Source organism: Collinsella sp. AM17-1, from assembly GCF_003470665.1.
Taxonomy (GTDB): Bacteria; Actinomycetota; Coriobacteriia; order Coriobacteriales; family Coriobacteriaceae; genus Collinsella.
The window spans coordinates 1-50087 of sequence record NZ_QRJZ01000015.1 but is presented as its reverse complement, the minus strand read 5'-3'; the positions used below and the strand labels follow the sequence as shown (position 1 = coordinate 50087).

The following is a 50087-nucleotide window of genomic DNA, read 5'->3' as shown; positions in this document are numbered from 1 at the left end:
CGAGCGGGGGCTCCTGTCGTTTCCGTGCCCCTGGATTGGGTCATAGTGTCTGTCTGTCCTCTACCTGCGGCGTTGTCTTGCTCCGGATGCGGCAGTTAGGGACGTTCCTTTTCTGCCGGCAGTCTGGGATGTTCCTTGGGGTAGTCATTGGGGACGTTCTTTAATGACTGGTCGTTTAAGAACGTCCCCAACGACTACCCAGAATGAGAGTGGATAATCTCCCGTTTTTGGCCTATACCAGCGCTAAAAGTGGGAGATTATCCACTCTCATCGAGCAAGTGTCCGAAATTCCGCCCTCATTCCTTCTTAGGACCCTCCGTCCCCGAGGATTCGAGGCTCGTCTGCCGAATGGTTGATGCGGCAACGATGTCGCCATGTCACACTCATAGGTGGCCTGACCCAACCTGGAAGGAGCCTCCATGAGCCTTGACAACGTAACCCTGCGCGCCGCCACGCTCGATGACCTGGCCGGCATCGCCGCCATCTACAACCAGCTGTGGTGCAACACGCTGCGCAACCGCGGCGACGTCGAAGCTGCCGATTTCTGCGCGCGCTTTAACATCGCCATGCAGCTGCAGCGCTCCCCCATCGCGCTCGTTGCCGAAGCTGAAGGCCGCATCATCGCCGCTTGCTGCATCGGTATCTTCGAAGACGGCAAACCACGCACCAATCCCACGTGGGAGCCCTGCTACAACGAAATGTTCGTCCAGGCAACCGAGATGGCAAAGACCGCCGATGCCAAGCTCGAAGGCTCGCTCTTTGGCGATAGCCGCGAGAAGGCAACAGCCGACCGCTTTGCCGCCACGGGCAACGAATATGCCCAGGGCCAGCTCAACCTGATCATCATCGTGCCCGAATGGCAGGGCAAGGGACTCGGCCGCAAGCTCATCGACCTTGCGCGCGCCGAACTCGCCAAAGCCGGGTGCACCAAATTCTTCCTGATGAGCGACTGCAACTCCGACTGGCAGTTCTACGAGCACCTCAACATGAAGCGCATCTTGGAGGATCACAGCCAGGACACCGGCGACGGATTTATCGTCTATATGTACGGAGGCGACACGCAGGATTAACTTGCATGTCGCCTCACGGGCTTTCTACAAGACGGCCCAAACCATCAACCAAGACGAGTCAACAAGGCGCGCTCTCCTCGGCAGCAAGGGCATTCGTGCTGTAACGAGTGGTGGAGATGGCCACGCTTGCACACAACTGTCTCGGATAGATAGCGGTCGAGCAGGCGCGCCCATGTGCGTGCGTCAAGACGCTCCTCCGCCCTGCCATACAGCGATCGACGGAGTGCCTCGCCCATAAGGCCGCTAAAATCATCGAGCTCAAGAGCGTACTTTGGGACAACGTATCCGACCAACGTCCCCACAAACGGGCTGTGCCCATTACACACGCAGCTGTTTATCAATGGTGCAGGCGGAATGTCATCGTCGTCCAGGTCAAATATGTCCAAGTCCAGCTCACCAGAAGCGTATGGGTGTATTCCACGGTTAAGCATCTTAAAGATATGGACCGCGAGTCCAAAGTCATCCGTCTGTGGCGTAAACACGGGGGCATTCGTGGACGCTGCCAAGCTCTCGAAATCGCTGATGCCGGCTATCTCCATGAGTTGAAGCACCTCGGGGGCAATATAGCCGGGAGCGGCGCACGCAGTCCTATGTGTCACATCCGAAAGCGTAAAGCTATACGAGCGCCTTGATGGTATCCATGCCCGCATGCGCCGAAGCCTCGCAACCCTTCTGCCCGTTGAGCACGCACTCGAGCAGCGTATCGTATGCGCGCTGGGCTTCGGGGGCCAGGTACGCCCTGTTAAACATGCCCTCGGGTCGCACGTTTCCCTTCGAGTCGATCATATAAGGCCCCAATCTGTTTGGTTTCCCCAGATTGTGTGCCCGCACACCCAAGCCGCACGGCCCGCCGTTCAGCTGAAACCACCACACAAAAAGTCCGCCGACCATTGAAGTCGGCGGACTTTCGCGTGCGGACAATCAAGCACTGTTCACCATGGAACTGCTATTTACAGCGCGCCTTGGGCTGCTGCTGGGTGATGCAGTGGATGTTGCCGCCACCATAGATGACCTCGCGCGTCATGATGCCGATGACCTCGCGATCCGGATAGGCGGCTTGGATATTCTTGAGTGCCTGGGCATCGTTGGGGTCGCCAAACTGTGGCACCAGCACCGCCCCGTTGATGGGCAAGAAGTTGAGGTAGCTGGGCTCAAAGGCGTCCTCGGGAGTACGCGGCAGCACACCCTCGACCGGATCGATGGTCGATGCCTCCTCCTCGGTCATATATACCGAGGTCGCAGGCATAATCACCTTGTGGATCTTGAGCTTGCGGCCACGGGCATCCGTCGTCTCGGAAAGCGTCTTATACGCCTCTTGGCACTCCTTGTAGAACTTATGGTTGGGATCATCGGTCCACATGCAGCAGACCTCGCCGGGCGCACTAAAGCATGCGACGTCGTCCACGTGCCCGTTGGTCTCAAACGGGTCGATGCCATCCTTGATCCAAATGACCTTCTCGATGCCCAGGTACTCGGCAAGCTTCTCCTCGATCTGCTCCTTGGTGTACTGGGGGTTGCGGTCCTCATTGAGCAGGCACATCTCGGTGGTCACCACGGTGCCCTGGCCGTCGCAGTTAAACGAGCCACCCTCGAGGATATAATCCTCGGGACGATAGCGGTTAACCTGCTCGAGCTGTGCCACCTGCAAGCCGATACTCGCATCCTTGTCCCACGGGAAATACAGACCGTCGATAAAGCCGCCATACGCGTTAAAGTGGAAGTGCGAGAGTGCCACGTCGCCCTTGTCGTTGACAAGAAACGCCGGGCCGGGGTCGCGGATCCAGGAGTCGTTGTACTCCATATGAATCACGCGCACGTTCTCAACGCCATCGAAAATCTCGCACACCGCAGGGAAATCCTCGGCATTGACACCAACGGTGATGGGCTGGAAGCGTGCAACGGTCTTAATAATCTCGGTAAAGACCTTTTGCGCCGGCTTGGCACCACAGCGCCACACATCCGAGCGATGCGGCCACAAAATCCAGGTGCGCTCCTGCTCTTCGTACTCGCCGGGCATGTAGAATCCGTCCTTCTTTGGCGTAGACTCGCTCTCGTAAATGGTCTTCATTTCAAGCTCCTAAATCTCGGTGCTTTTGCTTGACGAGACCATGATGCGGCCGCACCGAGATGTTCTCAATGGTCCCTCGAGCCCCTTTCAGCGACCGACGGTATACCATTCGCTGACCTAAAGTTCTATTCAGGCCGAGAACATGACATACTGGGTTCCACAATGGAAAGGATGCCCTATGCCCCCATGCAATAAACAGCAGACTATTGAGTTGGACAGTACGACCTGGACTGCTCTCAACGAGCTCGCGCTTGCAATCCACGCATCACACGGTGTCGATAAGCTGCAAAAGGAGACCCTCGAGGGAACGACAGGGCTCGTGCCCCATCGGATCGCCATGTTCGACCTGATCGAGGCGGCGGGCAGTGATGCCCCACGCTACGTCCACCCCGCAAGCAGCGGAATGGACGACCGCGCACTGAGCGACTACTACAACCGCTACGCCGCGATGGACTATACAACATGGAGCTTTGACTTACATAAGGTCGGCGTCTACCGCGACCTCGACCTCGTCGACGTCGAGCGACGCGATGCCACGCCCATCTATCGCAAATGGATGGAACCGCAGGGCGTCTACTTTGGCTGTACGGCCACGCTCGCGCACAACGACAGCCCGCTAGGAAGCATCACCCTGTTTCGTGAACGCACGGCCGGAGACTTCACCGACACCGAGCTCGCAATCCTGCTCGAAGTCGCTCGGCACGCGAGCCTCGCGCTCGCCAACCTCTATCCTCGGGGCATTAAACTCACCCAGACAGAAGACACAAACCAGCTAAATGCTTTCATTACAGAACACAATATCCAACCGCGCGAAGCCGAAGTCATGCGGCTCATGCTCGACGGCAAAACGAACAAACAGATGGCAAACGAGCTATTCATAAGCGAGTCAACCGTCAAGAAGCATGTCAACGCCATCTATCGCAAGCTCGGCGTCAGCAACCGCCTGGGCCTCATGACTGCCACGCAAAACATCCCGCGATAAAAAAGGGCGCCCTCCATGCAGAGAGCGCCCTTTGATTTCGCCATTTGAATTAGTGTCGGCTCTGGCTCAAAGAGTAGACAGGGTTGTTTTGGCAGGTTTTATCTGGGCAAATGTCAGCCGCCGCGAGGGAGCTGCCTTCCCTCGCGGCGGTCTTCTAGCAGAAAAACCAAGTGAGTAGGCTTTTTGTAGGAGACCAAGCACGCCCCAAAACGCCACAGCTCTGACCTGCGGTTTTATTGAGTATTTGTTGCGATGTGCTCGGCATATCCAAATAAGTCTACTCACTTGCATCTAAGACGCACCAGATAGGCAAAAACCGCCGCAAAAAGGGGGCCGGTTCCCTTCGCGGCTGTTGTTAATGCGCCGAGCTTGTTATCGTAAAAGCCAATCACGCGCCGAAACCACACTACAGTCTTTCGACTCATACGTTGAGTCCACGCGGGCCACAACATAGCGCGCATCTTTTGCAATGTCGATCTCATCGCATACAGTCTGTAGATGGCGGGCGTACTTATCGTGATACGTTCTGGATGATTTTATTTCGATAGCCTTGGGACTCCCTGAGTTTGTACAGTCGAGCAAATCGATTTCACGCTTGCTGTCGTCCCTATAGAAATACAGCTCGGGATTCTCGCCCACGTTGAGATGGCTCTTCGCCGTTTCGGAAACGATGAGGTTTTCGAAAACGGCCCCCAGATAAGGGCTCTCCAATAGTTGCTCCAGTGATCCAATTTTGAGCAAGTAGCAGAGCAGCCCCGTGTCGTAAAAATAGAGCTTGGGCGTTTTAGTTAGACGCTTCTTGGCATTTGCATAATAGGGCTGCAGCGAAAACGTCAGGTAGCTCTGCTCCAGGATGGACAACCAGCTTTTAATGGTCGATACGCTCACGCCCGTATCTCGAGAAAGCGAGGATATATTGATGAGGGCACCGACGCTCTGAGCAATTATGGACAGAAACTTATGAAACTCCGCCTTATTGCGCACATCAAGCAAGCCCACAACATCGCGCTCAACATAGGTATCGATATAGCTGGGGAAATAAACCGAGGACGGCATTCCGGCGGAACGCAGGCGAGGGTATCCCCCTTCGAGCGCGAACAAATCCACTTCCAGCTGCCCCTGCTGGCCCCTCTCCGCTTCTCGAAACGATAATGGCAGCAATTTTAAGATCCCGACTCGCCCGGCAAGAGACTGCCCGATGCTTTTCATCATCAAAAAGTTTTGCGAGCCTGTAAGGATGTATTGACCGGCGTCTCCCCGCTCATCCGAAACAACCTGGATCATTGAAAACAAATCCGGCGCGTATTGCGCCTCATCGATGATGAGTCCGCCCTTTCGGTTGCGGATAAAACTCACCGGATCCTCCAAGGCCGCGCGCCTCGTTTGAGGGTCCTCAAGCGTGACGTAGGAATAGTCGGGAAAGGCATGCCGAACCAGCGTAGACTTACCACTCTGCCTAGGCCCTGTCAACGACACAACAGGAAACCAGCCTGCCATGCGAATGAGCAACTCATGCAAATCCCTGTTAATGAACTCAGCCATATCAACGCCCCTTATTACGCTGTTACCATAATCGAATAGTTTCATTCTCCATAATCTTATAGTAGCGTTTACCATAATCTTATGGTAACCCAGTTCAAAAGCATTATTTATAGAGCCGAAATCTCAGACCCTAAATAACAAAAGCCACCACAATGGGGGCTGTCCCCATTGTGGTGGCTTGCAGGCGAGTTAACTTGTTCGACTATCGTACGCCAGCCATATCCGAGCCTAGAGCGTGGCAAGGCGCTTGGACTCGTGTGCGGCGAGCGCAATGGAGATGATGCCGGTAATGGCATCGGCCACCACCAGGGCGATCCACACGCCCTCGACACCCATCATGTTGCCGAGGAGGTACATAAGCGGCACCGAGCAGATCACATAGCGAAGCAGGCCCGTAAACGTGGCGACACCCACCTTCTCGACCGCCTGGAAATACATCGACATGGTCATGGCAAGATAGCCCAGGGCCACGGCCAGGATAACGATGCGCGTGGCGTTGGCGGCAACCTCGACGAGCGCCGGGTCGCTACCAGCAAAAAAGGCGCAGACCGGCGTTGCGGCCACCCATAGCACAGCAGACACCGCAGCAAGCGTCACGACCTGGTACTTAAGCGTGCAGGAGAGCGTTTCCTTGAGGCGCGCCCACGCCTTGGCGCCGGCGTTGAAGGCGGCAATGGGCTGCAGGCCGTACGAGAAGCACTGGGCGACCATCATGGTAATGTAGAGGATGTAGCCGTTGATCACACCAAAGGCCGCGATGTAGAGCGAACCCATGTCGCCGCCGAGCTGGCCAAGCAACGAGTTGGCAACGGTGTTGAAGATGAACGTGGCAGCTTGCACCAAAAAGAACGGGAAACCAATCTTGATGATCTGGCCGCAGATGGCCATGTCGAGTTTGAGGTCGGCGGCGCTGATCTGGAGCTGCGACTTCTTACCGCCGATGAACCAGAAGATACCGATGGCCCAGATACCGATGGAAAGACCGTAGTACACGCCAGCTCCCATAACGCCAAGCTTGAGCACAAACGTGGAAAGCGCAAGCCAGCAGATAGCGACGATGGCAGACACGGTCATGAGGTTGGCCTGGATCTGAACCTTCTCGTCCACACGCATGACGGCGGTGACCATCTGACCAATGACCGTGAGCGGCAGCAGCACGGAGAAGGTGCGCACGCCGGCAACGGTATCGGCCATGATGTCGGGCGTGGCGCCGAAGAATGCGCAGATGGGCTCGGTAAACACAGCCATCACCACAGCAAGCAGCACACTCACAATCGTGGTAAGCCAAAAACCCTGGCTAAACGCCTTGCTGGCGCCCTTAATGTCGCCGGCACCCAAAAGGTTGCCCACCACGGCGGGCACGCCGGTGCCAAACAGGTTGCCAAAGGCCAGGTTAATGTACTCGACCGACATGATGATCGAAACACAGGCCAGGCCGTGTGCACCCAGGCCCCAACCCATCACGAGGCCCTCAAGGACCACCATGATAATCTGGGCGAGCATACCCTGGCCGGTGATGATGGTGTACTTGCGCACCAGGCCGGGAATCGGCTGCGAGGCAAGCTCACGCTCCTCCTCAACAGCGGCGGTCGTTTCTTCTGCCATTGTTCTCCCCTTTCCATGAGAGATTGATGAATGGATGCATGAATGGATGGGCGGCACGCACAGGCTGCGGCACCGCCCAGCGATGCAGCAGCCCCGCTAGGCCTCGTAGACCACCTTGCCGGCAATCATCGTGAGAGACGCCGTGGCCTCGAGGACCTCAGCCGGTTCGCAGTCAAAGAGGTTACGGTCGAGCACACAGATATCAGCCTGTTTGCCGCATGCGAGCGTACCGATGCGATCCTCGGCATGCATGGCGTAGGCGCTGCCGTAGGTGTAGGCGCGCAGGGCCTCGGCCATGGTGATGCGCTCCTGCGGGAACCACCCTTCTGGGTTGGAGCCGTCCTCGAGCATGCGGAAGACCGCGCCGTACACCTCCTCCATGGGCTCCAAGCCCACAACGGGGAAGTCACTGCCCAGGTGCACCACGGCTCCGCTGGCAAGCAGGCTATGCAGGGGCCACGAAAGCGCAGCACGCTCGGGGCCCACGGCATCGTCCTTGGCAAGGTCAGCCATATCGAGCAGCATGTGCCACGGCTGCATACCAGGGCATATACCCAGCTCGGCATAGCGCGGCAGATCCTCGGGCTGAACCGTCTCGTTGTGCTCCATGGAGTGGCGGCAACCCCGCTTACCATGCAAGCGCTCGCCCTCCTCAAAGCAATCAAGCACAAAACGCACCGAGCGATCGCCGATCGTATGGACGCGCGTGTCAACGCCCCATTCCTGCGCCCTGACAATGGCGGCACGGATGCGCTCTGGATCCTCCGCGGGCTCACCGCAGGTATCGGGCGCGTTGGAATAGGGTTCAAGCATCCAAGCGGTGTGATCGGAGCACACGCCATCAAGAAACTGCTTAAAGCCGTGCCACTCGACCTGCGTACCCGAGAAGGCGTATTTCTCCTTGATCTGCTCGAGCGTTAAGGACTCGTTTTCGAACAGATCGGTGTACAGGAACACGCGCAGTGGCAAGTCGCCCTTGGCATTAAGACCTGCCAACACCGCATACGGGTTTTCCATGCTCACAAACGTAGGATTGACCATGCCGACCGTAGTGATTCCCAGGGCATTGGCGCGCCGGGCGGTTTTTGCAAACGACGCGTCAACAACCTCGGGCGCTGGGTCGTAGACCTCGTCCATAAAGAAGACGCCGGCGTTGTTGGAAAACACGCCCGTCAGATTGCCCTCGGCATCCTTAAGGATCTTGCCGCCTGCGGGATCGGGCGTCTGCGAAGTTACTCCCACCTTGTTGATGGCGCAGGTATTGGCACTAAAGGTATGCAGGTCAACCTGCTGCAGAAAGACCGGGCGGTCCGAGATGTACTCATCGATCATCGCGGCTGTGGGCATCTCGGGGACATCCCACTGGAACTGGATAATCTGGCAGCCCAGAATCCACTCGTTATCGGGATGGTCGGCCGCAAACGCCACGACACGTTCCATCGCCATCTCAAAACTGGTGCAATCGATGAGGTTGACGGCAAAATCGGGGTCGGTCATAAACGCGCCCTGGGCAAAATGCGTGTGCGAGTCGATCAGGCCGGGCATGACGAGCTGGTCGCCAAAGTCGCGCACCTCGGTATCGGGACCGATAAACGGTGCCAGGTGAGCATCGTCACCGCAGGCAACAATCTTATCACCGCGCACGGCAACGCCGCCCTTAAACGGCTCGAGCCCATCGCCGGTAAAGACGGCGTTGCTCTTGATAACTACATCAGCCTTGTCCATGTGAGCCTCCTCAGGCATCTTTGGTTGCAACGCGGACGCACCGCCCGCGTGGGCACTCGGTTGGGAGCGTAGCGCTCCCGCATCGGCGCGTGCCTACAAGCCGTGCTCGGACGTCTGTCCCACGTCCGCGGCTTCGCGCTACACCCATTGATACACAGGGGCAAATCCGTGCCAAGGCCAGGGATCGCAAACGGTCAGTTTAAGCAGGTTTACACGCTTTACCTGCAGGTTTATTGTCTGAGATTATTACCGCGTCATTACGCCCAACGGCGTGCCCGCCCACACGGCAAGACCCGCATGCAAGGAAGAATAGGACTAGGAACGCCAAAAGGCATCTATGAGGTCATCTCGGTTGGAGACACCGCTTTTAACGTAGATGCGATGCAAGTGCGCCTTGACAGTGCCAGGGCTGATGACCAACTCGCTGGCGATGTTTTGGGCGTCGTTGCCCTTCAGCACCAGCGTGAGCACCTCCTGCTCGCGCCGCGACAGCTTATGGGCATCGGCATAGATCACAACGCGTGATGCTAGATCGTCCCCAGAGCGTGCGCTCTCGGCCGCCACGTCCTCATCGGCACGCGGATGACGGGCATACACGCGCAGGATATGGCTAAACTGGCAAAAGAGTTGGACCGCGCATGCCATGAGCAGCACGTTTTCGGAGATATTGCGCTCGGACAGATACCACAAAAAGAGGCTGATGACGGGGTTTTGAGAGTCGGGGCGACAGAGCAAAATCATGTAGGTGTCCTCGGCGATTACGCAAAACGCAAGAACGAGTGCCACCTTCCAAAAGAGCTTTGAGCGGTCGAGGTCGAGTTTCTCAACACGCGTGGCCCTGTGCCGGTAATGCCAGGCGGCATAGGCAAGACATCCTACATTGCCCAGGTCACGCGTGAGCCAAAAGAGATACTGCTGCATCTCTCCGGCAGCACCGCTGCGAGGCACCAGCACCAATTGCAAGATTGAAAACGGCACGATAGCAAGTCCGAGCATGCGCGACGTCGGCCTTTTGCGCAAGCGCGCAAACATCCACAGTACCACGCAGGCATAGATGGCAATACCGAGCACGCAGCGCAGCAAGGGGTGCTGCAACGGCTCGCTAAAGGTAACAGCGTAGTCGTATTTGAGCCGATTGTACTCGTCAAAAAAAATGACCGACATATCGAGCATGTAGAGCAAAAAGCCCGCCGCGGCCACCAGGCTGTCGCGACGGCGCGTCATGAGCCAAACCACCAATGCCACGGCACTGGTCACCAGAGCCACACCCATGATAATCGTGGTGTAGATATAGAACGCGAAACTCATGCCCGCCTCCCCTGTCTAGATGCCGTGAGGATGTTGACAGATTCTTTGCCGCAAGATTAGACTCACCGATTAAACGTACTGTATCGTTTAGATAAACAAGCTGTGTCTCACCGATGAAAGGAGATGCCATGGCGCCTATCGCACCGCTCAAAATACTCGTTGCCCCTGCCGCCAAGGCCATCGTCCACCTGTGCGACTCACTTACCTACAATGACGTCCCCTGTGTCGTCGAAGAGCGTTCGGACAGCTGCCCCTATCTGGGCCACGTCCCCTACTTTGCGCCTAAGCTCGTTTCCGATCCCGAGCACCGCGAACAGTAATCCAAGATGCACCAAGCGCTGCGTAACTCGCGGCGCTTACTGTTTTGGTGCAAAGTAACCTGACCCCCTTGCACCAACGCCGGGATTATCGACACTGCGGCCGCGGCGCGATATGAGGCGCGAAACCTCGCCCAGCAACACGGCGATCACCACACCCATGAGAATGGGCAACTTTGCCATTTCGGCGGGCGAGCCGTTGAGCGGCACAATCGTAGCGACAATCGAAAGCACAAGCTCCACCACGGGAATCGCAAGTGCCACCGCAAGCACCTTACCCTCGAAGGGCGCGCGGAATACGCGCGGGCGATCGTCATATTTGCGCAGGCGCCAAAACGCTGGGAACATCGGGATATAACTCATGAGCAGAAAGACGACGTTCATCGAAAAGAAGACCCAAAATACGTCGGAGCCCTCGCCCAGCGGAATCTGAAGCAGTAGTACCAGGCTGGCAAAACAACCGTTAATGATTGCCGAGCCATTGGGCATGCCGGTCTTTTTGGACACCAACGCAAAGGGGCGCGGCATGTTGCCATGGCGCGCGGCATAGCTCGCCACGTTGTTGACGCCAAAGCTCCAGCAGATCATGTTGGCGAACAGCGTCACCAAAAAGGCCACGCCCACGACCATCGTCAGCGGGTGAGCGCGCCCCACCATGGCGGCGACCGCGTCCACAATGCCCGAATCGAGTGAAAGCTGCTCGGTGGGAACCGCGGCTCCAATGCCGATACCGCAAATAATGTAGATCGCCGCAATGGCCACGCCACCGGCAATAACCGCCTTGGGGATATCGCGCGACGGGTTCTTCATCGTGCTGGCAAAGGTCGCGACCACTTCGAAGCCCATAAAGTTGAACAGGATAATCGATAGGTACGTCAACGAATTGGTGTCGCCCAGATCTGGAATGAAGGTCTTAAGCGACATGTCGTTAGCAAAGCCGTTATTGCAGGCAAACCAAATGCCGACGATTCCCACCACAGCGGTAATGAGCACCTTGATGACGGCGCCGCCGTCCATAACCCAATCGGCCTCCGCCACCGGCTGCATTGCCATGACCGTGACGCCCCACACAAAGGCAATCTCGATGGCAATTCGGATCCCGAGTGAAAACTCGATACCCCACACCGCATTAATGACACTGGGGAACATGCAGGCGATACTTGCCACCCACAGCGGAAAGTTGACCCAGTAGCACCAGGAACAGCGGGCACCCCAACGGTCACCCAAGCCCAGACGTACCCAGTCGTACAGGCCGCCCTCGGAATCGAACGCCGTGCCCAGCTCGGCCACCACCAGGCCATAGGGAAGCAAAAACGTAATGATAAGGAAGATCCACCAGAAGAACTGCACGTTGCCCATGGCAGATGCCGGAGCCGCCGCCTCAATGGTAAACACGACGCAGATAACCGAGAGGATGACCTCGAACAGGGAGAACTTTTTACCTGCCACGACACGCTCCCCCTACAGCAAAAAGGATGGCATCTGTACCGAAGGCGCAGCCCAAGGTAGGGTTGCAGGCCGCGTCACCGGTACAGGTGCCATCCCAAAGAGAGGAGAGGATGCAATTGTTGGACCAACGCTCGCGGAACAGGCGCGTGTAGATGACGATACGCTGGTACATAGATACTCCGATCAAAACGGCCGCGTTCGCGACCGGGAACTTTCGGCAATTGAAGACGCGTCTGACCTGGGAAATTCAAGCGAACAATTGGCCTAACCCGCAAAAAATCCCAGGCCAGACGCGTATTCAATCAAAGAAAAAAGGCACTCCGATGTGGAGGCAACGGAGTGCCCAAAGAAAACCCAACCGACCAAGACATCAAGCAGCAGCCCATCAATGCCCCGAGATGGGACGACACGTCACCTGTCCGATTGATCGACTGGGTTTTCGAGGTGCCCCAGGTCGCCGCGAAAGAGGAGCGAAGCGTACTTTGGTACTCGAGCGACGGTTTGAGCGGCGAGATGGGGTGCCTCGGAAAGCCAGACGTTTACTCGGCGTGCTCAGGTGCGCCAGATTGGCGCGAACGAGGAGCGTAGCGTACTGACGCTACGTAAGCGACGAGTGAACGCCAAGGTGGCGTGCCTGAGTTACGCCGAGGGCTCCTGCTGCGTAATGCAGTGGATATTGCCGCCGCCGAAGACGACCTGCTCGGACTGAACGCCGACGCACTTGTAGACGCCCTCGCCCCAGACCTCGTCATAGATCTTCTGGAGCGTGTCAACGGCCAGCTGGTCGTTCTCGTCGCCGTACTGCGGGACGATAACGCCGTGGTTGGTGACCAAGTAGTTCATGTAGGAGGCGATCAGCGGCTCGTCGGGAACGCGCGGCTCGGCGTTCTCGTCGGCGTCGATGGTGTCGCAGGAAGCCTGGTCCATGAACAGCGGGTTCACGGGCATGCAGAGCTTGTAGACCTTCATCTTGCGGCCCTTGGCGTCAACGGCGTTGGAGAGGGTCTCGTAGGCAGCGTGGCACTGCTCGTAGAACGGATACTCGGGATCGTCGGTCCAGATGCAGGCCATGACGCCCGGGGCGATGAACGTGGCGACGTCATCGATGTGGCCGTTGGTCTCCTCGGGGTCGATGCCCTCCTTGACCCAGATGACCTTCTCGACACCCAGGTAATCCTTGAGGTGCTCGTCCATGTAGGCGCGAAGCTCCTCGCTCCAGGGCTCAAACTTCTTGTGGTACTTGGGCCAGATGGACTCGGGATCCTCTTCCTCCTCCAGAACCGCAGAGCAGGTGCGGCCCGGGGAAAGCAGGCACTGGTCGGTCACGACAAGGGTGCCCTCGCCGTCGACGGTGATGGAGCCGCCCTCGAGGATCATGTCGTCGGGACGATAGCGACGGCAGCCGGAGAGCTCGGCCATCTTAAGGGCGATCTGCTCGTCCTTGTCCCACGGGAAATAAAGGCCGTCGACGAGACCGCCGTAGGCGTTGAAGTGCCAGTGGTTGGCGCGCTTCTCGCCCTTGCCGTTGATGACGTAGGTGGCGGCGGTGTCGCGGAACCAAGCGTCGTCGGTGGTCATCTCGATAACGGTGACGTTTTCGTCATTCTCGAAGACGGCCTTGCAGTTGGCGTAGTCGGCCTGGTTGGCGCACATGGTGACCGGGGTGAACTCGGCGATGGCGCGGGCGATGGCGGCATACTGCTTCTGAGCCGGCTTGGCGCCGTGGGCCCAGGTGTCGGTGCGGTGGGGCCAGCCCATCCACACGCGATCCTGCGGGGCAAACTCAGCAGGCATAAAGAAGCCGTCGGCCCTGGGGGTGGACTCGGACTCGGTGATCGTACGCATAAGATTTCCTCCAAATCGAACGATCGCTTGCCGCGGGCGGGTTACCCGCGGCCTAAAACCAAGAGATAGTGGGCGCCCGTCCCCCGGCAAAGGTCGGGGCGCCCGATGCCAGTTTTCACGGAGTCGCACCGGCGAGCGACGACGTAGCCAAGTGCGCGGAGACATACGCACGAAGGATACGAAAGAGAGAGGTTGGGGCGGGCGGTGGTTACCGGAGCTATCGCTCGCACCCGCCCCAAGGAATGGTTAGCAGATGAGGAGGGTTGGAGCCCCGAATCCGGGTGCTCTAGTTCTCCTCGGCCTCGGCGGCCTCCTCAGCGAGACGCTGAGCTGCCAGCTCGGGAGTGAGGCCCTTGTACTCGGTCTCGCGGCCCTTAGCGCTGACGACGCGGACAACCTCGCCGATGAGCATAAGCACGATGAAGATAACGATCATCGGGAGCTTGTCGCCAATTTCAGCGGCAGAGAGCGGCACCAGCGTTGCAACGATGGCCAGGATCAGCTCGATGCAGGGGATGGCCAGCATGACCTTCATCATGGCGCCCTTAAACGGGAACGTGAAGATGCGTTCACGGTTCGGGTCGTTCTTACGAAGGTTGAGGAACGCCGGGAACATCGGGATGTAGGTGAGCAGCAGGAAGACGACGGAGGTGCCGAAGAGCATCCAGAAGACACCGTTGGAGATGGCGTCGATGGGAACGAGCTGCAGGCACAGCACCAGGGAGGCAACGACGGCGTTGACCAGGTTGGCGCCGTTGGGCATGTCGTCCTCGGAGATCATCGAGGCGAAGACCTTGGGCATGTTGCCGTGCTCGGCAGCGTAGCGAGCGACGGAGTTGACGCCGAAGGACCAAGCAGCCATGTTAGCGAACAGGGTGATCAGGAAGGCGATGCAGATGACCTTGAAGATCATGGAGTCGCCCACCATGGTCTGGACTGCGACGATCATGCCGTAGTCGGGGTCGATGGAGTCGGCCGGCACAGCGGCGCCGATGCCGAAGCCAGCGAACAGGTAGATGACGGCAATAGCCACGCCACCGACAATGATAGCCTTGGGAATATCGCGAGCGGGATCGGCCATGTCATCGGTCATGGTGCAGATGACCTCGAAGCCCATGAAGTTAAAGATGATGATCGACAGATAGCCAAGAGCGTTGGTGTTGGTGAGTTCGGGCAGGAAGGTGGCAGCGGACATGTCGTTCGCAAAACCGTTCTCCATGGCATACCAAATGCCCAGAGCGCCGACGATAACGGCAACGGCGACCTTGATGATAGCGCCTCCGTTAAGGACCCACTCGGAGTCGGCCGCCTTGGAGCGCCCCATAAGGTAGACGATCCACACAAAGGCAAGTTCGATACCCATCTTGGCGATTAGGTTGAACTCGACGCCAAAGACCATGCCCAGGATGTCGGGGAACATGGTAGCCAGCGAGGCGATCCACAGCGGGTAGTTGACCCAGTAGTAGTACGAAATGCGGGCGCCCCACTTGTCGCCCAGGCCATCGCGTACCCAGTCGTAAATGCCGCCCTCGCCGTCATAGGTGGTACCGAGCTCGGCGACAACCATGCCGTAGGGAAGCAGGAAGGTCAGGATCAGGAAGATCCACCAGAAGAACTGCTGGTTGCCAATGGCAGCAGCAGGAGCGGCGGCCTCGCAAACGAAGACGACGCAGATGATGGTCGAAATGACCGTCAAGAAGGAAAGCTTTTTCTTTCCGTCGCTCATGATGAGCTCCTTCGCTCAGTCTTGGACAGATCCGAGGCCCAAGGTACTAAGGCAATTGCTTGAGCCTCGGTGAGCGGGCGACAGGAGACGAGCATCCGCCGCCCGCAAACGTGCGTTTAGCAGGCTTAAGGCTTAGAGCTGCTCGAGAGCCTCGAGAGCGGCGTGGAGCTCAGCCTTGGCGGAGTACTCGACACCCTCGTCGTTGAGCGGAGTGCGCTTGCCCAGGGCGGCAAGGAGAGCACGGATGGAGTGCTTGCGGTTCTCGGCCTCGACCCAGCACAGGGAGCGCTCGGGATCGTCCATGACCTCGTCGACGACTTCCTCATTGCGGGTGGCCGGCAGGCAGTGCATGAACTTGGAGCTGGGGCCGGCGAAGTTCATCATGTCCATGGTGACCTGATACTTGGGGTAGAACACGTCCATGTAGTTCTCGCCCGAGACCTCCTCGTCGTACAGGCCATACCACACGTCGGTGTAGATGAAGTCGGCGCCCTTGATGCACTCGATGTCATCGGAGATGACGACGGAGCCGCCGGAGACCTTGCAGTTCTCCTCGGCGATGGCCATCATCTGCTTGCCGAACTCGGCGCGCTCCTCAACGGTGCCAACGTGCAGGCCGCCGTCGGGGATCTGGTGGCCCTTAGGTCCAAACTGGACAAACTTCATGCCGACCTTGGAGGCGATGAACATGAGGGAGACGCAGACCTGGGTGGCGTCGCCGATGAAGGCCAGGGTGCAGTCCTCGATCTTCTTGCCCTCGGGGAGGTTCTCGAGCATGGTCATGAGGTCGCCCATCTCCTGCGTGGGATGGTTGAACTCGGACATGCCATTGATGACGGGAACAGCGGAGCCCTCGGCGAGGCCGACGACGTCCTTGTGACGGTCAACGCGAGCCATCATGATGTCGAGCAACGAGCCCATAACGCGAGCGGTGTCGCCCAGGGACTCGTGACCGCCGAGCTGGATGGTGCCAGGGCCATAGAACTGAGCATGGCCGCCGAGGTCGGTCATAGCGGTCTCGAAGGAAAGACGGGTGCGGGTGGAGACCTGCTGGAAGATCATGCCAAGGCTCTTGTTGCGGAGCAGGTGCGGATAATAACCGTCAACCTTGATGGCCTTCTTCATTGCCAGGCCAAGATCCTCGATAGCCAGAATCTGCTCTTTGGTGAAGTCGTTGGTGTCGATGAAATCCTTAGGCAGTGCCATGTCGATTTCCTTTCTGCCGGTCTTGCCGACTATTACTATGAGGCGCTCGTACATCACGCCTCGTGTTGACAAGACCATCATTCACCCGTATGCAATTTTTACCTAGTTTATTCGGGATTAAAGACCGTTCACGGAGTTACACCTCCTCTAAACCAATATAAACCCGCAGGTAGCGGGCTTGCAGGGGGTTTACTATCTAGAACCGCGAACGGTATACGGCTATGCTGTATCTCGGCGCCTAATCCGCAATGAAACGAAGGGTTGAGACGTCTATACCCCACAAAGCATACAGGGCTTTGCCATAGATTAAATGAGATGGGACGGTGACAGATGAACACTCTGATGTTCTTCTATACCCTAGCGATACTCGTGATCTGTATTGTGACGGCAGTGCTTTCGCTTGCCGCCTATGCCTCGTCCCGTCGCCGATTCTTTATCTATGGCAGCGGCGTTTTTATTTGCTATGCCATCGAGATGACCGAGATCTTCTTTTTTGAATACACGTTGCAAAACCAGAGTTTTCCGGCCAGTGACTATTACTCAATTACCATGCCTGTAATGCGGACCCTTGTGGCGACCGCTTCACAGGCTTTTATTTGGCTGATTGCCATGGACCTGCTCGATAAGCATTCTAAAAAGCAGTTTGTTATTCCCGTCGCAACGTTCTTCCTGAGCGAGCTGCTGATCATTGTCGCTGTCCCCTACGGCCCCATGCATCAATGGCTCTACTACACGATGCGTCAGGCATTCCTTGTATTTGTGGGGCTCTATATCTTTTGGACGGCGCATAAAAGCACACAGGTCGAGCTTAAGGCGCGCGTCAACAATCAACGAAAGCACCTCATTATCGGCGCCATTCTGGTCGGGTGCATCGTTGCCGAGGATTTCTACAACATCCTTGTTGTTCCCATGAGCCTGGCACCCTCCTGGCTGCAGCTATACTTATCCGAGCGCAACTTTAGCGAGAACATCTTTGCATGCTACTTTGCGATTCTGCTGATCATCTACGCCTATCACGTGCTTTCGATTCGCATGCAGGAGGCACCCGAGGAAAAGAACGTCAGCGATCTTGATCGACACATCGAAGAGCAGATGCCCTTCTACCGCAACGCCTACAAGCTCTCCAACCGCGAGACCGAAGTCATGCGCCTGGTTGTGCTGGGCAAATCGAACCAAGAGATCGCCGACGAGCTATTCCTTGCCGTGGGCACCGTCAAGACCCACATCCACAACATCCTGGTCAAAACCGAGCAGCAAAACCGCACGACACTCATCCTGCATTTTTGGAAGCGATAACCTACCAAATAGGGACAGGTTTATTTTGGCAGGTTTTATCTGGGCAAACGTGAAGGCCGTCGCGAGGGAACTGCTTTCCCTCGCGACGGCCTTCTAACAGCGAAAACCAAGTGAGTAGGCTTTTTGCAGAAGGCCGAGCACGCCCCAAATCGACACAGCTCTGACCTGCGGTTTTATTGGGCACTTGTCGCGGTGTGCTCGGTATATCCAAATAAGTCTACTCACTTGTATCTGAGACGCACCAGGTTGGCAAAAACCGCCGCGAAAGGGCCCCTGGTCCCTTCGCGGCGGTCATACGCCTCTGATTTTGCGACGATTTTGCCCGTTTGTTACTCGCTGTAGCGGGTGGCGATGGCAGCTTGTACCATTCCGGCGCTCATGAGGTAGGTCACCAGGAAGTAGCCACCGTAGGCTGCCAGGAAGATTGCACAGGTGAGGCCCACGGTGCCGCCGATGCTCATATCTCCGAATATGCTCACCATCTCGATGATCACCTTAAGTGCCACAAAGGAGTGCGCCAGGCCCACTGCCAGCGGGAATAGGAAGAATACCGCTTGCTGCGCCATCACCGAATGCCGGATCTGACGGTCGTCACAGCCGATCTGCGCCAGCACGCGATAGCTGCGGCTGCCGTCGGCCACGTTGGAGAGCTGCTGGATCGATAGAATCGCCGCGCATGCAACGACCAATACAAAGCCAATGTAGATGGCCAGATAGCTAATCATGCCGTTCATCTGCGCTGCTTGCGTGTACATCTCGGAACGCGTGATGAAGACTCCCCACGACCCCGGCTCCTTGCCGTCAACGAGCAGATTGTCGAGCAAGGTGTATTTAATGCTCTCGTCTGCCTTGGTCACATCCATCCCCTGTTTGTAGTTAACGAGCAGGCTACTGGCATACGGCTGCAGATTAAGTTGGGACAACAGCTCGTCGGCAACGACGACGGTACCCGGATTACTGCCCATCGCCGAGTTGGCGATGGCCGCCGTGTCCTTGTCCGACTTATCGGTTGCGGGCTTGAGCTCATGCCCACCCAAGGTGAGCGTATGGCCGCCGGCCATGTATTTGGTGTACAGGTCGCCCAGCTCACCGCCAATATCACACGTAAGCACGTACTGGTCGCGGCCAATGCTCACCGGCTCCTCGCCCATCATCTGGCGCAGCTTGTTGTACTGGCTCGCCGGCGTCACAAACAGGCCCATATCATCGGCATTGCTACCCTCGAGCACCTTGGGGAGCTTTTCGCCCATGGCCTTGCACATCTCGCCTGCAGCTACCGAAGGATTGGAGCCGCCAAGCGGGTAGCTCAGATACGAGTCGATCTGCACATGCTCACCGGCAACATCGGCGATATTGACCTTCTTTCCGGTCTCGTCGTTGTTGTCCGCCGACTTGCCCTTACTACTTTCTGTAACGTTATCGGGATCGATACGATCGCCGTGCCATGCAGCGTACAAATCGACCGTTGCATCGGCCAGCACCATGCGATCGGCCTCGGACGGATTGACATACTCCTTGTAGTAGTCGAGCCTATCGGGCGTGTAATAGACATACGTCTGAGACACGTCAACAGGGTTATAGCGCTCCAGGTTTTCGTTCATCACGTTGGCGATCGACATACCGCACGTCACCGAAGTGATGGCGAGGAACAGAATCATCGCGATGACGCCCATCGAAAAGCACACCGTATTGACCTTGGCCGAAAGCTGGCGCACGGTAAACATGTTGAGGCCGCGCCAATACACGCCGCGCAAGCTCTGCAGCAGCTTGATGAGCATGCCCGAGAGTCCCCAGAACAGGGCAAAGGTGCCTACCGTAACCATAGCGGTCGTAATGCCAAACTGGCTCATGGCCCCGTGCAGCTTGTCGCCCGTCTCGGTTAGCGGGAACCCATCACGTAGCAGACGGTAATAGGCCACGCCCACCAGCACCACGCCCACAGCAAAGATGGCAATCGCGATCCAGGGATTGCGCGTCTTGATGCTCTCGTTGCGACGCTCGGCACCCATAAGCTCGATGAGTTTGGTGCGACGCACGGCGCGAAGGTTCAGCAGCAGCGTGAGCACAAACATCACGAGCATGCAGGCAAGGGTCAGGTTGAACGCATGCACCGAGAAAAAGAAGTGGAAATTAGCGATCTGTGTCTTAAAGAGCGAGGCCGTAAAGAATGTCATGAGCTGGGAGAGCCCCACGCCCAGCACAATGCCGGCGACAAAGGCGCCGACCGAAACGATCACGGTCTCGAGCGCCATGATCGTGGCAACGCGACCGCGCCCCATGCCGAGCACCTGGTACAGGCCAAACTCCTTCTTGCGGCGTTTCATAATGAAGTTGTTGGCATACACCATCAAAAAGGCCATGACGCCGGCCAAAAAGTACGTGAGGTAGCCGAGCATGCTACCCATGAGCTCGGACAGTCCCTGCTCCTTGATGCCGGCAATGTCGACCTGCATCGAGACGGTATTAAAGGCATAGAAGACCGTGACGCCCAGGGTGAGCGTCAGCAAGTAGACGAGGTAATCGCGGCCGGCGCGGCGGACGTTACCCCAGGCGAGTTTACAGAGCATCGGAGCCCTCACCGCCCATCATGGCAACGACCTCCATAATGCGGTCGAAGAACTCTCGGCGGTCGGTGTCGCCGCGGCGCAGCTCGGTGAAGATCTTGCCGTCGCGAATGAACAGCACGCGACTCGTGTAGCTGGCGGCAAAGCTGTCGTGCGTGACCATGAGCACGGTGGCGCGTAGGCGGCGGTTGAGGGCCTCCAGGCTCTCGAGCAGCAGGCGAGCGCTCTTGGAATCGAGGGCGCCGGTGGGCTCGTCGGCCATGATCATGGTGGGGTCGGTGACGAGCGCGCGAGCCGCGGCAACGCGCTGCTGCTGACCGCCGGACATCTGGTAGGGATACTTGTCGAGCACCTGACTGATGGACAGGCGCGCTGCCACATCCTGCACGCGGGTCGAGATCTCTGCCGAGTTTGTGCGGGCGATGGTGAGCGGCAGGGCGATGTTCTCGCGTGCCGTGAGCGTATCGAGCAGGTTGGAGTCCTGGAAGATAAAACCCAGCTCCTCGCGTCGAAACTGCGAGAGCTTGGCCTGCTTCATGCGCGTAACGTCCTGCCCGTTGATGCGAATGGTGCCGCTCGTGGCGCTATCGATGGTCGACACGCAGTTGAGCAACGTCGACTTGCCCGAGCCCGAGGCGCCCATGATGCCAACGAATTCGCCGCGGTTGACGGTAAAGCTGACATCGTTGAGCGCGCGGGTCACGTTGCCCAGCGCTCCATATACCTTTTCGAGATGCGCGACCTCCAGTACCGGGGTCGCCATGTGCGTGGTTTGCATACCGAGTCCTTTCTTGCGATTAGTCTACGGCATCTATAGTCGCAAGAAGCCGAGTCGGCTACCATCGATATGGCTTACGCTTGCCTTACCGTTGTGTAAGGTACGGGTATCTCATTTGGCTACCCTGCCACGTGTTGATGTTGAGAGAGGACTCCTGTTGAAGACCGTTCATGTTGCCGCTGGGATCATTCGCAAGGAAGGATCTGACGAGCTGCTTGCCGTGCAGCGCGGCTATGGCGACATGCAGGGACTTTGGGAGTTCCCCGGTGGCAAGCTCATGCGCGGCGAGACGCCCGAAGACGCCGTGCGACGCGAGCTTATGGAAGAGCTGCAGGTAAAAGTCACCAACCTGCGCGATTTTTACACCGTTGAGTACGACTACCCCGATTTTCATCTCTCCATGGAGTGCTACTACTGCTCGCTGGCCGATGAATCCGATGAGCCCCAGAAGCGCGACCGCCAGCTCGATATCCGCTGGATTCCACGCACCTCACTTGCCACGGTGGAATGGATGCCCGCTGACAAGGGGCTCATTGATGCCCTGATTGAGCTGAAGGAAGATCGGCTTGAGGCCAACAGCACTGCCAACGACGCCGAGGCCACCGCGACCGACAAGCCCGCCACCAAGCCCAAGCGCAAACATAAGCGCCGCAGCAAAAAGCGCCCCAAGCCCGGCCTGCTGGACGGCATCGATACCTCGGACCTTTCCGCCGACGAACGTGAGCTCGTGCGCCGTCGCGCCGCAATCAAAAAGTCCATGAAGGGCAACAAGCGCGCCAACACCAAGCCCGAGCTGCTCGTTCGCCAGCGCCTGCGCGCGGCGGGTCTTACGGGTTATCGCTTGGAATGGAAGGTACCCGGCAAGCCCGACATCGCCTTTCCCGGGCGCAAGATCGCCATCTTCGTCAACGGCTGCTTTTGGCACCGCTGCCCCAAGTGCCACCCTAGCCAGCCCAAGCGCAACGTTGAGTTTTGGGAGGCAAAGTTCCGTCGCAACGTCGAGCGCGACCGCGCTGCCGTGGCAGCACTCACTCAAATGGGCTGGACGCCCATAACCATCTGGGAATGCGAACTCAAAAAGGACCGCATCGACGCCACGATGGAAAAGGTCATCGAACAAGTACGCGCCGCCGCACCGCAGCGCTAGGAACGAGCCGTCCACACGCCCCACACAGGCAAGCCACATCCGCGCCACAAACCTTAGAAAACCCTTAAGCCCAAAACCTTTCAAGAGTGTTACTCGATAGCTTTTACCTGCGGTTTCATCGCAACGTCAAACCTCATTAAGCCTTTCTTTAGCGCTTCTTTGCAGCAGCCACGGCATAATACTGCCAACGCACGGGACCTAGCAGCACACCCCGTGCGCAACCTTTTGGTGGACATCGAGGAGGCCGCATAAGCATGCATTCTTCCAATGCCGTAGCACGGCAGCCATCCCTAAAACATGCAGACCTTTTCTCCTTCCCCCCGACACAGAGAGACGGCCTCCTCGACTCCCCCACCACAAAAGCCAAACGCTCAACCAACCAGAGCCACAACCTGCGAGCATCGTTCGAAAAGCTCCAAACATCCCTAAACAAGGCGTTCCCCGAACAGGCAAGAGCAATCTAAGCCCATCGCGCTTTATACTGATGCCATGCGAAACATGGATCACATAGAATTGCACCGCGGAGGACGCGAGGAAGCGTTTCCCGAGACCGCCGAAGACTGGCCCTATATTGCCGAACGCGCAGAATTCGCTCGCTATCCGGGCAATTCCGTCCCCTGGCACTGGCATTCCGAAGTTGAGCTTTTCTACATGGAACAGGGAGCGATTGACTATCGAACGCGCGCGGCTCATGAGCACGTACGCTTTGAGGAAGGGTCCGCCGGCTTTATCAACGGCGGCGTTTTGCACAGCACGCTGCAATCACCCAATTCGGCACCAGCCATTCAAATGTTGCATATCTTTCAGCCGTCGATGCTCGGCGATCCCGCGGGACGCCTTCAAAAGCGCTACATCAACCCATTGCTTCAATGTCGAGGCGTCGATGTGCTCAAATGGTCGCCCACCAACCCCGACGATATGCCCTTTATCGATTTGCTAAAGAGTTCCTTTAACCACGACCTTCAACGGCCGCAGAACGAGATGGCGCTTCGGAATAGCTTGTCAGAGCTCTGGATTCAGATTTACGCCAAGGCCGAACCGCTCTTTTCCTCCGACAACGCCTCTTGGATGACCAACCGCGACGTACAGTTCAAGGCAATCCTGGACTATATCCGCGCAAACTATGCAGCCGCTATAGATGTGCCCCAGATGGCATCTGCAGCCGGCGTAAGCGAAAGAGAGTGTTACCGCATTATCGAAGCTTGCGCAGGAACGACCCCGGCGGCATATCTGCGCGCATACCGCGTAAACCGTGCTTGCGAACTTTTGGCACACACCACGCGAACGGTTCAGACAGTCGCGCGCCAATGCGGCTTTGCGACAGCAAGCCATCTTGGCCAGGTATTTAAAGAACAAATGGGATGCACTCCTTCGAGCTATCGAGCAACGAGGCAGAATCTCGATAGTACCAGGCAGAAATCCCGCTAGCCCTTCTTCTGTCACTGCATCAAACTTGCAGGCAAACAACAGAGAGGAGCAATCATATGAAGCACTTTGACCATATCGTATTTGACATTGATGGGACATTGGCAGATACAGAAGAAAGCGTTCTATCATCGCTTGTCCAGATTGTCCAAGAAGAGACCGGCAAAACGCTCCCCCGACACGAGCTTGAATTTGCCCTCGGCATACCCGGCAAGGATGCCCTTGAGAAACTTGGAATCTACTCGCAGGCAACGTTGGATCGCTGGTGCCAAGTTGCCGCCAGCTTTAAAAGCACCATCAGCGTGTTTCCAGGTTTGCTTGAAGTCATCGCAACACTCGCCGATAGCGGCTGCAAACTTGGCATCGTCTCCTCACGTGCACGCGACGAATACACAGACGAAATTGCACCCCTTGGCTTCGATAAGTTTTTTGAACACATCATCCTTGTCGAAGACACAACCGAGCACAAGCCTTCGCCCGCACCCATGCTCGAATATCTCCGGCGTACGGGCGCGAATCCTGGCAACGTCGTCTACGTTGGCGACACCGTCTACGACGAACAATGCGCAACTTCAGCAGGGGTCAGTTTTGCCCGAGCAGCATGGGGATCACACCAAGATATCCCAAACGCCACCTACAACCTCAAAACCCCCAACGACCTGCTAACCCTAACAACCAAGTAACCCCCGCGCACCACCCTTTCAGCCCCAACGTCACAAGGGCGACGACCTCGAGTAGGTCAACCTGGGAGGGACGAGGGCTTAGTTCCCCAATCTTTCCGCAGGGGGCAAAAAGCAACGTCTTATTTTTCCGACACTAACGCCACAAGGGCGATTGAGCAGAACGGTTTGGCGGGTCCCGTACTTAGTTTCCAAAATCATTCCGCAGCGCGAAGGCTTCTTATTATTTTCCGCCCTAACGCCACAAGGGCGACGACCTCGAGTAGGTCAGCTTGGGAGGGATGAGGGCTTAGTTCCCCAATCTTTCCGCAGGGGGCAAAAAGCCTCGCCGCACGAAGTGCGCAGCGAGGCTTTTTGCATGCCCGAGGACGATTGGGGAACTAAGCCCTCATCCCTCCCCGGGATCTATTTTGAGTCGGAGTACCCTTGCTGTTACTCTGCCTTGCCCACAGAGTTGAGGTTGGTCATGCGGATCTTAACCAGCTCGGTAATCTCGCGCATGCCCTCCTTGGCCGGCTTCTTGGGATCGAAGCAGGCGGGGTTCTCGGCCATGTAGGCCATGAAGCCCTTGGTGTAGGCCTGACGCAGCTCGGTGGCGTAGTTAACCTTGCAGATGCCGTTCTTCACGGCCTCGGCGACCTGCTCATCGGGCACACCGGAAGTGCCGTGCAGAACCAGCGGCACGTCGACGGCGTCGCGGATGGCCTTGACCACGGACTGCTCGATGTGAGGATCGCTCGTGTACACGCCGTGGCTGGTGCCAACGCCAATGGCCAGCGAGGTGCAGCCGGTGCGCTCAACGAACTCCTTGGCCTCGGCAGGATCGGTGTAGGGGCTCTCGCCCTCAACCGCGGGACCGTCGTCCTCCTTGCCGCCAACCTTACCAAGCTCAGCCTCGACGGGCACACCCATGGCGCGGCCAGCGTCGGCGACGGACTTGGTCAGGGCGATGTTATCCTCGAAGGACTCGTGCGAGCCGTCGATCATGACGGAAGTGTAGCCCGTGCGGAAAGCTTGCATGCAGCGGTCATAGCCATCGCCGTGATCGAGGTGCAGAGCGACGGGCACGGAAGCGCGCTCGGCGGCAGCCTTGACCATGCCGTAGAAGTAATCCAGGCCAGCGGTCTTGATGGTGCCCGGGGTGGTCTGCATGATGACGGGGGACTTGGTCTCCTCGGCGGCGGCCAGAACGGCCATAACAAACTCGAGGTTCTCGACGTTGAAAGCGCCGACGGCGTAGTGGCCGGCCTGAGCGTCCTTGAGCATCTTTTCGGTGGTAACAAGTGCCATGAGCGTTTGCTCCTCTCCCTCGCCCGCATCTGGACATCGGGCGTAGTTGTTCACAAGGTGTTTTACCTTGCGTTTTGCTGCGCTCATTGTATGAAATTCAGCGGGTATGCATGTGCGAGATATTGTCATCGCGCGAGGTCCAACCTTCATTTTTGAAAAGCAAACGGAAGGGGTCGAACCCGAGCGTGCGTGTTCGAAATTGAGTTTTGAGCTTTGATCATCTTTCTTTTATAGAAAAAGTAAGTAATCGAAAGGCGTTTTCTTACTTAAAAAGAAAATGAACGAAAATAGACTCAACACAATTCCTGCAAATTTCAGACGATGATGGAGCGGATATGGCCCATGCAACAACCCGAGCTTTCGCCGATGAGCGTCGCGCCGCCATTATGGAAATGCTCGAACATAACGCCTCAGTGCAAGTGGCAGAAATCGCCCAGACTTTTGGCGTGTCCTCCGTTACCGCCCGCGCCGACCTAGACGCGCTCGCCGAGTCCGGCAAGCTGCGCCGCACGCATGGTGGCGCTGTGTCGCTCCACAAACGTCTGACCGTCTCCACGCAGGATCGCCGCATCAATGTCAACGTCGCCGCCAAGCAGGCCATCGCGCAAAGCGCCATCGAGCTCGTCAATGACGGCGACACGCTGCTCGTCGACTCGGGCACCACGGCGCTCGAGTTCGTCCGGCTCCTCGATCAGCGCGACGGTATCACCGTCATCACGGCCGACATTACCATTGCCGATTACATCGACGAGAGCATGCCCTCAGTCGATGTCGTCATGCTGGGCGGGGCGCTGCGCAAAGGCCATCGTTATTTGTACGGACCGCTCACTATGCAGGCGCTCCAAATGGTCCATGCCGATCTGGCCGTCATGTGCCCCGGCGCCTTTGTCCCCAGCTGCGGCTTTACGACCGACTTTCCCCAGATGGCCGAGACCAAAACGGCTATGATCGCCGCGGCCCATCAAAGCGTCGCCCTCATGGACGCCAGCAAGGTTAACGGACGCGGCATGTACCGCTTTGCCGAGCTTGCCGATGTCGACTCCATCGTGATGGACCGTGACCCCGATAATGCCGTCGCCACCTCAATCGCCGAGATCGTCGACAACGCCCGCCCAAATCTCCTCATCGCCGGCGCTTAAACAAAAACCACCACAAAGGTCTCCTTTGTGGTGGTTGAGCATCAGAAGTGAATGTGTCGCTACTTGGACAGCTCGTCGGCGAGAACCTCGATCTGAGCGCGCGAGGCGTCGTTGAGCGAGCCCAGCACGGTCACCTTGTTCTGCGTCAGGGTGATGTCCTTCATACCCTCGAGCTCCTTGGTCATAATCTTGGCAGCTGCGGGCGCCCAGGAACCGGCCTCGACAAGCGCCACGGTACGGTTCTGGTAGGCATGCTCGGCAAGCGTATGGATAAAGGTGCTCATGAACGGGAAGATCTCGCCCTGATAGGTGATGGAAGCGAGTACCAGACGGTCATAGCGGAACGCATCCTCAACGGCCTCGGCCATGTCGTCGCGAGCCAGGTCAAAGACGGAAACCTTCTGGCCACGGGCCTCGAGCGCAGATGCAAGCTCCTCAACGGCAGCCTTCAGATGGCCGTAGACGCTCGCGTAGGCAATGGTGATGCCCTCGTCCTCGGGCTGATAGCTCGACCAGGTGTTGTAGGTGTCGAGGTAGTAGCCCAGGTTCTCGGTCAGCACGGGGCCATGAAGCGGGCAGATGATCTGGATGTCCAGGTCGGCGGCCTTCTTAAGCACGGTCTGCACGAATTTGCCGAACTTACCGACGATGCCAAAGTAGTAGCGGCGCGCTTCGCAAGCCCAACCTTCCGGGTCCTCGATGTCGTTGGCGCCAAACTTGCCAAAGCCGTCGGCACTAAAGAGTACCTTGTCGGTAGCCTCATAGGAGAAGAGCACCTCGGGCCAGTGCACGTTGGGGGCGCCGACAAACGTTAGGCTGTGGCCACCCAGGTCGAGCACGTCGCCCTCTTTGACGACCATCTTACGCTCGGGATAATCGGTACCAAAGTAGTTGACCATCATACGGAAGGCGCCCATGCTGGCCACGATCTGGGCCTGGGGATAGCGCTCCATAAAGGCGGCAATGCCGGCGGAGTGATCGGGCTCCATGTGATGGACGACCAGGTAGTCGGGCGTACGGCCATCGAGCACGGCCTCGATGTTGCCGAGCCACTCGTCAACAAAACCGCCGTCGACTGAATCGGCGACAGCGATCTTTTCGCCCAAGATAACGTAGCTGTTGTATGCCATACCGTTCTCGGACACATCGTACTGGCCCTCGAACAGGTCAATGTCGTGATCGTCGACGCCAACGTAGCGGATATCCTTGGTGATCTCCATCAGGCAAAGCCTCCTAGATAGACAAAAGAGCCCGTCTATCATAGCACTCGGCTACATCCCAACAGCTATCTGCCGGCATCCTTACCGATTGTTATTGAAATGCGATAAATCGCCGTTTATCAGCACAAACTATGCGCGCGGTATCGCCGTGCTATGTCGAATGATGAGTTGTCCGGGAATACGAATGGCAACGGTTTTGTCCGCCGCACCCGCCTCGGGAACCGCATGCTCGAATACCTCGCGTCCGCGCTGATGTAGATCGAATCGCACGGTCGTGAGCTCGTTGTGTGCGACAAAATCATCGAGCGAATCGTCGACGCCCACCACGCTCACGTCCTCGGGCACGCGCAGGCCGCTATCGCGCAGCGCTGCAATAGCGCCGTTTGCCATCTGGTCGTTTGCCGCGTAAATCGCCGTCATGGCGCGGTCATGCTCGGCCAGGTACCTGCCGGCCTCGTAACCGCTGTTAGCAGACCAGTCGCCCTCGAGCGGCTCTGCCGGCTCGATGTGTTTACGCTCGAGCGCATCCTGCCAACCGGCGCGACGAAATTGCTCGTCGACCGAGAACGACGGGCCGCCAATATAGCGAATCTGCTCGTGCCCCAGCTCAAACAGATGGTCCATAAGCAACAGCGAGCAGCCGTAATGGTCGGAATCGACTGTGGTCACGCGCGGATGCGCATACATGGTAACGATGACCGTGCCAATGCCCGGCAGTGGATCAAACGTCTCAAAATCGGGCGCCATACGGCTCATGCCGATAATGATGCCGTCCACCGGCAGCGCCGCCATGCGGCGAGTGGCCTCGGCAAGCGAAAACTCCTCGGTCTTGGACATCTCGACCAGCGTGATGGCGCAATTATGCTCGCGAGCAGCGCTGGCGATACCGTCGATCATTGAGAGGTTGCCAAACTTGGTGACATCGTTGACGCACAGGCCGACCGAATGGTAACGGCCGTCGCGCAGCGAGCGACCGGCATAACTCGGACGAAAGCCGAGCTCTTGCATAGCAGCCTGCACGCGCTGGCGCGTCTGCTCGTTGACGTTAGGGAGGCCGTTGGCGACGCGCGAAACCGTCTGCTGCGAAACGCCAGCAGCGCGGGCGACGTCGGCCATGGAGACCGGACGCGTACCTGTATCGTTGGACGGGCGCCTTGCCACAGGATCACCTTCACCCTTGCGAGATTTAATAGCGTGCATGCCAGCCCGGGCAGAAATACGCCCCGCGCCGAAGCCCGCTATCGTCGGACGCATGTTAACGTACTCTACTTTTTCAATCCGCAACTCTTCTGCTCTATAAGTCCATACGGCAATACCGTTCACGGCTGGATTTCTACCGATTACCAGATTCTCAAAAAGTGATAAGTGTTGTGTTATGAGTACGTTAACATAGCCCGTAACGTGCGGCATCGTAGATGCTGAGTTTATGCCACTTCAGATTGTTAACGTACTCACTACGACGGAAAACTCGTCAGTATGCGCCAAGGAAAGGACCCTCATGACCACCCCCGACAAAAAGACACTCGCCACGCTCACCAAGCTGTTTGAGGAGGAGTTTGGCCCCATCGGCGATCGCCAGGTGCTCTATGTGCACGCGCCCGGCCGTTCCGAGATCAGCGGCAACCACACCGATCACGAGGGCGGTCACGTTATCGCCGGCTCGCTCGATGTCGCTGTTGACGGCATCGCCGTGGCAACCGATTCCAACAAGGTTCGCGTCGCCGACGAGGGCTATCCTACGTTTGAGATCACGCTCGACACGCTGGATATTCAAGAGTCCGAGAAGGGCACGTCCGCAAGCCTCGTGCGCGGTATGGCCCACGAAATCGCTGCTCTGGGCGTTGAGCCCCAGGGCTTCGACTTTGCCTTTACCTGCTCCGTCCCCTCGGGTGGCGGCCTTTCTAGCTCCGCCGCTGTCGAGGCGGCTTACGGCCGCGCCATGGAGACGCTCTGGGGCGCGCCCGCCATTGAGCCCGTCGCGCTCGCCCAGATGAGCCAGCGCACCGAGAACAACTATTACGGCAAGCCCTGCGGTCTTATGGATCAGGCGGCTGTGTGCCTGGGCGGCCTCGCCTACATGGACTTTGAGGATCAGGCTCAGCCTAAGACCCAGAAGCTCGAGCTCAACTTTGAGGATCACGGCTATGCGCTCGTGCTCGTTAAGGTTGGCGCCGACCATGTGGCGGCTACCGACGACTACGCCGCCGTTCCGCGCGAGATGCAGGACGTCGCCGCCGAGTTTGGCAAGGCACGCCTGTGCGAGGTCAACGTTGCCGACTTTGACGCCAAGCTCCCCGAGCTGCGCGCCAAGCTGGGCGACCGCGCTTGCCTGCGTGCCGTTCACTACTGGTACGAGAACGGCCTGGTCGACAAGCGCTGGGCAGCCCTGAACGCTGGCGACATTGACCAGTTCCTGGTCCTGACGCGCGAGTCCGGCGCCAGCTCCGCCATGTACCTGCAGAATGTTGTTGCCAAGCTGGGTTCCGAGCAGCCTTCCATGTATGCCCTGGCGCTGGCCGAGCACGTGCTCGACGGCCGCGGCGCCGTCCGTATCCACGGTGGCGGCTTTGGTGGCACCATCCAGGCCTTCGTGCCGCTCGATCTGGTCGACACCTTCATTGCCAAGATGAACGGCTGGCTGGGCGAGGGCTCTGCCCGTCACTACGCCATCTCTGACAAGGGGGCTTACGCGGCATGGCTGTAATTACTGACGTGCGAGAGGCCGCGCAGAACCTGATCGAGTACGCCATCCACCGATCGATGATCGGCCAGGACGACCGGATCTGGGCATACAACACCATTTTGGAGTGCATCGGCGCCACGGGTCCCGCACTCGATATGGCCTGGGCGCTCCAGGTTGAGAAACTCTCGCTCTTGCACCCCGATACCCTGCCCGACTTTGACCTTGAAGGCACGCTTGCTGCGCTTGCCGAGGCGGCCGTTGCCAACGGTGCCGCCGAGGACACGGCGTCGGGCCGCGACCGCATCGCCATGCGCATCATGGGCGCGCTCATGCCGAGGCCTTCGGTTGTAAACGAGGAGTTCAACGGCCGCATGGGCGTCAACGAGCCCCGCGCCGCGACCGACTGGTTCTACGGCCTGTGCTGCGACGCCGGCTACGTGCGCCGTGCCGCCATCGCGCGCAACATCAAATGGAGCACCCCCACCAACTGGGGCGATCTTGAGATCACCATCAACCTCTCCAAGCCTGAGAAGGACCCACGCGATATCGCCGCGGCTGGTGCCGCAAAGAACACGGGCAAGAAGTATCCCGCCTGCCAGCTCTGCATCGAAAACGAGGGCTACCCGGGACGCTCCGCCGCAGCCGACGGCGGCGCTCACCCCGCTCGCCAGAACCTGCGCATTATCCCCATCCAGCTCAACGGCGAGCGCTGGGGCTTCCAGTACAGCCCGTACGCGTACTTTAACGAGCATTGCATTGCCATGAGCTCCGAGCATCGTCCGATGCACGTCGACCGCAAGGGCCTGACCTGCCTGTTCGACTTTGTGGACCTGTTCCCGCATTACTTCATCGGCTCCAACGCCGACCTGCCTATCGTGGGCGGCTCGATTCTGTCGCACGACCACTTCCAGGGCGGCGCGCACGAGTTCCCCATGATGCATGCCGCCGAGGTCTCGCAGTTTAGCGTGCCCGGTTTTGACCAGGTCACCGGCACTGTGCTGCAGTGGCCGCTCTCGGTGCTGCGCCTGCGCTCGCATGACCGCGCTCAGCTGCTCGACGCTGCCGAGAAGATTATCCTCGCCTGGCGCGAGTGGACCGACGAGTCTGCGGGCGTTATCGCGCACACGGCCGACGGCGTAGCGCACAACACCGTGACGCCCGTCATCCGCCGCGTCGACTCCCGCGGCAACGCCGGCGGCGAGATTTACGAGGCCTACCTGGCGCTTCGCTGCAATATCACGACCGACGAGCATCCGCTGGGCGTTTTCCACCCGCATGCCGAGTATCACCACATTAAGAAGGAGAACATCGGCCTGATCGAGGTTATGGGCCTGGCTATTCTTCCGCCGCGCCTGGTTCCCGAGCTCGGCGCTGTCCGCGAGCACCTGCTGGCAGCCAAAGCCGATACCAGCTACGACCTTGCCAGTGCGCTCGAGGGCGACGACCTTTGCCGCAGCCATGCCGCGTGGGCCGAGGACGTCTATGCCCGCCGCGCCGACGAGCTTACGGCGGACAACGCCATCGACATCCTGCACGAGGAGGTCGGCGTGGTGTTTGGCCACGTGCTCGACAACGCCGGCGTCTTTAAGTGGGACGAAGCCGGCCGCGCCGCCCAGCAGCGCTTTATCGACTCACTGTAATGATCCCTTGGGGACAGAGGGAAACGAATCATTTCGTCTTCAAGACAACGGCGCCCGCCGGCAACATCGCCGGCGGGCGCCGTTTTATTGGCTAGTCATTGGGGACGTTCTTAAATGACTAGTCAAACAAGAACGTCCCCAACGACTACTTGCGACCAAGGCAACGTCGATGTCTTGGCATTGTCAGCGAAAACGCCCCTAAGCGAGCAAGGTGACGTGAAAGAGGAGGGCATTGACCTTTTGGTCATGCCCGACGATTGAACGTCAGATTGCCGCTTAGGGGCGTTTGCAGCGTCGAGCCATTACGCGGTTTGGTAAAACCGCGTAACCCTACAACTCTACGACCTCAACGTTGTTGTAGATCTCGTCCCAGCGGTCCATGACCAGGTGGCCGGTCTTGGGGTCCATGGCGTTGAGCTTGCCGCAGGTATTGGCAGTCTTGAGCACCGTGACGTCGTCGGCACCAGCAGCAATGGCATGCGCAAAGCCGGCGATGGTCGAGTCGCCGGAACCCGTCGCGTTCACAGCCGCAATCGCGGGCGTCTTGGCGCGGAATGCGCGACCCTCATGGAAGCCCACCGAACCGGCAGCGCCCATCGAAACGACAACCCAGGGGATACCGGCAAAACGGTCATCGGCGGCAAGCGCCTCGCGCAGGGCATCGACATCATCGGTCGTAAAGGACGTACCCAGCAGGCCGTTAATCTCGGTCAGGTTGGGTTTTACGAGCTCAGGCTTAGCGTCGGACTCCAGCGCAGCCTCCAGCGATGCACCCGAGGTGTCGAGCAGCACCTTGGCGCCCGCCTCCTCGGCGATCTTGACGAGCTCGGCATAGTAGCCGGCATCGACACCACGCGGCAGCGAGCCCGAAAGCGTCACAACGTCCGCCTTCGCTGCAAGCTCGGCGAACTTGGCCGTAAAGGCCTCGAGCTCGGCTGAGGCGATCTGCGGGCCGCTCTCCAGCAGCTCGGTCTGATTACCCTCGTGCAGAATATTCAGGCAAATGCGCGTCTCACCGGCGATGGGTACAAAGTCGTTCTTGACGCCGTCGGCATCCATAAGCTCGGCCATATAGGCGCCCATGTGGCCGCCGAGCAGACCGGTCGCGAGCACGTCGTCGCCCAGCTGCAGCAGCACACGACTCACGTTGAGGCCCTTGCCGCCAGCGGTCTTTTCGGGCGTCACGCGGTTAACGTCGTCGATGATCAGCTTGTCGAGCTGATAGCGCGTATCAATCGACGGGTTCATGGTAACGGTCAGAATCATGTTGAACTCCTGTTCCGGGACGGCGTGCGCCGCCCCAAACATACGATAGCTCGTTAAAGGATCTCGATCTCAAAGCCGCGGACGATGGTCTCCCCCGGCTTAGCCACCAGGCAGCCACGCTTGTGCTCCAGAATATCGTCCTCGTCGGAGCAGGTGGACAGGCCGCCCCACGGTTCCACGGCCACAAAGTCGCCCTCGGGCTTGCTCCACACAATCAGGTACGGCATATCAGGGAACGTCAGGCGCACGCCCTTGTCCTCGGTCTTCATGGTCAGCGTGACCACGCGGCTCTCGAGCACGTCAAAGATGGTCTCGGCAAAGTCGAAGAGCTCGTGAGTCAGCGGCAGGTCGTGGCCGACCATCGGGTTCTTGCTGCGATGCTCAACATCAATCAGGCCTGTCGAGGGAACGGCAGTACAGAGCTCGGCGGCCTCACGCTGATCAAAACGAAGCTCGTAATCGTCGTAGGACTCGTCCTCATCGAGTGGGCACTTAAAGCCGGGGTGACCGCCCACAAAGAACGGCATGTCCTCGGTCCCCTCGTTGGTCACCTCGTACGAAACGGCCACCTTAGCCGCATCGATCGTGTAGCGCGCAACGATCTTAAACGGATATGGGTACTGCTCGAGCAACTCGGCATGGTCGGCAGAGCTTAGGCTCAGCGCAACCATGTTGTCGCTCTGTTCCTCGAGCTTCCACTCCTGCTTGCGGGCAAAGCCGTGGCGGGCAAGCTTGACCTCACGGCCGCCCATAGTCATCGCGCGGCCGTCACGAAGGCCGCCGCAGATCGGAAAGCAAATAGGTGCCTGGCCCGACCACACCGCCGGATCGCCCTGCCACAGGTACTCGCGACCGTTGGCTTTAATCGAAGTGAACGATCCGCCAGCCGTGCTCAGTGCCACGCGAACAGAACCGTTATCAAGAACAAACTCCATAGGAGCCTTCCCTTTCGTACGCCAGCCCGCCGAGTCAGTGGGGCTGATAGAAAACCGGCCCGCGCCCCCTCACAGAAACGCGAGCCGTCAATTGAAAAGCTGCAGAATGCCAGGGACCGCCAAAACGAAGCACTCAAGCCAAGCAAGCAAACGTGTTATCGGAGCAGCTAGCTGTACCAGAAAGCTTCGCAACAACAGGGGCAACCCCACAGGCACCCTCAACGTCAGCGAGCGGCGCTCAGGTGCCCCAGGTCGCCGCGAAAGAGGAGCGACGCGTACTTCATGTACGCGAGCGACGGTTTGAGCAGCGAGATGGGGTGCCTGAGCGCCGCGCAGCGTCGACCCGTTACGCGGTTTGGCAAAACCGCGTAACCTCCTTAGTCGTGATACTCGCCGCGGTCCCACTTCTCGAGGAACTCGTCAAAGAAGTGCGGGTCAGCCTGAGCCTCGGCGTCGGCCTTGTTGCAGGCATCGATCTTGGCGATCAGAGCATCGTGCTCGGGAGTCTTCTCGTAGGGCTCCTCCAGGAAGGCAAGCATGATATCGGCCATCAGGAACTCGCCGGTGATCTTGCCGCCAAAGCCCACGATGTTTGCGTTGAGCTCGCGACGGGCATACAGGGCAGAGGTCATGTCGCGGACCAGGGCGCAACGGGCGCCGGGAACCTTGTTGACGGCGTTGGTGATGCCGATGCCGGTACCGCACAGGGCCACGCCAAAGTCGGCCTTGCCGCTGGCAACAGCCTCGCCCACGGCCTTGCCGTAGATGGGATAGTGCGTACGGGTGTGGCTGTAGGTGCCGCAGTCGAGCACCTTGTAGCCAGCCTGCTCCAGGCGGTCGGCCAGATAGATCTTCTCGTCCGTAACGATATGGTCGCAACCGATTGCGATGGTCTTCTTCATCAGAACGTCCTTTCGTCTGAATTCACAAGTTGAGGTAGAAGTTCGAGTTCTCGGTGGCTCTCGTTAGGCCATCTTGTTGAGCATGTCGACACGGATCTGGTGACGGCCGCCGGCGTACTGGGCGCGCAGGAACTCGCGGGCGATCTTCTTGGCGACCTCGGTGCCCACAACGCCCGGGCCCATGGTGACCATGCGCGAGCCGTTGTGCTCGCGGGTCATGTAGGCGGAACGCTCGTCGGAAATGTTGGCGACGACCATGCCCTTGATCTTGACGGCGGCCATATAGGAGCCGACGCCGTACTTATCGAATGCGAAGCCCTGGGAATCCTTGTGCTCCAGCAGGTCCTTGGCAACGGCGGTCGCGGAATCGACAAAGTCCGCGGCAGGGGTCTCGGAATAGTCGACGACCTCGTGACCGTCGGCGATGAGCATCTCCTTGATGGACTCCTTCATCGACATACCGTCGGCATCGGAAGCGATTACAACCCTCATGACATCCTCCTTGAGAGATACGCAGGTGCGTAGTTTCTGTTTGGAAGTGTTGAATCGCGTTCAGGTCCGGGCATCTGAATGTGCGGTTCTTCACTGTTCATGTTTATTTGAACACATTCGAACATCGACTGCAACAACTATTTGTTTATCTTTGTTCTTTTTTGAACAAATACCATTCACAGATGATTGCTGACCGTTTGGACCGGGCGCGGACGTAGCGACCACGTGTTCAACAAACAAAAGGGCGGCCGAGAACGTGTCTCGGCCGCCCTTCGGCGGTATTCCCCGGTATATACAGCTGTTTTAGCTACTCAGACCGTCCGCTCTTCTTGGCATGTTTGGACGGAGCGCTCAGAAAGCGACCCGTCAAATAGTTCGCCGGGCCGGAAGTATCAATCCCCAGTAGCACGTGCCCCAGCCACAAAAACGCCGCGAGCACCAACAGTGGAATCACGCACGAGGTCACGATCATCACGATGACACCTTCGATCAGATCGGTCACCTGCTGCACAATTCCATCGGTCATCTGCTTGGCACCGCTGGTCACCGATGTGACGAGACCCGAGGCGCCGTCGGCAAGCTGCTCAAGCACGTTCTTGGACTCTGCGGTTTCGGTCTTTTTCTTGCTCGTTTTGGAGCTATCGCTATCTGCCGCACTCGCAGCGTCGGCCGCCTTTTGCTCGCTCGTCTCGATGCTCACTCGATACGTTTCGTCGACCTTCTGCGACACCCATACGCTCGCGGGCACAAGCGCCATGCCGATCATGGCGACCACCAGCACGCGAGTCGCCACGCGGCGCAGGACGGCGCTCGTGCTCCAGCGCCCGTGAATGCCGAGCGACACCGCAAAGAGCACCAACGCAAACGGGATTAAGATGCCCAAGCCAACCGACCACAAAATCGTGAGCAAATATTTCTCGAGGTAGAGCACGGCGAGCACGATGCCCAAGTTACCCGAAAGCTGTGCGAGCTGCTCGGCAACCGGCGTTCCCGTATCTCCAGGCAGCGCGGTAATGCCCGCAGACAGCGCCACGCACGAGGTCGTGAGCGCCAGTACGTTGCCTTTCTTTTGGTCGATGACCTCGATGGTGGAGTCCCAAGTCTTGGTATCGGCAAAATGTGGGCGTGCGACAAATCCCGACAGCAACGCCAGCACCACGAGCGCAACGATAAAGCCAATCTGCAGCTTTTTGTTTGCGCACACGACATCGGACAGGCTGGGCTGCAGCTCGGTTACCGTCGTGTGCTCGGTTATCTGGACAGGACGCCCATGAGCCATCTCATGCGCATCTCTCTTTTGAATCGATCCGTTGTCCGGCATTTGGATACCTCCTCATTCCGGCCTGTATTGCGGATGGAAGTATACCCACCCAGTAAAAAACCGAACGGGAGGACAACGGTGCGCACCAAGGCTGTCCCCAATGACCAATCATTTAAGAACGTCCCCAATGACTATCTCGGGATGAGTTGCGGTGGAATAGGGATTGTTTTGTGCCCGCCAGCCCCTATTCAGTCCCTATTCCACCGCAACTTGGAGGAGGACAGAAAAACCCTGCCGCGGGTAGCGGCAGGGTTTTTGGAAGGGGACTTAGTTGTGCGGGCTCGTTAGGCGAGCTTAGCTTCGAGTGCGGCGATGCGCTTATAGGCATCGATGGTAAAGCGGGTCTGCTTCTCCAGGATCATGGTGGTCATGAGAGTATCCTGAGCATGGGCCATGATGAAGGTCATCTCCATCTCGCCGCCGCCGGCCTCCTGCGACAGCAGCTTGGTCTGCGTGTCGTGAGCGCCGATGAGTGCATCGCTCGCATCCTTGTGCAGCTGCTCGGCCTTCTCAAAATCGCCCTCGCGAGCAGCATCGAGCGCTGCAAGCAGATCAGTCTGGGCGTCGCCCGCGTATGCGACAATCTCGAATCCAACCATCGAGATTTCTTCTTTGGTTGCCATATTGCGTTCCTTTCACATATGAACCAACGGAGAGCATCGCGTCCGGGCATACGCGCTGCGCTGTGTATGACAGGAACAGTAACATTCAAACAAAAAAGAACAGCGCAAAACGCAATTTCGAGCTATGAACGGTTGCTTTTCGCCCGTGAACGGTTTTTAAACCAATCCGAACAATATCAAACACTATTAGCGGCAACCCAAACAGGTCTTTACCCTAGCGTACATCGCGCACCGTATCGCCCTCGACGAGCACGCCCGGAAACAGCATGTGCTCCACGCCAGGCGCAACTCCCTCGGCGCCGGCGATCTTGTCGACCGCCCACATGCCGACACGCTTGTTATCAAAGCGCACCGTGGTCAGGCGACGATCGGGCACGATGTCGCCCAGGCTGTCATCGACACCCACCACGCTCACGTCCTCGGGCACGCGCTTTCCGCGCGACTCGAGCCCGCGAATGCAGCCGTAGGCCATGGCATCGTTGGAGGCATAGATGGCCGTGCAGGTCGGATCGTCTGCCAGAGCCTGACCGGCAGCATAGCCGCTCTGCGCCGTCCAATCGCCACGAATGAATCGCGGCGGCTCAATACCATGCGCGCGCAGCGTCTCGCGCCAGCCCTCCTCGCGCTGCATGCCCGAAAGCGAGCGCTCGGGACACGAGATAAAGTGCACGGTCTTGTGCCCCTGCCCCAGCAAGTACTCGACAACCTGGCGCGAGCAATCGAACTGGTCGTTATCGACCGTCGAGCACAGCGGGTGTTCCAGCATGGTAACGAGCACCGTCTGCATACCGGGCAGCGGCTCAAAGGTGCCAAAGTCCGCCGGCATGCGGTTCATAATCACAACCATGCCGTCCACCGGCAGTGCGCTCATGCGCGACGATGCGCTCTCGAGGGTATAGGGGTGTCCATCTACTTTAGTAAGGGTGATGGCATAGCCGTGCTTGTCGGCGGCGGCGGCAAAACCCTCCATACGGTCGAGGTTGCCGGTGCCGGTAATGTTGAACATGGCGACGCCGACCGTCTTGAACTTGCCGCGGCGCAGTGACCGGCCGGCAAAGTTTGGACGATAGCCAAGCTCGCGCATGGCGGCGCGCACGCGCTCCTTGGTCTCGGGGCGCACGCTGGGCGAATCGTGCACGGTGCGCGAGACCGTCTGTTCCGAGACGCCCGCGAGGCGCGCCACATCCTTAACGGAAACCGATTTTTTAACAGCGGCCATAGGTCGATCTTTCTATGTCAACGATGCCATTGACGGCATCTTGCGCAGTCATTTTAAACGTCTTCAAGTATATCCAACGCCTCCCCCTCAATACGCTTACCACCCAAAACCTACCGTTCACCGACAATTCTGCTTCGCCGAACGGCTTTTGTCGCCCAAATGTTAACGTTGCCATTGTGCAAACACAGAGCCACCGGGCGGCTCAATCGTTTACACGCAAGGAATCGACGGTCTACAGGCACAGGGGCCACCGATTCACATCTTTTTTTGTGTCGCAAAATGGCAACGTCAACATTTTGGCAACCAGACGTCAAAAGTTACCATCGTTGCTAACCCACCGACTCTTAGGAGCTTTGCATGGAGCAACTCATCGCCACCATCGAAAAAGGCCAGCCCTTTTTCAACGCGATCGCCCGCAACAAGTACCTCAAGGCGATTCGCGACGGCTTTATCTCCGTCATCCCCATCATCATCTTCTCGTCCATCTTCTGCCTGGTAGCCTCGGTCCCCAACATCTGGGGTTTCTACTGGCCCGATGACATCAACAACGCCCTGTGGAAGTGCTACAACTACTCCATGGGCATCCTGGCCATCGCCTGCGCCGCCACCACGGCCAAGCACTTCGCCGACGCTCAGAACCGCGATCTGCCCAAGAGCAACCAGATCAACTTTATCTCGTGCATGTGCGCGGCCATCATCGGCTTCTTGCTCCTTTCGAGCGACACGATCGCCACGGACGCCGCCAGCGGCTTCAACACCACCTACCTTGGTTCCAAAGGCCTGCTGACCGCCTTCATCGCTGCGTTTGTGACCGGTATCATCTACAAGTTCTTTATCAAGCGCAACATCACCGTCAAGATGCCCGAGCAGGTTCCGCCCAACATCTCGCAGACCTTTAAGGACATCATCCCCTTCTCCGTCTGCATCACCGTCTTTTGGGTCTTTGACATCGTCTTCCGCGCTGCCTTTGGCTTCTGCTTTGCCCAGGGCGTCATCCAGGTGTTCCAGCCCCTGTTCACCGCTGCCGACGGCTACATCGGTCTCGCTGTGATCTACGGTGCCATGAGCCTCTTCTGGTTCGTCGGCGTCCACGGCCCCTCGATCGTCGAGCCCGCCATCGCCGCCGCTCTCGTTGCCAACATGACCGACAACTTGGCTGCGTTCCAGGCCGGCCAGCACGCCACCGCCGTCCTGACGCAGGGCGCCCAGTACTTCGTCGTCTGCATGGGTGGTACCGGCGCCACACTCGTCCTGGTCTTTATGTTCTGCTTCCTGGCCAAGTCCCAGGAGATGCGCGCCGTCGGTAAGGCCGCCATCGTCCCCGTGTGCTTTGCCGTCAACGAGCCGCTGCTGTTCGCCGCACCTATCGTGCTCAATCCCGTCTTCTTTGTCCCGTTTGTCTTTGCCCCGATCGCCAACATCTGGATCCTCAAGGTCTTTATCGACTTCTTGGGCATGAACGGCTTTATGTACACCCTGCCCTGGACCGTCCCCGGCCCCATCGGCACCATCATGGGCCTGGGCTTCCAGCCGCTCGCCTTTGTGATGCTCGCCATCATCCTGGTCGTCGACTTTGCCCTGTACTACCCGTTCTTCCGTGCCTATGACGCCCAGAAGTGCGCCGAGGAGGCCGAGATCTCCCAGGAGGAGCTCGCCGCCAAGAACGCCGAGAAGGCCGCCAAGCTCAACGACGCCTTCCAGGGTAAGGCCGACGCCAAGAGTGTTGCCGCCGGCGCCGCTGCCGAGGTCGTGAAGACCGACGCCGCCCCCGCTGCTGCCGCCACCGAGGCTACGGCCGCCAGCGACCTCAACGGCAAGCGCGTACTCGTGCTCTGCCAGGGCGGCGGCACCTCGGGCCTGCTCGCCAACGCGCTGGCCAAGGCCGCCAAGGAGCGCGGCATCGATCTTGAGACCGCTGCCGATGCCTATGGCAACCACGTGGACATGCTTCCCGACTTTGACCTGGTCGTCCTGGCTCCGCAGGCTGCCAGCTACCTGGCCGACCTGCAGAAGGACTGCGAGCGTGTGGGCAACAAGTGCGTCGCCTGCCGTGGTAAGCAGTACATCGAGCTCTCCCAGAACGGCGACAAGTCTCTCGCCTTCGTGAGCGAGCAGCTCTCCAAGTAAGTAGCACTTAGGGCCAGCCGACTATCCAAGACCGGCTGGCCCTTCGATTTAAACGATTGGATCATCATGTCCGTTAACCCCGCCAGCGTCACCAACCCGCCCGCGCAGTTCCCCGAGGACTTTGTCTTTGGCGGCGCCACTGCTGCCTACCAGGTAGAGGGCGAGACCCGCACCCACGGTAAGGGCAAGGTCGCCTGGGACGACTTCTTGGAGGCCCAGGGCCGCTTCTCTCCCGATCCCGCTTCCGACTTCTACAACCAGTACCCCGTCGATCTGGAGCTGTGCGAGGAGTTTGGCATCAACGGTATTCGCCTCTCCATCGCCTGGAGCCGTATCTTCCCCAACGGCACCGGAGAGATAAACCCCGAGGGTGTCCAGTTCTACCACGACCTCTTCGCCGAGTGCCGCAAGCACCACGTTGAGCCGTTTGTCACGCTGCATCACTTTGACACGCCGCTGCCCCTCTTTGAGAAGGGCGACTTCCTCAACCGCGAGACCATCGACGCCTTTGTGGACTTTGCCACCTTCTGCTTTAAGGAGTACGCCGACCAGGTGACCTACTGGTTCACCTTTAACGAGATCTGGGCCGACGCCTCCAACACCTACATCGAGGGCACCTTCCCCGGCGGCGTCAAGGCGCACCTGGCCGAGGCCTTCCAGTGCGAGCACAACATGATGCTCGCCCACGCCAAGGCTGTGCTGGCCTTCCACAACGGCGGCTTTAAGGGCAAGATCGGCGTCATTCAATCGTTGGAGTTCAAGTACCCGCTCAACGAGAACGACCCCGCCGACATCAAGGCCGCCAACAACGAGCACGTGCTGCAAAACCAGTTCCTGCTCGACGCCACCTTCCGCGGCGACTATGCCCCCGACACCCTCGAGTGCGCCAACCGCCTGGCTGCCGTCTCGGGCGGCACCATCGAGATCCGCGAGGAGGATCTCGAGATCATGCGCGAGGCAGCGCTCTACAACGACTACCTGGGCGTTAACAACTACCAGTGCCGCTTCCTCAAGGCTTACGATGGCGAGAACGACCTGCACCACAACGGCACGGGCGAGAAGGGTACCGGCCGCTGGCGCGTCAAGGGCATTGGCGAGCACGTGAACAAGCCCGGCATCCCCACCACCGACTGGGACTGGATCATCTATCCCGAGGGTCTGTTCGATCTGCTCGTCTACATTAAGCAGCGCTACCCCAACTACAAGCAGATCTTCATCACCGAGAACGGCATGGGCTACAAGGACCCCTACAAGGACGGTTTTGTGGACGACCAGCCGCGCATCGACTACATCGAGCAGCACCTGCGCTGGTTGCTCAAGGCCATGGAGGTAGGCGTCAACGTGGGCGGCTACTTCCTGTGGAGCTTGCAGGATCAGTTCTCCTGGACCAATGGCTACAACAAGCGTTACGGCTTCTTCTACGTTGACTTTGAGACCCAGAAGCGCACGCCCAAGGCGAGCGCCTACTGGTACAAGCACGTGGCGCAGACCCGTCGTCTGGACTAGTGGCTTGCGACGAGCAGAATTGCCCCACTCACATAACTTGTCCCCATTTCTCAGCCGGGGGCGGCACGTCACACGGCGCGCCGCCCCCGGCTTTTTTGTTTTTGAGCGAGTCAGAATCCGTTTGTCTCAATCTGTAACATCCAGCCGAGTTTTTCGGTACTAACTGTTACAGATTGAGATGAACGCGCGGGCCAGTTCCCTCAATCTAAATCTGTAACATCTAGCGGGCTATTTCGCCTCCACCTGTTACAGATCGAGACAAACGGAATAAGCCGAGCCGAAAGATCTCAATCTGTAACATCTAGCAGGGATTTTCGGTCCTACCTGTTACAGATCAAGACAAACGAGCGGCCCGAACTTGAAGATCTCGATCTGTAACATGTAACCGAGTATTCCGGCCCTACCTGTTACGGATCGAGACAAACGGAATGGGCCGGGCCGAAAATCTCAATCTGTAACACGTAGCCGAGTTTTTCGGTCCCAACCGTTACTGATTGAGACAATTAGATAGTCAAATCCGCGCTTTCCAGGCAGCTATGAAGCACGGCTCTTTCCTTGCTTTCAGTATCACGAACATATTTTCGGTATCATTTAATGTTATAATGATACCGAAAATATGTTCGTGATACTGAACGGAGCAGCATGCGCCAGTTTGATTACGCCACAGTCCCAGCGGAACTCGAGGCAACTCCAATCACCAACCTTCTCCTCTCGATACGCGAGCATAAAGGCCGTCAGCTTGTTCTGGGTCAAGTCAGACCCGAGCTTCTATCGTCCCTTATGGAGGAAGCTAAGATCCAAAGCACCCAATCCTCCAACGGACTTGAAGGAATTGTTACCACCCAAAAAAGACTCAAAGCAATCATGGCGTATTCCGCCAAGCCAAGCTCCCGCGCAGAGGAAGAAATCGCTGGATACCGAGATGCGCTGTCGCTTATTCACGAGCAGCACGATTTCATTCCCGTAACGCCATCGGTCATTTTGCAGTTGCATCGTGACCTCATGGCACACACAGCAATCTCGTATGGGGGCCATTGGAAAGATAGCGATAACGAAATCATCTCCATCGACGATCAAGGCAATCGATTTGTGCGCTTTAGGCCGCCTTCGGCCCTGGCAACCCCCGGACTTATCGAAGAAGCCTGTCGGTCCCTCAATGATGCCTTATCTCGTCAAGTTTGCGACCCCCTCCTTATATCATTGCGCTTCATCTTCGATTTTGTCAGCATTCATCCCTTCAACGATGGCAATGGCAGGATGAGCCGGCTCCTTACAACGCTGCTACTCGAAAAGACTGGATACGACGTTGCGCGTTACATCAGCATCGAACGTCTCATTGAAGACAATAAAGCGCTTTATTACAACGCCCTCGCCGCAAGCTCCACTGGATGGAATGAAAATCAAAACACCGAAGTGCCCTTTATCCGTTTTATGCTCGGAACCATCCTGGCGGCCTACCGACAGCTCGAGCAGCACACCCAGATTGAATCTGGCACTCACCCCATGTCGAAGCAAGCACGTATAGCTGCTCTATTTCAGCAGAGACCCGGCGTCATCAAGAAATCCGACATCCAGTCCAACTGCCCCGATATCAGCGAGATAACCGTTAAACGAACCCTCAGTCAGCTTGTTGGTTGCAGCGCAATCGAGAAAACAGGAGCGGGTCGTTCGACGGGCTACATACTCAAAGACGTCCACGCCCTGGAATTATTCTTGCAATCCGCAATACCCGACGGCAGGTCAGAAATTACAAAAAAGTCCCCAAAGGACAAACTCCTTGAACGCATAAACCGCGCGGAAGATGAAAGCAAAAACGAACTCTACGAAGACTACGGTTCATTCTCAAGGAATATCAAAGCGAAATACGAAGTCTAGCCATACCTCAGAATGGCCTCACCCTTGTTGCCCAAAACTATTTGCGAGTCATTTTCCGCGTCATTGTAAAACGATAATCCCCGCGCCGGCAGAGGGCAGACGTATCGCCTGCAGCGTTAACTAGCAGATGACCTGCGTGTGTTCCTCGATGGCGGCGCGATCTCCATCAGCAATACCCGGCTCGCATACCACGGCATCCAAATTGTCCAGGCGGCAGAAGGTGTAGAAGTCGCGCTTGCCGATCTTGCTGGAGTCGGCAATCAGATAGCGCGAGTCGGCCTTGCTAAAGGCGAGCTGCTGGATGCGGCCCTCTTCCATGTTGGACGTGGACACGTCGCCGTCCAAAATGCCGTTGGCGCCGATATAAGCTGCGTCGATTCCCAGCGCGCGCAGGGTATCCTCGGCCATGGGACCCACAAAGGCGGCGGTGCGGCGGCGATACATGCCGCCCACGAGGCACAGGTCGCAGTCTTCGCGCGCCTCGAGCAGGTTAAACACCGAAAGCGAATTGGTCACAATGCGCAGGCGAAACGCCGGCAGCATCGAGGCCATCTGCTCAACCGTGGTGCCCGTGCCCAAAAAGATGGTCGAGCCTTCCTCGATAAGCTCCACAGCACGGCGCGCAATCTGCAGCTTTTCCTCGGCATGCTTGGTACGCTTTTCGCTGTGCGAGTACTCATGGCGCAGCATAGCGTGGGGACGGCCCTGCGCACTGCGAGCTCCGCCGTGCACGCGCTCAATCTCGCCTAGGCTCGCAAGCTCCTCAAGATCGCGGCGGACCGTCATATCCGAGACGCCCAACGCATCAGAAATCTCTTTAACCGAGACCGTGCCCTGCTCCTCGAGCAGCTGACGAACCCTATCTTGACGCTCCGCCTTGATCATTTTTACTCCTTTGAGTGATTTTGTTGGCAGTTATAGTAATCGAACAGTTATGCTCACTCACCCTAAACGGTCGATTTTTCCCGGTGAACGGTAGAAAACTCGGTGTCAAACGCAGAATAACGAATTATTTTGACGCCAAGAGACCGACAAAAAAGATGCAAATAGCTGCTCTTTTAAAATCATTTCAATCCAATGCGCCTCAATTAAGCAAATTGAACTTTACCGAACAATCGAAAACAGATTGACACACTAGTTCTCTTTGACTTAAATATTTAGCGACTTAAACAAACAGATTCGAACATGTTCGATCTGCATGGAACGGAAGGAGTTGCAGACATGTCCGCAGAGAGCAATCTGTTCTTCGAAGACACCGTGTTTGTTTGCGACCGCACCACGCAAGAAGAGGTCTTTACCGAGATCGCCAATAAGCTGTCGCTCAAAAACTATGTGGCGCCCGCTTTTCTCGAGAACATCATCGAGCGCGAAAAGGGCTACCCCACCGGCATGGATATGTCTGTCGTCGACCCCGAGTTGCCCAGCTTTGCCGTTCCTCACACCGAGGTCGAGTTCGTTCACACCCGCCGCATCGTCCCCGTCAAGCTGACGACCCCCGTCGAGTGGCACTCCATGATCGACCCCTCGCAGACCTTCCCCGTCTCGTTCCTGTTTATGATCCTCAACGACGACAAGGAGGCCCAGGTGGGCATCCTCGCCAAGATCATGGACTTCGTTAACGCTCTTGGCACCGATCGCGTCAAGGAGCTGTTCTCCATGACCGACGCCAAGGCCATCTACCAGTTCTTGGTCGACAACTTTCCTGCCGACTAGCCAACCACCCTTAGGAATCCGCGGAATAACCCGCATAGAGAAAGGAATTCATCATGATTAAGGTTCTCGCAGCTTGTGGCGCCGGTGTTAACTCCAGCCACCAGATCAAGGACGCCATCGAGTCCGAGTTCAAGAATCGCGGCTACAACCTGCACTGCGACGCTGTGATGATCAAGGACGTCAACGAAGAGATGCTCTCTCAGTACGACATCTTTGCCCAGATCGCCAAGACCGACTTTGGCTTTGAGGTTAAGACCCCGATCGTCGACGCCGGCCCGATTCTCTATCGCATGCCTGCTATGGCTAAGCCGGTTTACGACAAGATTGAGGCCATTATCAAGGAAAAGGGTCTCAACTAATCATTTGCAGCTTCGCTCTGCACAATCTTTGGCTTTAAGGAAGATGACGACCGGGAACGGCATCTTCCTTTTTTAAGGCAACATACGGAAAGGGAATTACTCTTTTAGGAAAGAGGGAGACATGGACGCAGTTATCGGGTTTGCTAACGCCGTTTTTCAACCGCTGATCGACCTTGGCGCAGCCCCTATGATGACCATCGTTTTGACGGTTATTGCCCTACTCTTCAAAGTTAAGTTTACCAAGGCCCTCGAGGGCGGTCTTAAGCTCGGCATCGCCATTACCGGCATCGGCGCCATCATCAACATTCTGACGACGGCCTTCTCGAGCGCCATGACGACGTTCGTTGAGTCCACTGGCCTTCAGCTCACCGTCACTGACGTGGGCTGGGCACCGCTGGCCACCATCACCTGGGGCTCTCCCTACACGCTGTACTTCTTGATGGTCCTCGTCATCGTCAACATCGTGATGATCGTGCTCGCCAAGACCAACACCATCGACGTCGACATCTTTGACGTTTGGCATCTCGCCTTTGTCGGCCTTGCCTGCATCTACTTTGGTGCCAACATTGTTGTCGCCACGCTGCTCGTCGTCTTCGTCGGCGTTATGAAGATCATGAACTCCGACCTTATGAAGCCCACGTTCAACGATCTTTTGGGTGCTCCCGAGGAGAACCCCATGACCACGACTCACATGAACTACATGATGAACCCGCTGGCCATGCTGCTCAACAAGATCATCGACAAGGTGCTCCCCTTCCTCGATAAGTACGACTTCGACGCTGCCAAGCTCAACAACATGATTGGCTTCTGGGGCTCCAAGTTTGCTATTGGTATCTACCTGGGCGTCTTCGTCGGCCTTCTTTCGCACCAGACCCCGCAGCAGATCTGCACGCTCGCCTTTACCGCCGCAACCTGCCTTGAGCTGTTCTCGATGATCGGTTCTTGGTTCATCGCAGCCGTCGAGCCGCTGTCTCAGGGCATCTCCGACTTTGCCAACAACAGCAAGTGGCTCCAGGGCCGTACCCTCAACGTCGGCCTCGACTGGCCCTTCATCGCCGGCCGCGCCGAGATCTGGGCTGCTGCCAACATCCTTGCCCCCGTCATGCTGGGTGAGGCACTGCTGCTCGCCAACGTTCCCTTCCCCTTCTCCCCGACTGGCACTTGGAACGGTCTGCTGCCGCTCGGTGGCATCATCGCCATGGGCCTGACGCCGGCACTGCTCGTCGTCACCCGCGGCCGCGTGATCCGCATGGTCGTTATCGGTGCCGTCCTGCTGCCCGTCTTCCTGGGCGCTGGCACCCTCGTCGCCGATTTCGTTACCTTTACCGCTAAGACTGTCGGCGCTTTCCCCGATGGCGTTACTGGTCTGATCTCTCAGACCACCATGGAAGGACCTGTCGAGAAGTTCCTGGCCTTCTTCGTGGGCAAGGCGACCACGGGCGATGTGGCCATGATCATCGCCACTGTCGTTGCCATCGTCGTGTACGTCGCGCTCTTCGCTTGGTATCGCAAGCAGATGATCGCCCGTAACATCGAGTACGCGAAGCAGGACAAGTGCACCCTCTCGCCGCTCACCACCGGCAAGTTTACCGAGGAGGACCTCAAGGCTGCCAAGGAAGCCGAGTCCGCAAAGGCAAACGCCTAACCAATTGCCACATATCCCCTGTGGAAGAAACCCGTCGCATCCCGGCGGGTTTCTTTTTGTTTGTCCGCAGTAAGACAATCATCACTTTTTTGAGAAAAATACCCCCTGCTTTAGTGGGGTGTAGTGATAATCTCTCCTGTTCGCGCTACAGTTTGTCGGAAATACCTCGATGTTAGGAACCAAATGATCACTTCCGAGCTTTTCGGCACCGCTCCCTGCAGTACCCCCGTTCATCGCTACACCCTCAACGGGCCCGAGATCTGCGTTCGCATTATGGACTATGGCGCCACCGTGCTGGGCATCGATGTGCCCGACATTCCCGGCAACGTGCGAGATGTGGTGCTGGGCTTCGATAAGCTCGAGGATTACTTTGACAACCCCGCCTGCTTTGGCGCAACCATCGGCCCCGTGGCAAACCGCACCGCGGGCGCCACGATCACCATCGACAGCACGGACTGGCATATGCCCGCCAACGAGGGCGCCAACAACCTTCACAGCGACCTTGAGCACGGCCTGCATAAACGCGTGTGGGACGTTGAACTCGACGAGACTCACAACGCCGTTCGCATGACCACCTCGCTTGAGGATGGCGAGCTGGGCCTGCCCGGCAACCGCATCTTTACGGCCGTGTTTACCGTTACGCGCACCGGCGTCTTCCGCATCGAGTACGGTTGCGAGAGTGACCGCGCCACGTACGTGTCCATGACCAACCACACGTACTTTAACCTTGCCGGTCATAACGCCGGCATGGACTGTGAGCACTTCTTTGTTGCCAACGCTGCCCACTACCTGCCCATCAACGAGCAGAACATCCCCACCGGCGAGATTGCTCCGGTCGAGGGCACGCCGTTTGACTTCCGTGAGCTGCGCCCCGTTGCACCCGGCATGGAGGCCGATGATCCGCAGATTAAGCAGGCACGCGGCTACGACCACTGCCTGTGCATCGACGGCTATCAGTACGGCCGCAATCTGCGCCGCGCGATGCACGTCGAGGAAATGTGGACCGGTCGTGAGCTGGATTACTACACCACCGCCCCGGGCGTGCAGCTCTACACCGGCAATTGGCTGGGCGACGAGCATGCCAAGGACGATGCCAACTATGGCTGGGGCGCCGGCTTTGCCCTCGAGGCAGAGATGTACCCCGACACGCCGCACCAGCCGCTGTTCCCGCAGGGCATTGTGGGCCCGGGTCACCCCTACAGCAATGTGATCGAGTACCACTTTATGAGGCACTAAGCCCATAACGCAACATATCGCACAGCAGCGCCCGCCGGCACCACCGCCGACGGGCGTTTTTCATCCCTAGTCATTGGGGACGTCCTTAAACGGCTAGTCGTTAGGGACAGGGGACTGCGGACGATTTCTTGGACCGCTACGCGGCCCTTCCCAGCGCGGCGCG

General features: G+C 58.0%; 42 protein-coding genes. 17 read left to right on the top strand and 25 right to left on the bottom strand.

The features are described from left to right. Positions 1-419: 419 nt before the first annotated feature. Positions 420-1070, top strand: coding sequence for a GNAT family N-acetyltransferase (locus tag DW195_RS07590; RefSeq protein WP_118206361.1), 651 nt, complete (start codon positions 420-422; stop codon positions 1068-1070). 615 nt (positions 1071-1685) lie between these two features. Here DW195_RS07590 and DW195_RS10425 read toward each other — a convergent pair. Together DW195_RS10425 and aguA are read right to left on the bottom strand one after the other, a co-directional pair. Further along, a complete protein-coding gene (locus DW195_RS10425) occupies positions 1686-1856 on the bottom strand; it encodes a hypothetical protein (RefSeq protein WP_158554607.1) in 171 nt (56 codons plus the stop codon). Positions 1857-2016: 160 nt separating this feature from the next. Further along, complete coding sequence (gene aguA / locus DW195_RS07580) at positions 2017-3138, bottom strand: agmatine deiminase (RefSeq protein WP_118206359.1); 1122 nt, start codon at positions 3136-3138, stop codon at positions 2017-2019. A 178-nt stretch (positions 3139-3316) separates the two neighbouring features. Between aguA and DW195_RS10695 the strand changes: the two genes are divergently transcribed. Beyond that, the gene (locus tag DW195_RS10695; RefSeq protein WP_118289359.1) at positions 3317-4120 is read left to right on the top strand and encodes a LuxR C-terminal-related transcriptional regulator; all 804 of its coding nucleotides are present in this window, start codon (positions 3317-3319) and stop codon (positions 4118-4120) included. A 372-nt stretch (positions 4121-4492) separates the two neighbouring features. On the opposite strand, the gene DW195_RS07570 is transcribed toward DW195_RS10695, so the two are convergent. The 4 genes from DW195_RS07570 to DW195_RS07555 all read right to left on the bottom strand — a co-directional run bounded on the left by DW195_RS07570 (position 4493) and on the right by DW195_RS07555 (position 10300). Next, positions 4493-5662 carry an ATP-binding protein gene (locus tag DW195_RS07570; protein WP_199409482.1) on the bottom strand — a complete coding sequence of 390 codons (1170 nt, stop codon included), beginning with the start codon at positions 5660-5662 and terminating at the stop codon, positions 4493-4495. 228 nt (positions 5663-5890) lie between these two features. Further along, the gene (locus DW195_RS07565; protein WP_118206357.1) at positions 5891-7267 is read right to left on the bottom strand and encodes an MATE family efflux transporter; all 1377 of its coding nucleotides are present in this window, start codon (positions 7265-7267) and stop codon (positions 5891-5893) included. A 96-nt stretch (positions 7268-7363) separates the two neighbouring features. Continuing rightward, positions 7364-8992, bottom strand: a complete 1629-nt coding sequence (locus DW195_RS07560) for an amidohydrolase (protein WP_158550994.1) — start codon at positions 8990-8992, stop codon at positions 7364-7366. Between the two features lie 315 nt (positions 8993-9307). After that, complete coding sequence (locus tag DW195_RS07555) at positions 9308-10300, bottom strand: helix-turn-helix transcriptional regulator (RefSeq protein WP_117736105.1); 993 nt, start codon at positions 10298-10300, stop codon at positions 9308-9310. Between the two features lie 128 nt (positions 10301-10428). On the opposite strand from DW195_RS07555, the gene DW195_RS07550 reads away from it, so the two are divergent. After that, positions 10429-10620, top strand: coding sequence for a hypothetical protein (locus DW195_RS07550; protein ID WP_118206356.1), 192 nt, complete (start codon positions 10429-10431; stop codon positions 10618-10620). Between the two features lie 36 nt (positions 10621-10656). Here the strand turns inward: DW195_RS07550 and DW195_RS07545 are convergent, their stop codons facing one another. The 5 genes from DW195_RS07545 to ptcA form a co-directional block, all read right to left on the bottom strand. Continuing rightward, a complete protein-coding gene (locus tag DW195_RS07545; RefSeq protein WP_118206355.1) occupies positions 10657-12066 on the bottom strand; it encodes an APC family permease in 1410 nt (469 codons plus the stop codon). After that, entirely contained in the window at positions 12056-12238 is a 183-nt protein-coding gene (locus tag DW195_RS10345; protein ID WP_147327489.1) for a hypothetical protein, read from the bottom strand. Before DW195_RS10345 ends, DW195_RS07545 begins: the two co-directional genes overlap by 11 nt. A gap of 467 nt (positions 12239-12705) precedes the next feature. Next, on the bottom strand, positions 12706-13911 hold the full coding sequence (locus tag DW195_RS07535; protein ID WP_117794095.1) for an agmatine deiminase family protein: 1206 nt from the start codon (positions 13909-13911) through the stop codon (positions 12706-12708). 286 nt (positions 13912-14197) lie between these two features. Beyond that, positions 14198-15637, bottom strand: coding sequence for an APC family permease (locus DW195_RS07530; RefSeq protein WP_118206353.1), 1440 nt, complete (start codon positions 15635-15637; stop codon positions 14198-14200). A gap of 132 nt (positions 15638-15769) precedes the next feature. Further along, positions 15770-16843 carry a putrescine carbamoyltransferase gene (gene ptcA / locus DW195_RS07525; RefSeq protein WP_118206352.1) on the bottom strand — a complete coding sequence of 358 codons (1074 nt, stop codon included), beginning with the start codon at positions 16841-16843 and terminating at the stop codon, positions 15770-15772. A 330-nt stretch (positions 16844-17173) separates the two neighbouring features. Here ptcA and DW195_RS07520 point away from each other — a divergent pair, with 330 nt between their 5' ends. Beyond that, positions 17174-18139: a response regulator transcription factor gene (locus tag DW195_RS07520; protein ID WP_118206351.1), complete on the top strand. Its 966-nt coding sequence runs from the start codon at positions 17174-17176 to the stop codon at positions 18137-18139. 329 nt (positions 18140-18468) lie between these two features. On the opposite strand, the gene DW195_RS07515 is transcribed toward DW195_RS07520, so the two are convergent. Beyond that, positions 18469-20706, bottom strand: a complete 2238-nt coding sequence (locus tag DW195_RS07515; RefSeq protein WP_118206350.1) for an FtsX-like permease family protein — start codon at positions 20704-20706, stop codon at positions 18469-18471. Further along, positions 20696-21481, bottom strand: coding sequence for an ABC transporter ATP-binding protein (locus DW195_RS07510; RefSeq protein ID WP_006234847.1), 786 nt, complete (start codon positions 21479-21481; stop codon positions 20696-20698). Before DW195_RS07510 ends, DW195_RS07515 begins: the two co-directional genes overlap by 11 nt. A gap of 157 nt (positions 21482-21638) precedes the next feature. On the opposite strand from DW195_RS07510, the gene vsr reads away from it, so the two are divergent. From vsr to DW195_RS07490, 3 genes are all read left to right on the top strand, one after another. Further along, positions 21639-22628 (top strand): DNA mismatch endonuclease Vsr, encoded by a 990-nt coding sequence (gene vsr, locus DW195_RS10600; RefSeq protein ID WP_233540839.1) that lies wholly within the window; start codon positions 21639-21641, stop codon positions 22626-22628. A gap of 498 nt (positions 22629-23126) precedes the next feature. After that, positions 23127-24056, top strand: a complete 930-nt coding sequence (locus DW195_RS07495) for an AraC family transcriptional regulator (protein ID WP_158567922.1) — start codon at positions 23127-23129, stop codon at positions 24054-24056. A gap of 56 nt (positions 24057-24112) precedes the next feature. Next, the gene (locus DW195_RS07490; protein ID WP_117766491.1) at positions 24113-24736 is read left to right on the top strand and encodes an HAD family hydrolase; all 624 of its coding nucleotides are present in this window, start codon (positions 24113-24115) and stop codon (positions 24734-24736) included. A gap of 429 nt (positions 24737-25165) precedes the next feature. On the opposite strand, the gene DW195_RS07485 is transcribed toward DW195_RS07490, so the two are convergent. Continuing rightward, a complete protein-coding gene (locus tag DW195_RS07485; RefSeq protein WP_022095149.1) occupies positions 25166-26023 on the bottom strand; it encodes a class II fructose-bisphosphate aldolase in 858 nt (285 codons plus the stop codon). Between the two features lie 335 nt (positions 26024-26358). On the opposite strand from DW195_RS07485, the gene DW195_RS07480 reads away from it, so the two are divergent. Continuing rightward, positions 26359-27162 carry a DeoR/GlpR family DNA-binding transcription regulator gene (locus tag DW195_RS07480; RefSeq protein ID WP_118206348.1) on the top strand — a complete coding sequence of 268 codons (804 nt, stop codon included), beginning with the start codon at positions 26359-26361 and terminating at the stop codon, positions 27160-27162. A gap of 59 nt (positions 27163-27221) precedes the next feature. Here DW195_RS07480 and DW195_RS07475 read toward each other — a convergent pair whose 3' ends face one another. Next, positions 27222-28382, bottom strand: a complete 1161-nt coding sequence (locus DW195_RS07475; RefSeq protein ID WP_118206347.1) for an FprA family A-type flavoprotein — start codon at positions 28380-28382, stop codon at positions 27222-27224. Between the two features lie 129 nt (positions 28383-28511). Next, positions 28512-29498 (bottom strand): LacI family DNA-binding transcriptional regulator, encoded by a 987-nt coding sequence (locus DW195_RS07470; protein WP_118206363.1) that lies wholly within the window; start codon positions 29496-29498, stop codon positions 28512-28514. Positions 29499-29880: 382 nt separating this feature from the next. On the opposite strand from DW195_RS07470, the gene DW195_RS07465 reads away from it, so the two are divergent. Next, complete coding sequence (locus tag DW195_RS07465; protein ID WP_199576341.1) at positions 29881-31086, top strand: galactokinase family protein; 1206 nt, start codon at positions 29881-29883, stop codon at positions 31084-31086. Beyond that, on the top strand, positions 31077-32705 hold the full coding sequence (locus DW195_RS07460) for a UDP-glucose--hexose-1-phosphate uridylyltransferase (RefSeq protein WP_118206345.1): 1629 nt from the start codon (positions 31077-31079) through the stop codon (positions 32703-32705). Before DW195_RS07465 ends, DW195_RS07460 begins: the two co-directional genes overlap by 10 nt. Positions 32706-33035: 330 nt before the next feature. On the opposite strand, the gene DW195_RS07455 is transcribed toward DW195_RS07460, so the two are convergent. The 8 genes from DW195_RS07455 to DW195_RS07425 form a co-directional block, all read right to left on the bottom strand. After that, the gene (locus DW195_RS07455) at positions 33036-33971 is read right to left on the bottom strand and encodes a hexose kinase (protein WP_118206362.1); all 936 of its coding nucleotides are present in this window, start codon (positions 33969-33971) and stop codon (positions 33036-33038) included. A 53-nt stretch (positions 33972-34024) separates the two neighbouring features. Next, positions 34025-34906 carry an aldose 1-epimerase family protein gene (locus DW195_RS07450; protein WP_118206344.1) on the bottom strand — a complete coding sequence of 294 codons (882 nt, stop codon included), beginning with the start codon at positions 34904-34906 and terminating at the stop codon, positions 34025-34027. Between the two features lie 224 nt (positions 34907-35130). After that, positions 35131-35268, bottom strand: a complete 138-nt coding sequence (locus DW195_RS10420; RefSeq protein WP_158567921.1) for a hypothetical protein — start codon at positions 35266-35268, stop codon at positions 35131-35133. A gap of 15 nt (positions 35269-35283) precedes the next feature. Beyond that, entirely contained in the window at positions 35284-35808 is a 525-nt protein-coding gene (gene lacB / locus DW195_RS07445; RefSeq protein ID WP_006234831.1) for a galactose-6-phosphate isomerase subunit LacB, read from the bottom strand. A 63-nt stretch (positions 35809-35871) separates the two neighbouring features. Further along, the gene (gene lacA / locus DW195_RS07440) at positions 35872-36300 is read right to left on the bottom strand and encodes a galactose-6-phosphate isomerase subunit LacA (protein WP_006234830.1); all 429 of its coding nucleotides are present in this window, start codon (positions 36298-36300) and stop codon (positions 35872-35874) included. 307 nt (positions 36301-36607) lie between these two features. Further along, on the bottom strand, positions 36608-37621 hold the full coding sequence (locus DW195_RS07435) for a hypothetical protein (protein WP_118206343.1): 1014 nt from the start codon (positions 37619-37621) through the stop codon (positions 36608-36610). A gap of 284 nt (positions 37622-37905) precedes the next feature. Further along, the gene (locus DW195_RS07430; RefSeq protein ID WP_089572387.1) at positions 37906-38244 is read right to left on the bottom strand and encodes a PTS lactose/cellobiose transporter subunit IIA; all 339 of its coding nucleotides are present in this window, start codon (positions 38242-38244) and stop codon (positions 37906-37908) included. 214 nt (positions 38245-38458) lie between these two features. Next, a complete protein-coding gene (locus tag DW195_RS07425; protein WP_118206342.1) occupies positions 38459-39463 on the bottom strand; it encodes a LacI family DNA-binding transcriptional regulator in 1005 nt (334 codons plus the stop codon). 357 nt (positions 39464-39820) lie between these two features. On the opposite strand from DW195_RS07425, the gene DW195_RS07420 reads away from it, so the two are divergent. From DW195_RS07420 to DW195_RS07410, 3 genes are all read left to right on the top strand, one after another. Continuing rightward, the gene (locus DW195_RS07420) at positions 39821-41590 is read left to right on the top strand and encodes a PTS transporter subunit EIIC (RefSeq protein ID WP_118206341.1); all 1770 of its coding nucleotides are present in this window, start codon (positions 39821-39823) and stop codon (positions 41588-41590) included. Between the two features lie 66 nt (positions 41591-41656). Then, positions 41657-43096: a 6-phospho-beta-galactosidase gene (gene lacG, locus DW195_RS07415; protein WP_118206340.1), complete on the top strand. Its 1440-nt coding sequence runs from the start codon at positions 41657-41659 to the stop codon at positions 43094-43096. 642 nt (positions 43097-43738) lie between these two features. Then, complete coding sequence (locus DW195_RS07410) at positions 43739-44971, top strand: Fic family protein (RefSeq protein ID WP_118206339.1); 1233 nt, start codon at positions 43739-43741, stop codon at positions 44969-44971. Between the two features lie 120 nt (positions 44972-45091). Here DW195_RS07410 and DW195_RS07405 read toward each other — a convergent pair whose 3' ends face one another. After that, the gene (locus tag DW195_RS07405) at positions 45092-45856 is read right to left on the bottom strand and encodes a DeoR/GlpR family DNA-binding transcription regulator (protein WP_118206338.1); all 765 of its coding nucleotides are present in this window, start codon (positions 45854-45856) and stop codon (positions 45092-45094) included. A 336-nt stretch (positions 45857-46192) separates the two neighbouring features. Between DW195_RS07405 and DW195_RS07400 the strand changes: the two genes are divergently transcribed. The 4 genes from DW195_RS07400 to DW195_RS07385 all read left to right on the top strand — a co-directional run bounded on the left by DW195_RS07400 (position 46193) and on the right by DW195_RS07385 (position 49924). After that, a complete protein-coding gene (locus tag DW195_RS07400; protein ID WP_117716301.1) occupies positions 46193-46684 on the top strand; it encodes a PTS sugar transporter subunit IIA in 492 nt (163 codons plus the stop codon). Between the two features lie 53 nt (positions 46685-46737). Further along, entirely contained in the window at positions 46738-47043 is a 306-nt protein-coding gene (locus DW195_RS07395) for a PTS sugar transporter subunit IIB (RefSeq protein ID WP_117716300.1), read from the top strand. Positions 47044-47164: 121 nt separating this feature from the next. After that, positions 47165-48688, top strand: a complete 1524-nt coding sequence (locus DW195_RS07390; protein ID WP_117716299.1) for a PTS transporter subunit IIC — start codon at positions 47165-47167, stop codon at positions 48686-48688. A gap of 183 nt (positions 48689-48871) precedes the next feature. Continuing rightward, positions 48872-49924: an aldose epimerase family protein gene (locus DW195_RS07385; protein ID WP_118206337.1), complete on the top strand. Its 1053-nt coding sequence runs from the start codon at positions 48872-48874 to the stop codon at positions 49922-49924. Positions 49925-50087 lie beyond the last annotated feature (163 nt).

Bases quoted from the DNA above. Each gene is read 5' to 3' on its own strand.
- DW195_RS07590 (WP_118206361.1), top strand. From the start codon at position 420: ATGAGCCTTGACAACGTAACCCTGCGCGCCGCCACGCTCGATGACCTG.
- DW195_RS10425 (WP_158554607.1), bottom strand. From the start codon at position 1,856: ATGATCGACTCGAAGGGAAACGTGCGACCCGAGGGCATGTTTAACAGG.
- aguA (WP_118206359.1), bottom strand. From the start codon at position 3,138: ATGAAGACCATTTACGAGAGCGAGTCTACGCCAAAGAAGGACGGATTC.
- DW195_RS10695 (WP_118289359.1), top strand. From the start codon at position 3,317: ATGCCCCCATGCAATAAACAGCAGACTATTGAGTTGGACAGTACGACC.
- DW195_RS07570 (WP_199409482.1), bottom strand. From the start codon at position 5,662: ATGGCTGAGTTCATTAACAGGGATTTGCATGAGTTGCTCATTCGCATG.
- DW195_RS07565 (WP_118206357.1), bottom strand. From the start codon at position 7,267: ATGGCAGAAGAAACGACCGCCGCTGTTGAGGAGGAGCGTGAGCTTGCC.
- DW195_RS07560 (WP_158550994.1), bottom strand. From the start codon at position 8,992: ATGGACAAGGCTGATGTAGTTATCAAGAGCAACGCCGTCTTTACCGGC.
- DW195_RS07555 (WP_117736105.1), bottom strand. From the start codon at position 10,300: ATGAGTTTCGCGTTCTATATCTACACCACGATTATCATGGGTGTGGCT.
- DW195_RS07550 (WP_118206356.1), top strand. From the start codon at position 10,429: ATGGCGCCTATCGCACCGCTCAAAATACTCGTTGCCCCTGCCGCCAAG.
- DW195_RS10345 (WP_147327489.1), bottom strand. From the start codon at position 12,238: ATGTACCAGCGTATCGTCATCTACACGCGCCTGTTCCGCGAGCGTTGG.
- DW195_RS07535 (WP_117794095.1), bottom strand. From the start codon at position 13,911: ATGCGTACGATCACCGAGTCCGAGTCCACCCCCAGGGCCGACGGCTTC.
- DW195_RS07530 (WP_118206353.1), bottom strand. From the start codon at position 15,637: ATGAGCGACGGAAAGAAAAAGCTTTCCTTCTTGACGGTCATTTCGACC.
- ptcA (WP_118206352.1), bottom strand. From the start codon at position 16,843: ATGGCACTGCCTAAGGATTTCATCGACACCAACGACTTCACCAAAGAG.
- DW195_RS07520 (WP_118206351.1), top strand. From the start codon at position 17,174: ATGAACACTCTGATGTTCTTCTATACCCTAGCGATACTCGTGATCTGT.
- DW195_RS07515 (WP_118206350.1), bottom strand. From the start codon at position 20,706: ATGCTCTGTAAACTCGCCTGGGGTAACGTCCGCCGCGCCGGCCGCGAT.
- DW195_RS07510 (WP_006234847.1), bottom strand. From the start codon at position 21,481: ATGCAAACCACGCACATGGCGACCCCGGTACTGGAGGTCGCGCATCTC.
- DW195_RS07495 (WP_158567922.1), top strand. From the start codon at position 23,127: ATGGATCACATAGAATTGCACCGCGGAGGACGCGAGGAAGCGTTTCCC.
- DW195_RS07490 (WP_117766491.1), top strand. From the start codon at position 24,113: ATGAAGCACTTTGACCATATCGTATTTGACATTGATGGGACATTGGCA.
- DW195_RS07485 (WP_022095149.1), bottom strand. From the start codon at position 26,023: ATGGCACTTGTTACCACCGAAAAGATGCTCAAGGACGCTCAGGCCGGC.
- DW195_RS07480 (WP_118206348.1), top strand. From the start codon at position 26,359: ATGGCCCATGCAACAACCCGAGCTTTCGCCGATGAGCGTCGCGCCGCC.
- DW195_RS07475 (WP_118206347.1), bottom strand. From the start codon at position 28,382: ATGGAGATCACCAAGGATATCCGCTACGTTGGCGTCGACGATCACGAC.
- DW195_RS07470 (WP_118206363.1), bottom strand. From the start codon at position 29,498: ATGGCCGACGTCGCCCGCGCTGCTGGCGTTTCGCAGCAGACGGTTTCG.
- DW195_RS07465 (WP_199576341.1), top strand. From the start codon at position 29,881: ATGACCACCCCCGACAAAAAGACACTCGCCACGCTCACCAAGCTGTTT.
- DW195_RS07460 (WP_118206345.1), top strand. From the start codon at position 31,077: ATGGCTGTAATTACTGACGTGCGAGAGGCCGCGCAGAACCTGATCGAG.
- DW195_RS07455 (WP_118206362.1), bottom strand. From the start codon at position 33,971: ATGATTCTGACCGTTACCATGAACCCGTCGATTGATACGCGCTATCAG.
- DW195_RS07450 (WP_118206344.1), bottom strand. From the start codon at position 34,906: ATGGAGTTTGTTCTTGATAACGGTTCTGTTCGCGTGGCACTGAGCACG.
- lacB (WP_006234831.1), bottom strand. From the start codon at position 35,808: ATGAAGAAGACCATCGCAATCGGTTGCGACCATATCGTTACGGACGAG.
- lacA (WP_006234830.1), bottom strand. From the start codon at position 36,300: ATGAGGGTTGTAATCGCTTCCGATGCCGACGGTATGTCGATGAAGGAG.
- DW195_RS07435 (WP_118206343.1), bottom strand. From the start codon at position 37,621: ATGCCGGACAACGGATCGATTCAAAAGAGAGATGCGCATGAGATGGCT.
- DW195_RS07430 (WP_089572387.1), bottom strand. From the start codon at position 38,244: ATGGCAACCAAAGAAGAAATCTCGATGGTTGGATTCGAGATTGTCGCA.
- DW195_RS07425 (WP_118206342.1), bottom strand. From the start codon at position 39,463: ATGGCCGCTGTTAAAAAATCGGTTTCCGTTAAGGATGTGGCGCGCCTC.
- DW195_RS07420 (WP_118206341.1), top strand. From the start codon at position 39,821: ATGGAGCAACTCATCGCCACCATCGAAAAAGGCCAGCCCTTTTTCAAC.
- lacG (WP_118206340.1), top strand. From the start codon at position 41,657: ATGTCCGTTAACCCCGCCAGCGTCACCAACCCGCCCGCGCAGTTCCCC.
- DW195_RS07410 (WP_118206339.1), top strand. From the start codon at position 43,739: ATGCGCCAGTTTGATTACGCCACAGTCCCAGCGGAACTCGAGGCAACT.
- DW195_RS07405 (WP_118206338.1), bottom strand. From the start codon at position 45,856: ATGATCAAGGCGGAGCGTCAAGATAGGGTTCGTCAGCTGCTCGAGGAG.
- DW195_RS07400 (WP_117716301.1), top strand. From the start codon at position 46,193: ATGTCCGCAGAGAGCAATCTGTTCTTCGAAGACACCGTGTTTGTTTGC.
- DW195_RS07395 (WP_117716300.1), top strand. From the start codon at position 46,738: ATGATTAAGGTTCTCGCAGCTTGTGGCGCCGGTGTTAACTCCAGCCAC.
- DW195_RS07390 (WP_117716299.1), top strand. From the start codon at position 47,165: ATGGACGCAGTTATCGGGTTTGCTAACGCCGTTTTTCAACCGCTGATC.
- DW195_RS07385 (WP_118206337.1), top strand. From the start codon at position 48,872: ATGATCACTTCCGAGCTTTTCGGCACCGCTCCCTGCAGTACCCCCGTT.